The sequence below is a fragment of the Wolbachia endosymbiont of Onchocerca gibsoni genome, assembly GCF_029169405.1.
Taxonomy (GTDB): domain Bacteria; phylum Pseudomonadota; class Alphaproteobacteria; order Rickettsiales; family Anaplasmataceae; genus Wolbachia.
Genome location: NZ_JABUMP010000001.1, coordinates 844876 through 902546 on the forward strand (window position 1 = coordinate 844876; position 57671 = coordinate 902546).

At 31.9% G+C, this 57671-nt stretch carries 39 protein-coding genes and 1 tRNA gene (2 of these 40 only partly in view); 26 read left to right on the forward strand and 14 right to left on the reverse strand.

What is annotated here, in order from left to right:
* The 4 genes from secA to HSX44_RS03350 all read right to left on the reverse strand — a co-directional run.
* On the reverse strand, positions 1-2564 hold the 5' portion of the coding sequence (gene secA / locus HSX44_RS03335; protein WP_275602434.1) for a preprotein translocase subunit SecA. It extends 52 nt beyond the left edge of the window; only the first 2564 of its 2616 coding nucleotides appear in the window; the start codon lies at positions 2562-2564; its stop codon lies beyond the left edge, outside the window.
* A 2831-nt stretch (positions 2565-5395) separates the two neighbouring features.
* Positions 5396-6544 (reverse strand): 2-oxoglutarate dehydrogenase complex dihydrolipoyllysine-residue succinyltransferase, encoded by a 1149-nt coding sequence (gene odhB / locus HSX44_RS03340; protein WP_275602292.1) that lies wholly within the window; start codon positions 6542-6544, stop codon positions 5396-5398.
* Positions 6545-8309: 1765 nt separating this feature from the next.
* Complete coding sequence (gene tsaB / locus HSX44_RS03345) at positions 8310-8903, reverse strand: tRNA (adenosine(37)-N6)-threonylcarbamoyltransferase complex dimerization subunit type 1 TsaB (RefSeq protein WP_275602293.1); 594 nt, start codon at positions 8901-8903, stop codon at positions 8310-8312.
* Between the two features lie 2223 nt (positions 8904-11126).
* A complete protein-coding gene (locus HSX44_RS03350) occupies positions 11127-11273 on the reverse strand; it encodes a hypothetical protein (protein WP_275602294.1) in 147 nt (48 codons plus the stop codon).
* Between the two features lie 1041 nt (positions 11274-12314).
* Between HSX44_RS03350 and HSX44_RS03355 the strand changes: the two genes are divergently transcribed.
* From HSX44_RS03355 to HSX44_RS03395, 9 genes are all read left to right on the forward strand, one after another.
* On the forward strand, positions 12315-12914 hold the full coding sequence (locus HSX44_RS03355) for a superoxide dismutase (protein WP_275602295.1): 600 nt from the start codon (positions 12315-12317) through the stop codon (positions 12912-12914).
* A 1-nt stretch (position 12915) separates the two neighbouring features.
* Positions 12916-14187: a M16 family metallopeptidase gene (locus tag HSX44_RS03360; protein ID WP_275602296.1), complete on the forward strand. Its 1272-nt coding sequence runs from the start codon at positions 12916-12918 to the stop codon at positions 14185-14187.
* Between the two features lie 195 nt (positions 14188-14382).
* Positions 14383-14904 (forward strand): cytochrome b, encoded by a 522-nt coding sequence (locus HSX44_RS03365; protein ID WP_275602297.1) that lies wholly within the window; start codon positions 14383-14385, stop codon positions 14902-14904.
* A gap of 6 nt (positions 14905-14910) precedes the next feature.
* Entirely contained in the window at positions 14911-15951 is a 1041-nt protein-coding gene (locus HSX44_RS03370) for an NAD(P)H-dependent flavin oxidoreductase (RefSeq protein WP_275602298.1), read from the forward strand.
* Positions 15952-16864: 913 nt separating this feature from the next.
* Positions 16865-17242, forward strand: coding sequence for a hypothetical protein (locus HSX44_RS03375; RefSeq protein ID WP_275602299.1), 378 nt, complete (start codon positions 16865-16867; stop codon positions 17240-17242).
* A 55-nt stretch (positions 17243-17297) separates the two neighbouring features.
* Positions 17298-19655 carry a VirB4 family type IV secretion/conjugal transfer ATPase gene (locus HSX44_RS03380; RefSeq protein WP_275602300.1) on the forward strand — a complete coding sequence of 786 codons (2358 nt, stop codon included), beginning with the start codon at positions 17298-17300 and terminating at the stop codon, positions 19653-19655.
* A 991-nt stretch (positions 19656-20646) separates the two neighbouring features.
* On the forward strand, positions 20647-20862 hold the full coding sequence (locus tag HSX44_RS03385; protein ID WP_275602301.1) for a hypothetical protein: 216 nt from the start codon (positions 20647-20649) through the stop codon (positions 20860-20862).
* Between the two features lie 570 nt (positions 20863-21432).
* Positions 21433-21762, forward strand: a complete 330-nt coding sequence (locus tag HSX44_RS03390) for a hypothetical protein (RefSeq protein WP_275602302.1) — start codon at positions 21433-21435, stop codon at positions 21760-21762.
* 1562 nt (positions 21763-23324) lie between these two features.
* Entirely contained in the window at positions 23325-24575 is a 1251-nt protein-coding gene (locus tag HSX44_RS03395; RefSeq protein WP_275602303.1) for a pyruvate dehydrogenase complex dihydrolipoamide acetyltransferase, read from the forward strand.
* A gap of 985 nt (positions 24576-25560) precedes the next feature.
* On the opposite strand, the gene trpS is transcribed toward HSX44_RS03395, so the two are convergent.
* From trpS to ftsY, 5 genes are all read right to left on the reverse strand, one after another.
* Complete coding sequence (gene trpS, locus HSX44_RS03400; RefSeq protein WP_275602304.1) at positions 25561-26559, reverse strand: tryptophan--tRNA ligase; 999 nt, start codon at positions 26557-26559, stop codon at positions 25561-25563.
* Between the two features lie 7 nt (positions 26560-26566).
* Positions 26567-27136 carry a nucleotide exchange factor GrpE gene (locus HSX44_RS03405; RefSeq protein WP_275602305.1) on the reverse strand — a complete coding sequence of 190 codons (570 nt, stop codon included), beginning with the start codon at positions 27134-27136 and terminating at the stop codon, positions 26567-26569.
* 10 nt (positions 27137-27146) lie between these two features.
* On the reverse strand, positions 27147-28178 hold the full coding sequence (locus tag HSX44_RS03410) for a polyprenyl synthetase family protein (RefSeq protein ID WP_275602306.1): 1032 nt from the start codon (positions 28176-28178) through the stop codon (positions 27147-27149).
* 9 nt (positions 28179-28187) lie between these two features.
* On the reverse strand, positions 28188-28508 hold the full coding sequence (rpsP, locus tag HSX44_RS03415) for a 30S ribosomal protein S16 (RefSeq protein WP_275602307.1): 321 nt from the start codon (positions 28506-28508) through the stop codon (positions 28188-28190).
* 1580 nt (positions 28509-30088) lie between these two features.
* Entirely contained in the window at positions 30089-31003 is a 915-nt protein-coding gene (gene ftsY, locus HSX44_RS03420) for a signal recognition particle-docking protein FtsY (protein ID WP_275602308.1), read from the reverse strand.
* A gap of 187 nt (positions 31004-31190) precedes the next feature.
* Here ftsY and iscU point away from each other — a divergent pair, with 187 nt between their 5' ends.
* From iscU to hscA, 4 genes are read left to right on the forward strand one after another with little or no spacing between them, the layout of a single operon-like run.
* Entirely contained in the window at positions 31191-31583 is a 393-nt protein-coding gene (gene iscU / locus HSX44_RS03425; RefSeq protein ID WP_275602309.1) for a Fe-S cluster assembly scaffold IscU, read from the forward strand.
* Positions 31584-31590: 7 nt separating this feature from the next.
* Positions 31591-31995 (forward strand): HesB/IscA family protein, encoded by a 405-nt coding sequence (locus tag HSX44_RS03430; protein ID WP_275602310.1) that lies wholly within the window; start codon positions 31591-31593, stop codon positions 31993-31995.
* On the forward strand, positions 31988-32446 hold the full coding sequence (locus HSX44_RS03435; protein WP_275602311.1) for an iron-sulfur cluster co-chaperone HscB C-terminal domain-containing protein: 459 nt from the start codon (positions 31988-31990) through the stop codon (positions 32444-32446). The genes HSX44_RS03430 and HSX44_RS03435 overlap by 8 nt, the downstream gene beginning before the upstream one ends.
* On the forward strand, positions 32424-34199 hold the full coding sequence (gene hscA / locus HSX44_RS03440; RefSeq protein ID WP_275602312.1) for a Fe-S protein assembly chaperone HscA: 1776 nt from the start codon (positions 32424-32426) through the stop codon (positions 34197-34199). Before HSX44_RS03435 ends, hscA begins: the two co-directional genes overlap by 23 nt.
* Before the next feature lie 4 nt (positions 34200-34203).
* Here hscA and lepB read toward each other — a convergent pair whose 3' ends face one another.
* Complete coding sequence (gene lepB, locus HSX44_RS03445) at positions 34204-34959, reverse strand: signal peptidase I (RefSeq protein WP_275602313.1); 756 nt, start codon at positions 34957-34959, stop codon at positions 34204-34206.
* Between the two features lie 2825 nt (positions 34960-37784).
* A complete protein-coding gene (locus HSX44_RS03450; protein WP_275602314.1) occupies positions 37785-37949 on the reverse strand; it encodes a hypothetical protein in 165 nt (54 codons plus the stop codon).
* Between the two features lie 346 nt (positions 37950-38295).
* On the opposite strand from HSX44_RS03450, the gene HSX44_RS03455 reads away from it, so the two are divergent.
* The 11 genes from HSX44_RS03455 (at position 38296) to thyX (ending at position 50952) form a co-directional block, all read left to right on the forward strand.
* Positions 38296-38709 carry an aminotransferase class III-fold pyridoxal phosphate-dependent enzyme gene (locus HSX44_RS03455; protein WP_275602315.1) on the forward strand — a complete coding sequence of 138 codons (414 nt, stop codon included), beginning with the start codon at positions 38296-38298 and terminating at the stop codon, positions 38707-38709.
* A gap of 61 nt (positions 38710-38770) precedes the next feature.
* Positions 38771-39388, forward strand: a complete 618-nt coding sequence (locus HSX44_RS03460; protein ID WP_275602316.1) for an aminotransferase class III-fold pyridoxal phosphate-dependent enzyme — start codon at positions 38771-38773, stop codon at positions 39386-39388.
* 107 nt (positions 39389-39495) lie between these two features.
* Positions 39496-40782: an HlyC/CorC family transporter gene (locus tag HSX44_RS03465; protein WP_275602317.1), complete on the forward strand. Its 1287-nt coding sequence runs from the start codon at positions 39496-39498 to the stop codon at positions 40780-40782.
* Between the two features lie 114 nt (positions 40783-40896).
* On the forward strand, positions 40897-40968 hold the full coding sequence (locus HSX44_RS03950; RefSeq protein ID WP_338063368.1) for a hypothetical protein: 72 nt from the start codon (positions 40897-40899) through the stop codon (positions 40966-40968).
* 80 nt (positions 40969-41048) lie between these two features.
* Positions 41049-41675 carry a UbiX family flavin prenyltransferase gene (locus HSX44_RS03470; protein ID WP_275602319.1) on the forward strand — a complete coding sequence of 209 codons (627 nt, stop codon included), beginning with the start codon at positions 41049-41051 and terminating at the stop codon, positions 41673-41675.
* 3 nt (positions 41676-41678) lie between these two features.
* Entirely contained in the window at positions 41679-42575 is an 897-nt protein-coding gene (folD, locus tag HSX44_RS03475) for a bifunctional methylenetetrahydrofolate dehydrogenase/methenyltetrahydrofolate cyclohydrolase FolD (protein ID WP_275602320.1), read from the forward strand.
* 1552 nt (positions 42576-44127) lie between these two features.
* On the forward strand, positions 44128-45702 hold the full coding sequence (locus HSX44_RS03480) for a penicillin-binding transpeptidase domain-containing protein (RefSeq protein WP_275602321.1): 1575 nt from the start codon (positions 44128-44130) through the stop codon (positions 45700-45702).
* A gap of 1387 nt (positions 45703-47089) precedes the next feature.
* Entirely contained in the window at positions 47090-48367 is a 1278-nt protein-coding gene (gene proS, locus HSX44_RS03485) for a proline--tRNA ligase (protein ID WP_275602322.1), read from the forward strand.
* A complete protein-coding gene (locus HSX44_RS03490; RefSeq protein ID WP_275602323.1) occupies positions 48364-48741 on the forward strand; it encodes a holo-[acyl-carrier-protein] synthase in 378 nt (125 codons plus the stop codon). The genes proS and HSX44_RS03490 overlap by 4 nt, the downstream gene beginning before the upstream one ends.
* A gap of 57 nt (positions 48742-48798) precedes the next feature.
* Positions 48799-50079: a UDP-N-acetylglucosamine 1-carboxyvinyltransferase gene (murA, locus tag HSX44_RS03495; RefSeq protein ID WP_275602324.1), complete on the forward strand. Its 1281-nt coding sequence runs from the start codon at positions 48799-48801 to the stop codon at positions 50077-50079.
* 9 nt (positions 50080-50088) lie between these two features.
* Positions 50089-50952: an FAD-dependent thymidylate synthase gene (gene thyX, locus HSX44_RS03500; RefSeq protein WP_275602325.1), complete on the forward strand. Its 864-nt coding sequence runs from the start codon at positions 50089-50091 to the stop codon at positions 50950-50952.
* 871 nt (positions 50953-51823) lie between these two features.
* Here the strand turns inward: thyX and HSX44_RS03505 are convergent.
* Both HSX44_RS03505 and HSX44_RS03510 read right to left on the reverse strand, forming a co-directional pair.
* The gene (locus tag HSX44_RS03505; RefSeq protein WP_275602326.1) at positions 51824-52156 is read right to left on the reverse strand and encodes a hypothetical protein; all 333 of its coding nucleotides are present in this window, start codon (positions 52154-52156) and stop codon (positions 51824-51826) included.
* Between the two features lie 733 nt (positions 52157-52889).
* Positions 52890-52962 (reverse strand) — tRNA-Val (locus HSX44_RS03510).
* 156 nt (positions 52963-53118) lie between these two features.
* Here HSX44_RS03510 and gyrA point away from each other — a divergent pair.
* Both gyrA and petA read left to right on the forward strand, forming a co-directional pair.
* Complete coding sequence (gyrA, locus tag HSX44_RS03515) at positions 53119-55824, forward strand: DNA gyrase subunit A (protein WP_275602327.1); 2706 nt, start codon at positions 53119-53121, stop codon at positions 55822-55824.
* Positions 55825-55935: 111 nt separating this feature from the next.
* The gene (petA, locus tag HSX44_RS03520; protein ID WP_275602328.1) at positions 55936-56535 is read left to right on the forward strand and encodes a ubiquinol-cytochrome c reductase iron-sulfur subunit; all 600 of its coding nucleotides are present in this window, start codon (positions 55936-55938) and stop codon (positions 56533-56535) included.
* 50 nt (positions 56536-56585) lie between these two features.
* Here the strand turns inward: petA and HSX44_RS03525 are convergent, their stop codons facing one another.
* Positions 56586-57671, reverse strand: the 3' portion of a protein-coding gene (locus HSX44_RS03525) for a SurA N-terminal domain-containing protein (protein ID WP_275602329.1). 63 nt of this gene lie beyond the right edge of the window; only the last 1086 of its 1149 coding nucleotides appear in the window; the start codon falls outside the window, past its right edge — the gene reads right to left on this strand; it ends in the stop codon at positions 56586-56588.

Here is a 57671-nt window from a genome sequence, read left to right on the forward strand (position 1 = left end):
TTACAAGGACATTTATCGTTTCTTGAGACTTTTGGCAAATTGCTTCTTTNAATANAATGTAACCTCTTACTCACTTCTTGGTTATCTGCTAACTTGAAGTAAGCTAGACGATGAACAGTGATCTCCTTCCATTTTTCAAGCATCGATTCAAACATCAAAAAAGCTTCACGTTTAAATTCATTCAGTGGATCTTTCTGCCCCATAGCACGTAAATTTATGCTTTGTCTTAATCTCTCTAAAATTGAAAGGTGTTCCCTCCATAAATGATCAAGTGTCATGACCATCACTTGCTTCACTACCTTGTTCCATAAATCTGTAGTGTGTTGACTATTGAAATACTCTTCTTTCTCAGCAAAAAACTTCTGTATCTCATCATTTACATAATCCAATGCTTCTTGTTTATTCAAAAATTCTGCTAATACTTCTTTATTAAGCGTTATCCCATACCTTGTATAGAACTCTTTAACAATATCTTCAACATAATCCTCATAATAACCACTTTGCACCACACCTTCTATTATCTCTTTATTTACTTCACTATATACTTCAAATAAACCATTAATTTCATTCCCTAAGATGTGATTTCTCTGCTCAAAAATAACTTTACGTTGATCATTAATCACGTCATCAAATTTAAGCAGAGATTTTCGCACATCATAGTTTCGAGCTTCAACTTTTTTCTGTGCCTTCTCAAGCGCCTTATTAAGCCATGGATGATGAATAGCTTCGTTATCCTTTAGCCCTACCCTTTGTAAAAAGTTTCTCATTCTATCAGAACCAAATATTCTCATTAAATCATCTTCAAGTGATAGAAAGAACTTAGAAAGTCCAGGATCACCTTGACGACCAGAACGACCACGTAATTGATCATCTATTCTCCTACTTTCATGTCTCTCAGTTCCAATAACACATAAACCACCAGCTTTTATAGCAATTTCCCTATCTCTTTTTACTCTTTCAACTATTTCTTGGTATTTTTTTTCTCTTTCATCAGCATTTTTTATCTTCTTCAGCTCCACTTTTGCTATCATTTCAGCATTTCTGCCAAGCTGAATATCAGTTCCACGTCCTGCCATATTAGTTGCTATAGTAATACTGCCTGGTGCCCCAGCTTGTGCTATTATGTACGCCTCTTGTTCATGATAACGAGCGTTTAACACTGAATGCTTAAGAGAGTGGCTTCGCAAAAGCGCAGAGAGCTTCTCAGAATTCTCAATACTTACTGTGCCAACAAGGATTGGTTGAAGGCGTTTGTGGCATTCTTCTACAAATTTTAATACAGCATTAAACTTTTCTTTTTCTGTACCATAAATTTCATCATCAATATCTATTCTCTTTACAGGCACATTAGTTGGAATTTTCACTACATTTAGCCTATATATATCACGGAACTCTTCTGCTTCTGTTGCTGCTGTTCCAGTCATACCAGAGAGCTTATTATACATACGAAAATAATTCTGAAATGTGACTGATGCTAAGGTTTGGTTCTCATGTTGAATCTCAAGATTCTCCTTCGCTTCAAGTGCCTGGTGAAGACCATCAGAATATCTTCTACTTTCTATGATGCGTCCAGTAAACTCATCGACAATCACTACCTTGCCGTCCTTTATTATATAATCTTTATCAACAGTAAACAGCTTATGCGCACGTAATGCTTGATCTACATAATGAGTCATTACCATATTGTTGGCATCATACAACGAAGAATCCTCAGAAATGAGATTATATGACCTAAGTAGCTCTTCCACACGTGAAATACCATCTTCAGTAAGAAACACCGCCCTACCCTTTTTATCTACCTCATAATCAGAATCAATTAATTTAATAACTATTTTATTTATGAGTTTATATATCTGATTATTCTCCTCAATTGGACCAGAAATAATAAGCGGAGTCCGCGCTTCATCAATCAATATGGAATCTACTTCATCTACTATCGCATAATTGAAACCTCGCTGAACCATATCTTCTTGAGAAAATTTCATATTATCTCGAAGGTAATCAAAAGCAAGTTCATTATTTGTTGAATATACAATATCTGCACTATAAGCTTCTTTCCTCTCTGCATCTGTCAAATCATTTGTAATAAACGCAACAGAAACCCCAAGAGAATTATATAATTTTCTCATCCATTCTGCATCACGTTTTGCAAGGTAGTCGTTAACAGTTACAACATGTACACCTTTTCCCTCTAAAGAATTAAGGTATGCAGCTAAAGTTGCAACAAGCGTCTTTCCCTCTCCTGTTTTCATTTCTGATATCATACCATTATGAAGGACCATTCCACCAATTAGCTGAACATCAAAGTGTCTCATGTTAAGAAACCTACGAGAGGCTTCACGTACAACTGCAAAAGCAGGTATGAGAAGGCTATTTAATGTTTTCCCATTCTTTAATTCCTGTTTAAACTCCTCAGTTTTACTAGCAAGTTCTTCATCAGATAGGCTCTGCATTTTCGGCTCTAATGCATTTATTTGTTGAACAATTTTTCTAAAAGACTTTATTATCCTCCTATTTGTCATTCCCTTTACAAAAAGGAGCAACAATATAAAAATAAAAAACATAAGAATAGCTGTTAAAATTACAGCAAAATCTGACATAAACTTAATTAACGCCCATTAAATATGAGATTATATTACCAAACACAACCTGCAGCAATGACATATTCGATTTAGAGAATCTTTACTTACATATTAAGGCAGTGAATAAAATAACTTGCTGATCCTTTGCTTGGAAAGCTTTTCATCAGTATATAAAGAATATGTTACATTATTTTAGATATTTAATAATCTTTAATTTTTATATAAAATGAAGTTTTTAGTAGAATGTAAATAGAAAATGAACAGTTTTAAAAAACTTAACAATTCTATATTTAAAGAAGAGAATCAGCTGACCAACAGATGATTAAGGTCATAAATTTTAAGAAAATTATTAATACTATATCTACCCCCATGAACTAAGTAGTAAAATTGATTTTTGGTTAGCATTAACCATGAAAGGCTTTGAAGTTTCTGATGATTATTTCTTTTGAAGATAACAAGAAAACAAATCAAAAACTATCTCAGTTTAAGCTAAGTACTACAATACACGTTGTGCCTCAAAAATACTACTTTTAAAGATTTGTTTATTAATGGAAATAATAGAAAGCTGCAAAAAAAAAGAAGATTTTGGGTTAAACAAATACTTTTTGGATCCTACCTTTAAGATCAAGCAAAACCTAAATGCAAGAACAGTGGCGCCATACTCGTCATTTATACTAATGTCAATGTGAATTTTTAAAAAGGCACAGAAAAGCAAAGTAGTATAGTGATACTAGAGAAGCACCCTGGAAGAGTTAAAGTTAACAAATGAACATTTTAAATATTTATGAAGGTCAAAAAGAAACATGCTATAAGATAAAAAAACATACTGAGCTAAAAATACTTCAGTTGTAGTAGTGATGGTGAAATAGAAAATTCTCTTACTTAGATTAAGGTTTGTAGTTAATCAACCCAATCACTCAAGATTAGATATTATTATTCAGAAAGAAGCAAGGAACAAAGACAAAATATCAAATAAAACAAGACATTGACACGGTTTTTGATTTTGCGCGCGAGAAGGTAGAGAATGATGGGAAGAATGTAAGAGGCAAAGTTTTCTTATTTAACGAGAAAAGATGATTATTTTAAGAAAATTATAGATTATTTTTATAGTCTCAAATCTAAAGAAAATTTAGATAAATTTTAGCAAACCTTTATCTGAAACTAGAATTTTATTGACAGAAAAGTACTACTAGATAAAATAGAAAAATACCTGTATGCTAGATACAGCAACATTAGTTATTCTCACATATTAGGCAGAAACCGGATAAAACATAATCAGCATTAGAATTTTGTTTAGAGTAAATTCTAAGAATATAAAGGAATAATTTGACTTAATACAAAAGATAGAAATAAATGTATTATTCAATAAGTACATCAAATTAGGGTGTAAACCAAGCATTATTTATGATTACGAAGAAAACGTCTTTGAAGAAGATCATGTTAAGTATGTTAAAAGTTAGTTAGAATAGCCTCAATGTACCTAGTGGTTACTGATATACTATAATTTTCCCCTAATTACAAAAATACAGTAGGCTTACTTCCTACAAAAAAGACATTATTAACTTCCCATTATAAATTTAGCTGGATAAACCCATAGAACACTAATTCTACTGATGCTTTTAAACCTTAAGAGTCAAGTAGCCATATTCCTTAAATACCAGAATAAAAGGAGAAAGACTAGACACAATTCAAGTAGATGCATTAGCAAAGATATTAAGTTATTACCTTTAACTTTAGCCTAAGCAAATGCCCACAAAGAAAACGTATATAAATATTTCAGACTATTTGAAAATTATAATGATAGAAAACAAACTTTATCGTCTAATAAAACATCGTTTAAAACATTCCATTCAGTTCTAATAGAGAGAATGCGGTAATAGTGTATAAAAAGCATACAGTAGAAAACAACAAAAAAGATCCTTACATTTACTGGTAGCCAATTGATTTACTGCTCGCACTTATTTAGGTAACAACTCTATCCCCCAGGTTTAACTAAAAATCTCCGCTGATAATCAAAAAAATAACTCTTCTTCAGAAACTTTCTATAAAGAATAAGGAATATTAATAAGCTATTCTATATTAACTATCAAAAAAGATTATACTATGTTTAGTATACATACTTAATTCAGAAAATAACAAGACTAAAGTCAGAGAAGAGAAAAAACAAAAAAAAAATAAAAACTGTCTCTCAAAAAGAAAGTTTCCCTTATATCCCTTACAATAGGGATAAATTGAAGATTGTGCTAAGAAATAACAACTATTATCATCATGTTTAGAATGTATTTCCTATTTAAATATAGATAATTAACCAAAAGACAATTTTCTAGAAAAGAAAAAATAGAGAAGAATTATCTTAAAAATTTACTAACATGAATTGATGATAGATACTCTGATTTAAACAATCATAAAAAGCAAAAGGAGTTGCTTGAATTAGCTCCTTAGTAGATAATGAGAAACAATTACGATCTTAATCATTTCTAAATTGCTATTACACTGAAAAGCCTTGATATATATATATTAATTAGGGTTTTAAAGTAATCATCAGAAAGCAAAAACGCCATTTAAACAGGCTTTGACAATTAAAGAAAAACACTATAAACCTCAATCATTTTAAAGTTGCTAAGTTACTCGCAAATTTCGTTACCATTTACCGTGCTCTGGATAATTTTCAAAAACCAAAAGAATTGTTTAAACAGTCCTTACCTATTCTTGAAAATATCATATACCTGATAGCCCAAAAGTTGTTAAATTATTAGTGAACTAGACGATATTTAGGTTTTTAACAACATTGAATTAATAATAACTTACTTGAATCATACTCCCAAAATTAATCTGTTTGGATCTTCTATATAACTTTTTATTTTAACAAGGAAAGTTACTGCTCCTTTGCCATCAACTATTTTGTGATCATAAGAAAGGGCAATGTACATTATAGGCCTAATTTCAATTGAGTTACCCACAGCAACTGGCCTGTTCTGTATTGAATGCATCCCAAGTATACCAGACTGTGGAGGATTTATTATCGGAGTAGAAAAAAGTGAACCATATATTCCACCGTTTGAAATGGTAAATGTTGCACCTTCCATTTCTGATACCTGTAACTTACCTTCGCGGGCTCTTTTACCAAGGGCAGCTAAGGTTAACTCAATTTCCGCAAATGATATCTGATCAGCACTCCGAATAACTGGCACAACAAGACCCTTATCAGTGCCAACAGCAACACCTATGTCATAGTAATGTTTATATATAATTTCATCGCCTGAAATTTCAGCGTTAATTTCAGGAATTTCTTTCAGAGCTTGCACTGCTGCCTTTATAAAAAAGGACATGAAACCCAGCTTTATTCCATATTTCTTTTCGAAAATTTCTTTATATTTTGCTCTTAGATTCATTACGCTTTGCATGTCAATCTCATTAAATGTAGTCAGTGTTGCAGCAGTGTTTTGTGAAGCCTTCAAACGAGCAGCAATTACTTGCCTTATCTTACTCATTTTTATTCGCTTTTCTCTTCTCTCTCCACTCATTACACTTTCTGGCAGTTCATATATTGTAGGCTGTCCAGTTTTACTTATATGGACTACATCCGCTTTCGTTATTCTGCCTCCCATCCCAGTTCCTTTAACACTTTTTGCACTGATTGCATTCTCTTCCATAATTTTACGAGCTGATGGAGCGTCTCTTATAGCAGGGATTTCACTTTTATCTTCTTGCACCTCCCTTACAGAAAGCCTTGCTAATAATTGACCTGGACTTACTATATCATTTTCTTTTACAAGAAATTCAGTTATTTCCCCTGAAGCTTCTGCAGTTAATTCAAGTGCTGCTTTATCAGTTTCAACTTCAAAAATTAAGTCATCTACTTTTACTGCTTCACCAATATTTCTCTTTATTTTGACTATACCTTCCGTAACTGATTCACCACCAAGAATCTTTGGCGCCCTGATTTCTATAATTTTACCCATAAAACAACCTTCTATAAAAACTTGCTATAACTTTATACATGAAAAGAAACGTATAATAAACTAACAAATTTATTTAGGATTAAAAAGAAGCCTATTACAACTTGCTTTTTACTAGTCTAATTTACGCATGCCAATCTCTTATCAAGATTACTTTCAAAAGACAAAAGATTACTTACAGCTTTTAAGCGAATTCCTTCACTTGAAATTAATAATTTCATATTCTTCGCTAATATTAAACATTGAATTTTATACGCTTTCCCAAGTATAAAACATCACTTCTTGTATAGGCCAGCTACACGTTACAGATCGATGATTATGCACTAAAACACTACAAAATTTTCTTTCAAATCAACTATTAATCCTCTCTCTTTCACATTATTAAACACTGAAAAACTATCATCATGATGAGATGTTTAATCATATAAAGTTCCAGTGTCCACATACCTATGGAAGCAATTTATCCATCTCTAAGGAAAAAACTACCACAATAGAAGGCTCATGCAGGTGAAAAATTACTGAATATCCCCTCTTGCTTGATAGATAAAATCGTAGATTATATAACTAGCTTTACCTATTAATATTCTTTATCTTCAACCACACTCCCATCAAATAACATTTTACATCAATAAATTTTCATTCACCTCACTAAAACATATACCAAATGGATAAATGTAGAATGACCTTTGATCTTCAGAAACACCAACAGATGAGTGTATATACAATCACCTATTTTAAGGTAAAACAGAAAATCTTAATAATTATAAACTACTTCCCTTTTTACCTCGCTCTTTGCTAATAATATAACTCCTAGTTAAATCTCCTGAAAGCTTATATCAAGAAAAGAAGCTCATAGTAAACTAACTTCCAGTTTAAAGTCAAGAGTAAATCAGGGAAAGAAGAGTTGTCAATTCTTAGTAAAAAAGCAGCTGTTATATAGTAGCCTACGAAGATCACGCAAATTTATATTTTCAAATTACATAATATCTTAATCACAAAAATAACCTTACTATATAATATTTTAAACGTTTTAAAGCTTAAGCTTGATGTTACTATGAATATAAATTTTAAAATTATAAAATATAATAAACATTAACACAAAGAAACAAACAACAGAAATTTTCATATAGAATCAGGTAGAATTGCAAAATCTGCTTCTATATTATTACCTTCTTAGGAAGTAGGTAAGCTTTCTACAGCAATAAAATTATCTAATATGATAGATGCACTGATTATAAACAGCAACTTCTCCAATAACACTCAAGTTCATTCTATATATGATAATATCTTCGAATACAACCAAATCCATGAAGAAGCACAAGACAGAATATATAATATTAGACAAATCATACTTCAGGCAATAGAAGCTTATCCAATTCATCAAAAAATTATATATTTATTGACAAATTGATGGAAGATAATAAATACAACACAAAAATACATAACTCAGCAATAGAACTTAACAAAAGAATGAATACAAGAATTCTTCCTATAGTGCTCAAATGTGAGCTATATATACTATAAAAGCGCATTAAATTAAAAAGATAGAGAAAAAACAGGAAAGCAACCAATATAAGTAGCATTATAAAAAAATTTAGAACTCATAATTTATTTATACTACCACTTAATGTCATAGAGATAGAGAATTCAAACATGAGTATAAGGGAAGTAGTTGAGAAAATAACATATCAGGTGCACAGACTTAGCCAAATTGATAGAGTTTACGTAAAAGGTTAACTTACAATAGACTCATATATCTAGGCTCATTTTAATAGAGAGCTTTAACTTCACCTAGCTTCTGTTTATTTTCCAGCCTATAATGGGCTAATAGTCCTGCATGGCTAGCATTTAACACAGGTAAACTACAATCCATATATGTAGTGCAGTTATTGTTTATCATCCCAGTATCTAGACACTTAGATTTAGCAATGCTACGTACTACAGTTGGATACGATAGTGGTAATAAATTGAAACTAAATAATTGTGTATAAAACCCTTGAGCATTTTTAATTATAGCCCTAATATTTTTTTTACTATTTGTACGAAGCAATGATATTGCGTATGCCTGAACTTCTAGTGTACTAACTCCATACAATGGCTTATCTGTAACAAGATTTATGCCTTTTGCAGCTGATATACCAACTCTAATTCCAGTAAAACTCCCAGGTCCAACTACTACCACTAAACGATCTATTTCATTATAAGTATAGTTATGCCTACTGAACAGAGCATCTAAAACTTGAAAAAACGACTCTATGTGATTATTGCTGGCGGAATTGTGTTCTACTAAACACTTACCACCATGATCGATTATCGCTATTGAGCTACTAGAACCTACAGTATCAATTGCTAAAATGGACATTATTTAGGTTTACTATAGAGCTTTACAAATATTAAAGTAAAGGCACCATTCATCTATAACATTCACTAAAATTATTATCAAATCAAACGCTACATATAATGCAGTAATTAACAAGAGCATTTCCTGAAAAAACTTAAGATTCTTCTCAAGAAATAGATAACATTACTATAATTCCTCCTGCTGAACCGCAACGATAGCAAACTTAAACAATAAAAATAGAGAAGGAAAGTACATAGTCTATTATATAACGCACAACCAGAAGTAACTATAATCGATTATATTATAATATAAAAAAAGCAACCCACGNAGGTAAAAGCTAGTAGTTATCGGCACAATAAATAATACTATATCAGATTGCTTCACGTTTTTTACTTTCTGCAAGAGCAAGCGGCAAGATTGTATTACCAGACAGTACCATCGCAGTAATAAATGCTAGCATCATATTGCCTATACTAGTTACTTAACTTGGGATTTTGAATGAAGTTGCCGCTCCACACAAGAGAAAAATATAGAAGTAAACAAATGTTATAATAACAAAAATTACTGAGTAATCTTTTGAATATTACAAGATAAAACCTGGTCATGCTGCCTTTTAAAGTAAGGCCAAGTATAAATACTTGAATAACTGAAGTCAAAAACACTTTCAAATAAACAAAGTCAAACCTGATATTTCGTATGAAAGTTTTTCACTTATCCTCAATAGAAATACAAATATCATTATGCTGTACATAAATCCATAAACAAGAACATGAAAGTTAGAAAGCAGTACGGATAGCTTAAACGACTATGAAGAGTAATTGTTTTTATATATTATACTTTATATGAAATAAGTGTTTTGTAGATGAAACGCCTAATCAAGTAAGCGATTAAACTTGAAGCTAGATTCAACATGAAAATCGTTATAATAAGCAACAATATAAATCTTATAGCTNNAGCTTACTACTAAGATTAAGATTGTTAGCACTGCTAAATATTAATGTAAAGATAATAAAAGGCATCATAAACAGCAAAATTCCTTTGATGCTTAAATTTAACAAGCACAAAAAGTTTTTCACTTCTACTAGAACTAAATAACCAAAAAACATAACTAAAGTAATATCAGCAAGTAAGGTTAACAATTACAACATTTCTTAATATAGCAATATTATTAAGGAGATAATGCGGTAAACCAGCCATTAAGTAAAACAAAACTACCTGAACCACTATACATACTTATTAAAAACTTAACTTTAATCAACCAAAACCATGTAATCAGAGTTAGTTTCGAACTTTTTAATGGTTTCTTCAGAATTAAATTTTACTATATCGAATAGCATGAAGTGCTTATAAAAAGAGAGTTTTCAAGGCTTAGAGTATATAATGTTAGTTTGTTTGTACAACACCCTAACCACTATTAAAACATGTTAAGCTTAATCTGTGAGAATCAGAGCAGTAAGTAATACCTACATTTGTGTAATGTGTGTTGTTTACTTCATGATCATACTTTTCCCCAAATTTACTACCACTACCATATAAAAAAATGTAATCAAGATCAAACAACTCTAATTTCAGTGTAGTAGTTGATTACAGCATTTACACCCTTTAGGAGTTTCACTTGCACAAGTAGTTAGATTTTTTCTTATAAATTTACTAGTTAAGCAGCAGTAAAATTTATATCATCTGACAGACTATTTTTACAAGAAAGATTAGCAGCAACTAGATCGCTATGTTGTAAGTCATTTTCCCTTGTACATAATTAAGTCTCAGTTGAAAAGCTATTAAATCACAGGAGATATATAGCTTATTATCTGTTGCTTTAACTCTAATTTAAGTCTATTATAATCATAATAAATATTGGGTTTAATCCAAAAGATCATGTTTTTATCATACCTAACACTATTATTCTTCTTTTCATCATCACGTAAATTCGCATAGTTTATCCGACAACCACTTACTTTACAAGTAACTATATAATTTTTTGAAGTATTGGTCAGTATACTCTAGCTAATTAAGCTTTCTTACCATATTCAATCGACCCAAGTTCCAGACTTTTAATGATAAATACTATTCTTCATGTCTAATTTTTCTATGTCTAACATTTTTAGGTTTACAACATTAAAACCCATTTAAATATTTAGATAAACTTGCTGTAAATAAAGAAAGAGAAGTACAAATAACTCGAAATCTTATCTTTAGGCCGAATATTAAAAGAATCCTTGTTAAAAGGATCACCAAATCTCAAATCTATTTTTTTGTCCAGTCCACATAAAATATTCCCTTGTCCAGAATTACTCTAGCATTAATACCATTTTGTGAAAACAATACCAAAAGCAGTACAACTAAGCAGTAACTCAACTTTACAGATAAACTTAAGTCTTTATATAAAAACATAAGTTTAAGCTCAACATAGATAAAAAACAACTTTCCAGAAGGCTACTTTGGCTAAGTGTTAAGCTTTACTGCCAGTTTCTAAGCTATATTTCCTAAATAACTCCTTACATTATCATCTACTTCTGCACTTAAAACACTGATTAATATCTTATCAAGTAGACTCTCGTTCTTATGTTTCGGCAAATCTCTTGCACCTTAATTGAATCCTAAAATTGATAAAGTTTTTTTCTTTATCCTGGCAACAGATATCATTAAATCATCTTTCTTTTTTACAGTTATAAAATCTTCCACACTTTATACTCTATACAGCAAATTTATAAGCATAATGGAATTATAGCTAAATGTTAAACCACGGCACTTATTATGTAAGAAACATAAACTATAAACCTGCTACTATCTTTTGATAAAAATAGATTCTTTCAAGCTTTTCCATTTACTCAATTTACCTGACATTTTATCAACAGCCAAAGTAACTGATGTGCTAATTAATGTAGCAGCACAAATATAATTAAAAATTATATTAACAAATTTAGTTATTCTTGCAACTATGATCTTCTGCTTTGCCTGGTACATTTTCAAGTAACGTATCAACAAACTCGAATAACCCAAGTAATAACTGTTTGTTATCAACTAATCTCTTTGCTATTAAATATAACAAATATACAAATATTGAAATATAAAGATTGTAGAACTATAAAAGTAGTGCACTATAATCAATTCTACTATAAGATACATAATAGGCATACTTTTCATCACTTTTAAAACTGTGCAAACACTAAAAGCAAATTTCACTTTAGACCACGACACTATCAATACAGTGGATAAATTTATAGGAATAGTTTTATATAATCTTGCTATTATTTTTTCTACAGAGAAATATTCTATATTTAGCATTTTTCTAAAATTCTTATAAATCTCTGAAATTTTCATTTTCAATGAATATACAATTATTGTTGCATCATTTAAAATGCATTAATTACATGTTGTACAAAAGCATATATTACAATACTATTGTAGGAGGTTAAGAATAAAGAGGTTAGTATGAGTTTTACCTTACCTGAGTTACCATATGATAAAACAGCTTTAGAGCCATATATATCTGCAAAGACCTTGAATTTTCACTACGATAAGCACCATAGAGGATATTTAAATAAGCTCAATGAGCTAGTTGAAAATACGGACATGAAAATTGAAGAATTAATAACGAAAGTTCATGGCAATAGTAACAAAATTTCTATATTTAATAATGCAGCACAAGTTTGGAACCACACTTTCTATTGGAACTCAATGAAAAAAAATGGTGGCAGCAAGCCTAAAGATGATAGTCTTCTCGCAAAAAAAATTCAAGATGATATTGGTGGCTTTGATAGATTTTATGAAGAATTTTCGAGTTATGGAGTAAGCCAGTTTGGTAGTGGGTGGGTGTGGCTAGTGCTTGAAAAAGGAAAACTCAAAATCACCAAAACTCCAAATTCTGACCTGCCATTAATCTATGATCAAGTGCCACTGCTTACTATGGATGTCTGGGAGCACGCATACTACTTAGATTGCCAAAACCGCAGAATTGACTATATAAAAGTTTTTCTTAATCATTTGATTAACTGGGACTTTGCAGAAGAAAACTTGAAAAAGAACATATAAAATGAATGCACCACGGGTAACAAGATTAGATAATGGTTTGCGCATAATAACTGAGCAAGTATATAATGTTGATCCCATAGCTTTTAATATACGAGTTGACGTTGGGAGTAGAGCTGAAAGCGCAAATCAAAATGGCATATCCCATTTTCTAGAACACATGGCTTTCAAAGGAACAAAGACCAGAACTGCATTTGAAATTGCAAAAGCTTTTGATGACATAGGCGGAGTTCTCAATGCTAGTACTGGTAGAGAAAGCACTAATTACTATGCAAAGATTCTTAAAAAAGATATAAAAACTGGCATTAATATATTAATAGATATATTAATGAATTCCACGTTTCCAGAAGACGAATTGAAACGTGAAAAGAATGTTGTAATACAAGAGATTTTTCAGACTAACGATTCACCAAGTGATATTATTTTTGACAGATATTTTGAGGTAGCTTATAAAAATCAACCATTTGGTAGACCAATCTTAGGTACACAAGATACTGTAAAGTCTTTTAGTCGAGAAGATCTAAATAACTATATAAATGAGCATTACTTTAGCAGGAATATACTATTTGCTGCTGCAGGAAATATTGAACATGAGGAAGTTGTTCAGTCAATTAAAGATTTTCTCTCAAAAACTCACCTAAAAGACCTGAAGAAAAGACAAAATGCAAGCTACACCGGTGGTGAATATTTAGAATATCGTAAATTAGATCAGGTGTACTTGATAATAGGTTTCCCTAGCGTTTCCTATCATGATGATAGGTATCACACATTTCAAATATTTGATTCCATACTAGGAAGCGGGATGTCATCACGCTTATTCCAGGAAGTAAGAGAAAAACAGGGATTAGCTTACTCAGTTTATTCTTTCAATTCTAGCTATACTGACACAGGAATGCTTTCCATTTTTGCTGGTACAGATAGCAGCAATTTAAGCAAATTTTTAAAATCTATAACGATGGAGTTGAAAAAATTGTCTACAAGTGACCTAAAGGAAGAAGAAGTAAACAGAGCAAAAGAGCGAGTAAAATCACAAATTTTGATGTCACGTGAGAGCGTTAGCTCTCGTGTTGAAGCGTTGAGCCACTACTATGGCACCTTTAATAAGTATATCAGTAAAAATGAACTAATAGAAAAAATTAACGCAGTTACCACTACTGATGTAAAAGAAGCAGCAAAAGAATTATTATCTCGACATGAGAAAACCACTTTAGCCGCAATTGGAGAAATTAAGTCATTGCCAAGCTACGATAAAGTAGTCTCTATGCTTAGAACTTAGACATCAAAGTATAGATGTAGATGCTGCCCTCCTTCTGTTATGGTTACTTTCAAAACACAATACTCATATAATTCCATGTCATACTACAATAATTTTACAAGTATTGATCAAAGCAGTAAGCAAATAATTTTAATTGAAAAATAGTTTTTTTACTATATAAATGCTACTTTAAGGCAATCAAGTTGAGTAGTCAAAGTGGAAAATAATAAATATAGCTTAAGTTTAAGGATTATCCATTGGTTAATGGCTGCTTTCATTATCAGCATGCTTTGCCCTATGTTCTATATGAAAAGCTTACCAGTTAACAATGAAATTAAATCCAGTATATATACTATTCATAAAGCTTGCGGAATTACTGTCCTTGGATTGGTTGTAATACGAGCCTTTTTTCGCGCCTTTAGTTATGTTCCACCACTTTCAGCAAATCTTTCTCGATTTGAAGCCAATGTAAGCAAAGTGGTACATTTTATTTTATATTTTCTAATGGTACTGATGCCAGTATCTGGTTATGTTATGTCCTCTGCTTCTGGCATAGAGATCAAATACTTTTTCCATATCCCTTTATTAATTAGTAAAAATAAAGAGCTAACTAATGTAGCAAACAAGCTACATTCAATGTTTGCATACCTTATGTTATTTTTTATAACATTACATATAATTGGTGCTTTAAAGCACACATTCGTAGATAAACAAAATATTTTTAAACGCATTATATAGCTTATTATGTTAAGCAGCCTCTGGAAAAAAGGAGCGAATTTCCTTGGTAGTGATTTTGCAATAATGGGTGGTGCCATGAGCTGGGTTTCAGAAAGAAGCCTGGTTTCAGCAATCTCAAATGCCGGTGGTTTTGGTGTAATTGCATGCGGTGCGATGTCTCCTGATTTGCTGAAAAAAGAAATCATGGAGACACAAAAACTAACTAACAAGCCATTTGGTGTAAATCTAATTACTATGCATCCAAATTTGAATAAGTTGATAGATATGTGCATTGAAACAAAAGTAAGTCACATAGTTCTTGCCGGTGGATTGCCAACGAAGTCTAGTATAGAAAAAATCAAGAATGTGGGCATAAAGGTAATATGCTTTGCGTCATCATTAAGCCTTGCAAAGAGGTTAGTAAAAATGGGAGTAGATGCATTAATAATAGAAGGAATGGAAGCAGGTGGGCATATAGGCCCTGTTAGTACTTCCGTTCTCGTACAAGAAATATTGCCTCATTTTAAAAATAAGCAAACACCAGTATTTGTTGCAGGTGGGATAGGGAGAGGAGAAATGATAGTTAATTACCTAGAAATAGGAGCAAGTGGTTGCCAAATAGGTACATTGTTTGTCTGCACGAATGAATCAATTGCTCATAAAAATTTTAAGGAAGTGTTTATAAAATCAGCTGCACGTAATGCAGTATCTTCTGTACAGATAAGTGCCGATTTTCCTGTAATTCCAGTAAGAGCTATAGCCAACAAAGCAAGTGACGATTTTATGAAACATCAAAAAGAAATTATCGATAAGTATCAAAAGGGACAGATTTCAAAAGAGGATGGGCAACTTGAGATAGAAAAATTCTGGTCTGGAGCTCTAAGAAGAGCAGTGATTGAAGGAGATGTTGAAACAGGATCTTTAATGGCCGGTCAAAGTGTTGGCATGGTTGATAGAGAAAAGCCTGTAAAAGAAGTAGTGAATATGTTAATCCAACAAGCAGATAGTTATATTGAAAGCAAATCTGCAGAAGCAGAAAGCCCAGCAATTAGCAAAGCAAATAGTTAACCAATAGATTCAGATTTTNCTAGCTATAAAAATAGAACTAAAAATTACCTGACAAATTCTACCAGCTTTCTCATCACAAGAATGAAGGTATTTTTAGTTATCTTTAATTTGTGCGGATCAAAATAACAAAAATATTACGTAGTTTGGTATTTTATACTTAATGCTTAATTTTTTGCATTATATACACCTTATGTCTCTACAAAAATTTCTAGTTTTTACCTATATAAGCCAAAATAGGTTCACATAGCCTTTAAGACATCATAGAATCCAATCTTCAAGATTAAAGGATGCTATCTATCACAGAGTTACTTTTACCTTTTTTATTTGGTAAATTTCTTGTATATCAAAGCAATTTATGCATAAACACTTATTTTTACAATAAATGGTGTTATTCCAATGTGTGATACCTGAACTTATATTTTTCTTCTTTTAAATCTCAGTGCTTGACACTGGGATTACAGATGGTCATAGTAACCCATTACAATCTAAAGAAAAAAATAAAAAAGTATGGCTCTTTCATTGAGTAAAACCTCATACAAACAAAAACAATAGTAAAAGTACATTACCTGAAAAATAACCGAATAATAAAAATCTTTACATTATTCTTGCAGAAGTCGTATTCTTTCAGTAGGAATACACATTATTACAAGAGAAATAACATTGGGGTTAATAAAAACAGGGTTATTTGTTCTATGACTGCAGNTTTGCTATAACAGCATCCGGATTGCATTTAAGCTTTCTATCAAACAAGTTAATATCTATTAATGTGAATTATCATGTTAATATCAACACATCAATAAATAATGATAAAAACCAAATATGCATTATACTTGCAGTAAACAAGTAAATACAGTTCTTGCTCGTTGATGTGGAAGTTGCTATAATTAAAAGATGTTTAAGAAGTATTTAGTTGATGCATATTCAATTGAACAGAGTTTTAGTTTTCATAGCCTTGCTGAGCTTTAGTTTCGCATCATACTCTAGCAAAGCAAATTTAGCAAGTACTGAATTAAAGGATATACAAGAAATAATAAAAAACTTTATTTTTTCATTCTCAGTTAAAGAGATCATAGAGAATATGAGTCCTTCAACAATTATAGGGTTATGTATAATTGCAGTGATATTTGCAATAGTGTTCAGGGGCTTAATCTTTTTCATAATAATGTTTGTTGGCGTGTTGGTTATGATGCTTGGTAGCATAGAAAAAGCAACGGATTACCTGAAAGAAAAATTTAACTTCTCAAAAGGTACAAGCTTACAATCCGATAGCAAAAAAGACAAAGATTATTAAGTATCACTTGTAGTATTTTAGTTACCTTTTATTTATTAAATGTACATGATGTTATATGCAACCAAAAATACTAACAATTAATCCTAAGCTTGGTGGGAAAAATAAATTAAATTTAGCATTATTTAAAAGTATTGATTTAGATTTTATCCCTTACTCCTGCCATTATAATGAAGAAACCATACTAACAAAACAGGGAGAATTGTTAAAAATAATCAAGTTAGAAGACTATTTCTCTGCTGAGAACTATAGTGACCTTAGAACTGAAATTAGAAAAAGTATATCAAAAAATATCAATAGCCTATATTTTACCGTTTGGGTTCATACTGTTAGAAAGCGTAACAAATTCCGCTTAAAATGGAATAAAACTGGAGACTTTTCTGATAAATTACATTCAACTTGGTTTAATAAGCTCACTGACAGCAAATTACATTATATAAATGAGCTATATATTGTACTAGTGTTTAGCAATTTCGGTAAGTATATTAATAGTTCGTTTTTTCTCAGTAGAATAAAGAATGAGCATAAGCTGTCATTAAGAGAAAATCATCACGAATTAAGGAAGGTAACTGATTTAATTCAAAGTGATTTAAAACCTTTCGGGGCCAAGAAGCTTGGTCTTAGGTTTAGTGAGGGTAGAGTATATTCTGAAATGACAGAATTTCTCCATTACATCGTTACGTTAACACACAAAGATTATCCAATACGTGAAATAGATCTGTCGCAACACATTAAAGATTTAAAGGTAGCTTTTGGCTTTAATACATTTCAAACAACATTTGAAAATCAACAAAAGTTTGGCTCTATCTTTTGCATAAAAGAATATCGGGAAATTCCATTAGAAAATATAGACAGGTGTTTACAGCTTGACTCTGAGTTTATTATTACAGAAATAATACTATTTACTAGTAACAATAAAGCAGTTAAAGAATTTAAAAATCAAATTAATATGCTGCAAATCAGTGAGGACAATACTCTACTTCAAAATTCAGGAATAAAGGAAATAATAGAACTTGGACAAACTTCTGCTATTAACTTTTGTCAACAAAAAATTATTTTTGCAATCTTTGCAGATAATAGAAATAGATTAACTGAAAATATTAGCAGCCTATCCTCCGTAATGTCGTCAATTGGTTTGATGATGTTTAGAACTGATTTACATATGGAAAATCATTTTTGGGCACAACTTCCGTGCAATTTTACTTTTATTACGCAACCAAAAAGTATACTAGCAAAATATGCTTGCAGCTTTGCTATGCTACATGACTTTACATCAGGTACATTAAAAGGAGGAAGATGGAAAGAAGCAGTGACGATCTTTTTTTCAAAAAAAGGAAGCCCTTATTTTTTTAATTTTCATGGGAAGAAAAACAATGGTCACACTACAATACTTGGAGCTCCAAATTCTGGCAGAACTTCATTAATTAATTTCTTACTATCTGAGTCAAGAAAATTTAATCCTAAAATTATTATATTGGATAACACTGGAAAATCAATAATCTTTACTAAAGCAGTGAGTGGTAAATATTACATAATTGACCCAAAATATAAAGATAAAAGCCTAAAATTTAACCCATTAAATATTGAAGATAGCGCTTCTAATCGCAATATGCTGATTAAGTTAATCAAAAAGATGATAGATGATACAAGTTTAGCAAACATAGAAGAAAAGATAAAAAAAATTGTAGATTCTATATTTACTGTACCAAAAGAATTGCGTTCTATTTCTAAAATTTCTGAGATGCTTTTACCCCTTGGGGGTAAAATAAGTAAATGGTGTGGTGATGGTGAGTTTGCTTACTTGCTTCAAGGTTGTGAATCCGATATCGATTGGAAAACAAAAACTATATCTCTCAACACCGCAAACATCACAAAACGAAAGGAATGTATGTCCGTGATACTTTACTATTTTTTATACTCTTTCGAAGCAAAATGTGATGGCTCACCTGTAATACTTGTTTTAGATGAAGCATGGGAAATAAGCAATATTTTTTCCACAGAGAAAGAGTTTGATAACTGGATGCAAAGAATGACAAAATTAAATGTCGTGGTAATCTCAAGTACTGAAAACCTAAATTTAGCATTTACTAGCAAATTTACTCAATACTTAGATAAGCATGTCGATACAAGAATTTTGATGCCAAATATCAATGCAAATAGATTATACATGAAAGCATTTTCTTTATCGAAAGAGGAACTGAATACAATTTTGCAAACTCCAACACAAGAAGGTTTATTTTTAATAAAGCAACATAAAGGGTTAATAACTTTAAATTTAGATTTGAAGAATATACAAGAAATGTACGTCCTCTCAGCTAATAAAAAGACTATAAAGTATATGTATGAAGCGATAAAGGAAAAAGGTGACAAAGTTAATAAATGGTTACCGGTATTTTATGAAAAGTGTAAGACTTAATTTTTCATTCATGCTTCTCTGATATTTAGTCTTTCGTATCAAGGGTATGCTGATTGTCCACCTTTTGTAAAGAGCAATCCTTGGTTTCAAGGAATGCTTACTGGTAATTGGGTAAAAGAGATTAAGATAATAGCAATAAAAGATCAAGGAGTAAATGGCTACTTTAATCCNAAAATTAGAGGATGTGCTTATAACGGAAAAAGTTACTGTTATGACTTACAAAGCGGAGAACCCTGCCGTCAAATATATGGAACACAAAGTACAGGAGACAGAGTGTCAGCAGCAGCTTTTATCGATTGGGAAGGAGATAAGACATCCGTTAGAACAAAAATTGGGAAAGGCCTTGAATGGGAATGGGCAGATGGTATGATTGACAGTAACATATCTGATGAAGAAAAAGAGAGATTTGCAAANATATGTGCTTGTAATCAAAAAGGTGCTCGTAGATCTGGGTTTACGAAATTTTGGGATTTAGCATTATAGATCATAGTAACCTTTGTGACACTTGTTATCAAACAAAAGTGAAATGTACTCCCGTGCCACTTGCTCCCAGTCCGCCTCCATTTTGTGAACAACTTACGATCCCACCTCCTAAGGTGAAAATTGTTCCTATAACGAATGAAGATAAATGATTACTTTGAACCTAAGGTTAAGGTAATAGTCAGTGATCTAACAATAGAAGATGGAAAAATTGAAAAAGAGTTAGATTTTCCTAGAAAGGACAAAGAAGATAATAATGATAAGCTTCCTACTACAGATGAAATTAAGAAACATTTTATTTTAAATAAAGATAGCACTACATACTACTTTATAACATATAGAAAAAAAGGTCAGCTCTGCGCTGAATACTATGGAACTCAAGGCATAGANAAAAAATCCGCAGTTCGTTCGTTGTTTTCCAGCACCACCAGCCCCGGAACCTGAGGTAGTAGAGATAATACAAAGTAACATGCAAAGAAAACAGAATAATACGTTAAAGATAAGAATGAGAATGAACAGAAAAAATTGCATGAGTCAAGTAAACAAAAAGTATAAAAATGGCTCCTGTACTTTCGATGTTAATACTAATTCTACTAAAAACATTGGCCCTTTGTCTTTAACAGTAATAAAGCCAGCAATAGTAGCGAAAACAACTAATAATAAAAGTAATGTTGACAATATTATAGAAGGTATATTAGAAAATAATACGCAACAATTTAAGTCCTGAAAGAATATGGTTATGTTCCTGATACTAAAGAAGAATGTGAAGAGTTTAATACAGAAGGTAAGTGCAAATTAGATAACTTAGGGCATCCAAAAGTAAAAGTAAAGTACAAAAAAATATCAAAAGCAAAATACTCTGTCTTTCTGGCTGGAAGCCAGAACAGAGGAATATGTACTTCAAAGAGAAAGTGAGGTAATACCATTAAAGCTAATGGAGACAAAATATATTAAATAAGATGCTTGTTTATTCAAAAGAATCAAATCAGTTCTATTATCTCCCAAGCAAAGAAAAAGAAACAGTCAACCTTCTACAAAAACCTCAAGAAGAGTTGGATAGAATATATATTTAACAGGCAAGGGTATGTTTTCTTTCTTGATAAAATAAGCAAAAGAAGGTAGAATGCAGTTACTGTGTAAATCAAAATAATAAGATAGATGAAGCATTTGCATCTGGTAAAGGGCTGAAAGTAGTATACAATCTAATAGATGGAAAGCATGAAGAAAAAAATTGTAATCAGGATGATTATGGCTGCATCTGAGTTAATGAAACATGTAGTCGTTCAACACAATATATTTGAATAAAAAGGATAATAATCCATTTTACTTGAAGTATGAGGAAGTGGATTGCAAAGACAAGAACACCAATGAAACACAGAAGTACATGCAATCAAAAGACCAGCAGATTAAAGCAAACACGTCAGAGGTCTTTTATGCTAATAAATTATGTAGGTTTGACTTGGAAGGTTCAAAAAAGAGATTGAAAGAAATAACTAAGAAACAACTGAAGCAAGAACTTGAGAAAAAGAGTGAAAAATTCCATGATTCGAAAAATAAAGATATTTATACAGATGATTTATCAATAATGTTCGATTCTATTGAAATAGCAGCACGGGAAAAGTGGTGAAGCAGGTTATATAGCAGACACATCTGTTAACTGTAAATCTCATGTATGTTCTACTAAGAGAAGATCAGGAATGCCAGGAGATTACATTAAAGCTAAACTAAGAATTGATCCTGATTATCCTTTAATTAAAATTAGAGCTATAGAGGAAAGAAGTAATAACGAAAACCACATTTCAAGTAAAAACGGGAAATCTACTTTTATAGAAATGTGTAGTTTAGATAAGCAAGATCGTAAGAAATCAATCACCGTTGCAGGCGGAAGTAAACATAGAACATATGATCCTGAAAATACAAGTCACAANAAAAACAGCAATTTATAGAAAAAAATTTAAGACTAGAAGGAAAGATAACAACAGCAAATACATTGAAATCTATACAAGATAATCAAATTGTATATATAGAAAATGGTGAAATCAAGTATAAAACAAAACGGTAAGTTGTACCAGTGATTTTAGAAGCAGTATACCTGGTACAGGTGGCTGCATTGACAAAAGCAAAGGGGTTTATAGCAAAGGCTTTCCAGGGCATGTGAAGATTAAACCTATTATTGAGAAATTCAATAAAAAAGAAATAAGTGACTTCATTAAAAAAACAATAAAAGATTTCTATAGTCTCGGAACTATAACTAATTCTTCGGTAAGGAGCCTTAATGTAAATATAAGAAAAAAATCGAAGAGGAAGTCAGAAAAGAACTGCTAGGGTCATAACATAATAAGTCATAAATTTTAACTATCACTTAAAATAGCTAAAATTCAGGCTTTTCTCTCATTTTAGTAACTAATTAAAATAACTACGTATAATTTACTATTTAAGTTTAACTGCTGTACTTTATAAAAAGATGTAGCTAATGTAAATGAGAAAAGTATTTTATGTCGCTAAAAAACAAAACTTCTGAATTAATAGAGTTTAATGCTAAATACCATACTAAGTTACTTAGATTAGGTTATACATAAGCGTGCTGCAAGTTAAATATCTGATTTTAATTACTCTTTGTATAACTAACAGTGTAGTTGCAAGATCCAAATATCAGACATTATAAACATATCAACTTAATAAAAGAAAAAGTCGATCAGATTGATATTACAGGCATAGAAAGTAAAATAAAAAGTGAAGTTAAAAAAAGAAAATAGTAAAATTTTTAAGTTAATTTTTAAAGCGAACTAATCGCTAAGAGAATGAAGTGATACTATACAAGAATTATAAACTCATCCACCGAAGAAATGGTGAATAGTCTCTGTGGAAAATACAATAGCACCACGGAGGAAAAAGATTACCCAGAACATCAAAAAAATTAGTACACTTTTTTTCTACTCTGTTCAAAGAGATAGCTACAGAAAGCTTGAAAACCACTGTTAATTCAAATCTTTTACTAACTGAATCAACTTTCTCACATAATCCTCTCTGTACCCATGCTTTAGCATCACGGGAAAAAAATGGCAACATCACCTTTCACTGCACTTTTCTATTTCTGTTATAACAAACTCATTTATAACAATTCACGATTAGATTGACACAAGATAAAGAGTAAATTAAAAATTGAATAGATCTTTAAATGCAAAGTTAATGCCCATAGAAATACTAATGCCTGTTCTCTCACCGACAATGAGTAAAACAGGAGGAAAAATTGTAAAATGGTACAAAAAAGAACAAGACAAAGTCGAAGTAGGCGATATAATTGCTGAAATAGAGACCGACAAAGCTATAATGGAGCTTGAATCTGTAGATAGAGGAGTTTTGGCAAAAATTTTAGTGTCAGAAGGAGTAAGCGGCGTACCTGTGAATCAACCGATAGCTATAATGCTGGAAGAGGAGGAAGATTGGAATGCACTTGATAACTACGTTTCAGCTTCTGTTACTAATATCAAACCTGAAAAGGAAATTGAAACTAACCTTCCAACATCATCCCAGTGCTTAACACTAAGACCTAGAAAAGAAGAAGATACCAACAAGGTAGTAGTAGAAGATAGAATAAAAATAAGCCCATTAGCTAAAAAAATAGCTCAAAGTGAAGGTGTTGACATAACGCACCTAAAAGGTACAGGTCCGCATGGTCGTATCGTTAAAGCTGACGTATTAGAACTTTTAGATGGTAATACACAAATTGAAAGCCGTAAAAGGTTAAGTGAAGACACTATAATCGAAGTAAGTAACATGCGCCGGACGATAGCAGAGCGCTTGGTTGAATCTAAGCAGAATATCCCACACTTTTATTTAACTGTAGACTGCCAGGTTGACAACCTCATATCACTCAAAAATAAGATTAACTCAGCAAACGAAAACAATAAAGTAACAATTAATGATTTAATCATTAAAGCTGCGGCTTTTAGCATAAAAAAATTTCCTGACATAAATTCCTCGTGGATAGATAACAAGATAGTAAGATATTCAAATATAGATATTTCAGTTGCTGTAGCACTTGAAGATGGCCTAATTACTCCTATAGTGAAAAATGCTGACAAAAAAGGTATTTTATCTATATCAAGAGAAGTGAAAACTTTAGTAAACAGAGCGAAATCCGGTAAATTAAAACCTGAAGAATTTCAAGGGAAAGGGTTCACTATCTCCAACCTAGGGATGTTTGATATAAAAGCTTTCAGCGCTATTATTAATCCGCCACAGTCTTGCATTATGGCCGTTGGTGCATCCAAAAAGCAACCGATTATTATAAATGAAAAAGTAGGGATTGCAGAGATAATGATAGTAACACTTTCAGCTGACCATAGAACAGTTGATGGAGTAATGGGAGCAAAATTTTTAAATACCTTTAAGCACTATATAGAGAATCCTCTAACAATACTTATCGAAGTTACATAAGTATTTAATCTACTTAACATTATTATTATTGAATTAATGCCCATAAATTTACAATCATATTGGTCAATGGTTTAGAGGTAAAAGTATATATATTGACACAAAAACGCACTAACATATAATATACCCTTTATTACCACAAGATTAAAATTTAACCTCTTTAATCTTGGATTCTGCAACTCTTTTATGAATAGCACTAAAGCTAAGTTCTTTTGGTACTAAGCCAGCTGTTTATGTTTATTGCAGATAATCTACCAAAACATGGTGTAAGATACTAGATACTAGAATATATGTTTCTCTTTTCAAACGCCTATATATCACCAATCCTCCTATTACACATATTAATTTATTACCACTTTTTGAATTGGTACAAATAGACAAGGTGACCTTATACTATCTAGATCTTCTGCAGACCTCACACTTTATTATAAGATGCGCTAGCATCTTTAATCAAGGGTGCAAGTAGCAGCATAACACCTTTTCTCTGTTCTGAGATATATAACTAACCTGCGTGATGATGATGGCCTCAAACTCAGCAATTCAGAAAAAGAATGAACTAAATTTTTTATATCAATGTTCATCCTACAAATTCAGAATAGACCACAAGATGGTAATATTAAATCCTCGATAAAAAAATAAGTTTTACTTAATTTTGTTTTGGCTAACTACAGGAAAATTACTTCCGCATACTCATACTCTCATTATACTGAGGGCAAAAATATTTAGAGAACTCAAAAAATCCACCTTCATCTGTAGGCTTTTCTATCAAAGAACTAAAACTCAGTAAAAAATATAGCGTACCTTCAATATACATGGATGTACACACATCCTGCATTTTTTCTGAATTCTTATTTAGAAGAGAACTACCAAATCTAGCAACTAAAATCAGTTTATAACTAGCTCAAGCTTTTGATAAATTTAAGTGCTAGTAACACACAAAAAACAGAATACATCTATGTTTTTTGTACTTTAAACCTCTAATGCTTAACTATTGAACAAGCCCTATAATATCCTTAACTTCTTTTATGCTATGATCTGCAATCTCTGCTGCTTTTTCTGTACCTCTTTTTAAGATTTCATATAAATAAGATTGGTACTTTAAGAGATGANTAATCTTCTCACGTATAGGTGATATGACACTGATGATTAAATCAGCTAACTCTTTCTTAAAGAACTTCATATCATGTTTATTCATTTCTTCACACACTTTACTTACATCAAAACTACCGAGTGCTGAATAAATGTTTAATAAATTACTTACTTCCGGGCGGTATTTCAAAGTAGCAAAATCAAAGCCTAGTATTGAATCTGTTTTTGCCTTTCCTATTTTTTTAATAATTAGATCATCGGTGTCATCAAGGTTAATGCATGAACCTTCTGAAGAATCAGACTTACTCATCTTACTTGCACTACTCCTTAAGCTCATTATCCTCGATGTATAATCTAAAAGTAGGATTTCAGGTATGATAAAATGATCAATTTTATAGTAACTGTTGAAAGTTAACGCAATATCACGTGCGAGCTCTAAATGTTGCTTCTGATCATCACCAACAGGAACGTATTTAGCTCGATACAGCAATATATCTGCAGCCATAAGTACCGGGTAACTATATAACCCCAAAGATGCTCTTTGTTTGCCATCACCAGCCTTATCTTTAAATTGAGTCATACGGTTAAGCCAACCAACTGGCGTATAACACCCAAGCAGCCAACCCAGCTTAGTATGGCCGCTAACCGTGGACTGACTAAAAATAATGGACTTTTCTGGATTTATTCCACACGCAATGTAAGCTGCTGCTGTTTTTAAAATATTACCTTTTAATTCGCTTGCAGAAAGCTTATTGGTTGTAATTGCATGTAAATCAACAATACAAAAAAAAGATTTATATTTATCCTGTAAATCTACCCACTGCTTAATTGCACCAAGATAATTGCCTAAATGCAATATACCACTTGGTTGAACACCTGAAAAAACAATATTACACATTATTTTACTAATTGTTTTCACAATCAGCAGATCTCTTGGAAATAACAACCATTGCAGGACGAAGTAACCTACTTTTAATAGTATAACCGGTTTGTAAAACCTCCATGATAGTGCCAACCTCTTTTTCATTATCTTCTCTCTCCACAATAGCCTGATGCAAATTACTATCAAAGAGTTCCCCAATTGGATCCATTTCTTTTATTCCGTATTTTTTAAGATCACTCATAATTTTTTGATGAGCTACTTTAATCCCCTCATGAACAGGATCACCATCTTCCAGGTTTTCCATTACTCTCTTCAAATTATCGCAAGAGTCTATTATATCACGTGCAAATTGTGTAACTGCATAATCGCTTGCATCGCTGATTTGCTTTTGCATTATACGTTTGACGTTCTCGTTGTCTGCAACAGCACGGCGTAAATGATCTTCAAGCTGAGCTGCGCGCTCTTTTAATATACTGAGATCTTCGTCCAAATCACTAGTTTGGTTGTTGCTATCATTTTGCTGACCTTCACTCTTCTGCTTATTTACCACATCGGTAAACTTCTTCCCCTTTTCTTTACTACCACTTGACATACCATTACCCCTAAGAACCTAATAAATATATAGCAATTAATCTAAAAATATCAAGAACTAGCCAAGTTTGTCTTTTTATGCTCGCATTTAAAAAGTTAATTAAAGCAGTTTTATAAGGAGAATCAGAAAAAGTACTAATATTATTTTGTGCTATGCTAATATAATGCCTTGCTTTCTCTATAGAAAGCTCAACAGCATTATGGTGATTAATATAGTACAATGCTTGATCAAAATCGCGTTCAGTTGAAGAAAAACATTTTTCCCAAAATTTTTGTTCCACCGTACTGCTTTTTTCATACGCTATAATGGCAGGTAAAGTAACTTTACCCTCAAAAAAGTCTTTTCCGACTTGCTTTCCAGAAGCACTTTGACTAGCAGTATAATCGAGCATGTCATCAATTATTTGAAATGCCATGCCAAAGTTAAATCCAAAACTCTTTAATCTCTCTATCTCATCACTTGTAGCACCAGATATCACAGATGCGGCTTCACAACATGCAGAAAATAAAGATGCTGTTTTTTCTCCAATGATATCAAAATAGTTTTTCCTAATAGTGTTAGGATTAAAGCATGTCGTCATCTGCTTTATTTCACCCTTCACAAGTGAACGCGATGCCCTAGATAGGATAGAAATAATGTTTAAATTCTCACACTCTATGAGCCACCTAAATGCCAGAGTCAATAATAAATCACCGACTAAAATGCTTGATTTATTCCCCCAAATTTTATTTGCTGTTTCAACTCCATGACGCACTTCACTTTCGTCAAGAACATCATCATGAAGCAAAGTGGCATTGTGTATGAATTCTACCGATGCAGCAACTTTAATTCTATCCTCTCTAGAATAGCCAAGCATTTTACATATAACAAAGACGAGCTTAGGCCTGATTTTTTTTCCACCTGACTTAACAAGGTGAGATATAACATCAGCAGCAAGCTTAATATCTTCATTATCAACACTATTAAAGATAAAATCTTTCATAGCTGACAAATCAGAAGATACAACATTATCTAATATATCATTATTATTTACTGACAGCATTAAAGAGACTTACGCCTCTTGTTCTTTTACTTTTTTTCTTTTTGTTTCCTTTGGTTCCATTTTTCTCTTTTCTGTTTCTAAAGCTAAAAGACCCTTTTTGATGAACCATAATACTCTTTCAGTTGCTTGCGCACCTACACTTAGCCAATATTTTAACCTATCAGCTTTTATCACAACACGATTTTTATTGTCTTTCGCTAGCATTGGATCATATTGCCCTATTCTTTCAATAAAACGTCCATCTCTTGGTGCACGCGAATCAGCTACAATTATTCTATAAAAAGGGCGTTTTTTTGCACCAAATCTTGCTAACCTTATTTTAACTGCCATGTTAACCTTTATTCATATGTTACTTATAACTTTATATAATAAGCAGTTCAAGTCAAATAAATTATTATACAACTTTTGCACCTTACAATGTACATATGACAGAGTGTCTGAAGTGCATCATGCTCAAATTTATGAAAATTATCTTAATATTACAAGGTTTATGAGGTTTCGCTGTTTAAACTTATTTTACCTATTTAGCTAGTCTCTATTGTAATTATGGAAAGTAACCTGGCTTTTATGAGAGCTGTACACATATGTTAGTTCTGCAATCAAAGTACACTGTAGGTGGGTAAAAGATTCATCGCATGTGACAATTGGACTATAGTTATTAAAGAAATAGTAGTAAAAACAGAAGTAAGCAATACATCCATACCACTTTTAATAAAAGTCGTTACCAGATGTAAAATTATTACCCTCTAAACTTCTTTTAATAAGAATAAAAAAGTCAAATAGAGTTTCTATTGAAGATATTGTTTAAGGTACCAAGCATTTCAACTGTGATGGCGAACCTAAACTTAACTTGGAAAGTCTACCCTTTCGCTTAGAATTACAGCTAATATTGCACAACTTTCTTCTTTCAAGAATTTTTATGTATTGTGCGAAAAGTCTTTAGAGCAACCTAAGAGCAAAGCTTCCTAAGATAAAGAAACCAAAAAATTAAGCTTTAATCTATAGTATATTTAGCTGATCTAATAATGACAATAGAAAAATAAAAACACTAAAATTTTTAATTATCAATCCTCACAAACAATGTGTAAAGCTAAATCTACATTAGAACTAAGCATTATAACACAGGTTCACACCTGAGCTCATGAGTTGACCATTCTTGCAAAATAGTATGATATTTTTTTTAATGATTAGCCATATAACCAAGAATGGATAAAACAGCAGGACCTTAAAACTTTAGAACACATAGGGTGAATACGGTATTGTATTTTGAAAGCGGAAATAGCAATCAACACCAAGTTTCGTACGTTATTTAAAATAGGTCTGCCCCCTAGAAATGAAGTTAGCCACTTTTGAAATATCTGAAGTAGAACTAATACCTCCATTGACATCCATCAGCGTCATTTCTAATAGACAATACCAATAGCAAAAAAGATGTCGGCAATGCTATATTTATAAAATTAATGGTTCTAGACTGACTCTACTAAAAGTCCAAGAGTTAGATAACAGGAACAAATACGGAAACCCAAGAAGAGTAGTAATTGAATGGGATATTAATATCGATTAGCTATAATCATTACAGTGTTAAATACTTGTCGCAAAATATTTTTACATAAAAAAGAAGTGTACCTGAGTCTTGTGAGAAACTAAAAGCATAGGAATTATCAGCTGATGTTGCTATACCTTTTTTAAAAAAAATAGTTAATTTAATATTAACAGCTTCTTAAAGAAACTATGATAAAGTTATACTTTCAAGCAAAATTAATTAAGAATATTCCACATGCTAATCTAAAGGTTAAAAAAGTAAAAAATTATGAATTTTTAAAAACTATACTATACCTAAAACAGCAACTACCTATCTCATGATAACAAAATAATTAAGTTTAACCACATAAAAGAGTTAAGATAAATCTTCAATCACAGTTAAACAACGCCTTAGCAAATTCTTTGCCAGTAAATTCCTTTAGATCTTCTATACTTTCACCAATTCCTATAGCTGGCAACTTCACTTTATAAGTTTCTGCAAGTCCAATAACTACTCCACCCTTAGCAGTGCCATCTAGCTTCGTTATAATTAGCCCAGTCACACTCACCATCTTACTAAATGCTTCTAATTGGCTATAAGCGTTTTGGCCAGTAGTTGCATCAAGAATTAAAATAACATCATGAGGGGCAGTATCATCTAATTTCTTTACTGTTCTATACATTTTTGATAGCTCTTCCATAAGGTTTACATTATTTTGTAGCCTGCCTGCTGTATCAATCAGAACAACATCAATGTTGTCTTTTATAGCTTGACTTACAGCTCTATATGCTAAACTTGCAGAATCACTTCCGTATTCTCCAATAACGATAGGACAACCAGAACGCTCTGCCCAAATATTTAACTGTTCACTAGCAGCAGCTCTAAATGTATCACATGCAACTAGCACAACAGATTTTCCCATCTTTCTATATTTATACGCGAGTTTGCCTATAGTTGTGGTTTTACCACTACCATTTATCCCACATACCATTATTATATGCGGTTTCTTATTCAAAATAAGCGGTTGCATAACAGGACTCAATATAGCTTCTATTTCATTGATTAACTGATGCGTAACAACGTTATGCTCAACTTCCTTATCACACTTGATACTTGCAAGCTTATCAATAATTAACTTAGAAGTTTTATGACCAACATCCATACTCACTAAAAGCTCTTCTAGCTCATCCAAAAGCAATTGATCTATTTCTTTTTTTTTGCCAGAAAAAATATTTTTCACCCCGTTGCTAAAGCGAAAAGAAGTTTTTAACAAGCCTTTATAAAAGTTACCAAACAAACTCAAGTAAATACTCCTTTTAAAATTTAAACTTAATGTAAAAAATTACATGTACTACATGTATTTGTAAAGCAAATATACTTGCGTGTGTCATCTTTTGTGAGTAAAATGTGCTAATCACAAGTGTGTTTTTCTTTAGTCTTTAAAGTAAATGTGTTATAATGTAAAGTAGTGGTTTATTGGGGGTAATTCTATGAGTTATAACAAAAAAATTTTAGATCATTATGAAAATCCAAGGAACGTTGGTTCCTTGGATAAAAATGATCCAAACGTTGGCACTGGTTTAGTGGGTGCACCATCATGCGGAGATGTCATGAAGCTACAAATAAAAGTTAATGACAAAGGTGTTATTGAAGATGCAAAATTCAAAACTTTTGGTTGTGGTTCTGCTATTGCTTCAAGCTCTTTACTCACGGAGATGATTAAAGGTAAAGCTATTGAAGATGTAACACAGATAAAGAACACTCAAATAGTGAAAGAATTATCTTTACCTCCAGTAAAGATACACTGTTCAGTACTTGCTGAAGATGCTATAAAAGCTGCTATTCATGATTATCAAAGTAAACAAAGTAAAAGTAATAACTAAAAAAGTTATGAACGAATATCAAAAAGTAAATGCTGTAAAGAAAGATAAAAAACCTATCACCATCACTACAAATGCAGTAGAAAGGATAGGATATTTATTGGATCAAAAACAGCATGATAACTTTAAAAAATCAGAAAAAGCAATAGGAATAAGAGTGCTAATTAAACAAAAAGGGTGTTCCGGTTTAAAATATGACATCGAATATGCATATGATACTCGCCCTTTAGAGTCGGTAATTGAAGAAAGATGCAGTAACGGTCAAAAAGTCAAGGTATTAATCGATCCGAAATCTATCATGTTTATCCTTGGCTCTGAAATAGATTATGTAGAGGAAAAATTCTCATCAGGTTTTATTTTCAAAAATCCTAATGAGAAAGGAAAATGTGGTTGCGGAGGAAGTTTTCATGTTTAGAAACCATTTTTCATTGCTTGAAATTGAGCCAGCTTTCAACATCAACTTTGATGAGCTAGAGAAAAAATATATTGAACTAAGCAAGACTGATATAAATAAAGGAAAGTCTAAAAACATGAAAAGTATAAACAAAGCTTACCAAGTGCTAAAGTCCCCACTAAAACGGGCCGAACATTTACTGGATCTTTTTGGCGTGAAAATCCAAGAGAATCATACAAATTCCGAGATACTAAATGAATCAATAGAAATAAGAGAGTACTTGCTAGATTGCGATAACCTGCAATTTGCAAGTAAGATAATTGATGAAAAGATAAAAAACTGCACTAAAAACTTAATTAATGCTTTTGCTATAAAAAATTTTGATGAAGCTGTAATGCAAGTTTTAAGATTGAAGTATCTATATAAGTCATTTGAAGAGGTAAAGAAAAATGCGTCCAATTCAAGTCTCTGAACCAAATTCAAATGAAATAGTTTTTGGGATAGACCTTGGTACCACCAATTCTTTAATTGCTGCAGTCAATAAAGATGGTAACGTAGAAATATTTAAAGATGAGCAGGGGAGAGAATTACTGCCTTCTGTTATTTCATATAAAAATAACATATTTAAAATAGGATATGATGCTGGCCTAGGTGCAATATACTCCATAAAACGCTTAATGGGTAAAAATGTCAAAGATTTGAATAAAGCAAGTATCAATTTTGAAATAGATGAGGAAAGTGAAAAAGTTATTAGGATAAAATGTGCAGAAGATAAATATCTTACTCCTGTTGAAATTTCTGCCGAGATATTAAAAGCTTTATGCGAAAAAGTAAAAAAATCCACAGGGATAAAAGTAAAAAAAGCGGTAATCACTGTGCCAGCTTACTTTGACGATTCAGCACGTAATGCAACCAAATATGCAGCAAAATTAGCTGGTATAGAGGTTCTTCGCTTAATTAATGAGCCAACTGCTGCTGCATTTTCTCATTCGATTAAAAAGAATAATAACAGTGGAATATACGCAGTTTATGACTTAGGTGGCGGAACATTCGATATTTCAATATTGAAGTTACATCAAGGAGTGTTTCAAGTCCTTGCGGTTGGCGGTGATACCGAACTTGGTGGTGATGATTTTGATCACCTACTAAGTTCAATTGTGCTTTCTAAGTATAGAGAAAAGGAAAGTTTAAGTGAAGAACGTCCCGATGTTACATACCTTAGTAACATTAGAATTCATAACACACGCCTTGTCAAGGAATACCTAAGCGAAAATACATCAGGCATTTTTGGCTTCAATATCAACGGTAAATTATTTAAATGCAAAATTACTAAAGAAGAATTCGAACAGGCAATTACCCCATTGGTTAACAAGACTATTAACATAACCACTCGTACTATATGCGATATAAATCTTAAAATTGATAGTATAAAAGGAGTAATTTTAGTTGGTGGTGCAACTAAAGTACCATTAGTACAAAATTCACTAGTCACACTTTTTGGAAATAAAATACTAAGTGATGTAGACCCAGACAAAGCAGTTGTAATTGGAGCAGCTTTACATGCTCATGTTTTAACTTCAGGCTTAAAAGATAGGAATATTCTCCTCGACGTTTTACCCTTATCACTTGGCATAGAAACCATGGGAGGAATAGTTGAAAAAATTATACCAAGAAATACACCACTACCAGTTTCAGAAACAAAAGAGTTTACGACTTACGCTCACGGGCAAACGGCAATGAAAATTCACGTTTGTCAAGGAGAACGCGAAATGATAGAAGATAACAAGTCTCTAGCACAGTTTGAACTAAAAGGAATACCGCCACTACCTGCAGGTTCTGCAAAAGTTGAAATAGAATTTACAGTTAATGTTGATGGAATATTAACTGTTACTGCAAGAGAAAAAAGCACTAGCATTGAACAAACGGTTGAAATAAATTCAAGTTTTGGCTTAAGTGAAACCGATATTCAAGACATGGTTAACCAATCAATAAATAACTTTGATAAAGATATGAAAGCTCGTTCTCTTGCAGAAGCAAAAGTCAATGGAAGTAAGTTTATACATCTGATTGAAAGCAACAATGGTCTTTCTATTAATCAAAGGTTAAAAAAACTATTGCAAAACGCAAAAAATGCTTTACAGGGAAACGACTTGAACAAAATTAATAACGCTATCGCTGAATTGAAAAATTCCTCTTTAAAGTTGTGTAAATTAATAAATAGATAGAGTTTTATACGATACTGTGCAATATCCTATTCAACCGCAGAGCAATAGGTATTCTGAAATTAAATGGCAACCAATTAACCTTTTCCAACTTAAACGATAAACCAACTATGCTTACACGCCCAATTATATTTTCCATTGGTACAAAACTAATTTCAGAAAACCTACTATCAAAAGAATTATTTCTGTTATCTCCCAAAACAAAAAATTGATTGTCAGGTACATAATAAGTCGGGCTATTATATGATAGTTCATTGAAAATATTATCTATTAAAATTTCATGTTCCCTCTCATGTGAAAGAGTTTCTATGTATCTTGGTATGCTACGATTTGATTCATAATCAAAAAAGTCTTCAATTTGCTTTCGCTTTACTTTTTGATTATTGAGGTATAATTCTCCCTCTATAATTTGCACTTTGTCACCTGGTATCCCTATTACTCGCTTAACGAACCTGATGCTGTCGTTTCTTGTTGGTTTGAAAACGATTATATCACCACGCTTTGGAGGAGTATAAAAGATTCTACCACTAAAGATGCTTGGAGAAAATGGAAAAGAGTACCTACTATAACCATATGAATACTTACTAACGAAAATATAATCTCCTTCAAGCAGAGTACTTTTCATTGACCCAGAAGGAATATGAAATGGTTCAAATAAAAAACTACGTATTGATAGTGCAATCAACAGCAAAAAAAATAATGAAGATAAAAACCTTCCTGTCCTTGCTACCAAGTTTTTCTTTAATCTCTCTAACTTTTTCAATTTTGTTTTCCTATAAATTATAGCTTATTATAATACGTAAAAGTAACAACGTAAAACTTTACTCGTGGACATTGTTTTTCACTACTAAATCCGAGTTACATAAGTTAGCTTCATCGCTTACTTACACTTCGCAAAGTTTTTGTTGTTTGCTCTAGAGAGCAAATATTTGAAGCTGATAAAAGCTAAAATTTACAAATTACCCTTAATAAGGAAACTTAATATATCCTTAACCAGTATATTAAAGGCTATATTTTAGACCGTCAATTATCTGAAGTTGTAGATATCAAGAGAATTAGTAGAAAGTTTCTGTAAAAAAACAGGCATACTATAGAGCTTCTTTTGTAGGTAACAATAAGATTAACTCATTAGTTAATCTTAGATACAGCATAATCTTAATAGAAATGTTTTTTTACTTTAAACCTCAGCTATCACTAACATAGCAGTATTTGTTACAGCTATATAGTTATAGAATTGAAGATTACAGTTACTAGAAAGTTTCATAAAAAAGTCAGTAAAGAAAAGTAAAAAACCTCATATAGATGAGCATTAGTACTGAAATTAAGAAGGTCTCTACCGAGAGTTTTAAACCCATAAAGCTCACTAGTAAACATTTTCATTTATCGCTTTCATTGAGCTAAAAGCAGAAACAAGCCTTCAAACAAAGCAAAGCTTCTTGTAGATCACCAGACACTAAAATAGTGCCATTTCCTTAAGTAACTTGATTTGTGCTAAATTCACCACAATTACCCTCCTTTAGGATTAGATCTTTCACGCAAATCAAGAAATCAAAACCTATCACACACTATAGTNCAGGTATAATAAAATTAATTTGTTTTAAATGTTCTAATCAAACTTTACTTATCAACTAATTAAAATTCATTTTACCACCTACACCTTCTAAGACTTCAATTCCTAAACGTTAATGAAGTAAATCTACATTTAAAGTTAGCAGCTGCTACTTTTTAAGTAAAACTGTATTCTTTACTTACAGCAAGCTAAAGTTGGCACACCATAAAAATAAGCTTCATAGAAAGCATTTATAATTTTTTAAAAACTCTTCTGGTTTTTGAGTATCTTACACATACTTACAACAGTGCCATCTTGTTTTAACCATGAAAAACTACTCCAAATTGTTTACTAAGCTTAGGTACATATAACCAGTGCTGATACCTTGCACTAGTGTAGAAATTATATTCTTATTATTGATGGAGTTTAGTAACTTATTGTATAGTATCCTACTCAAAGTTACGTTTTACATATATAAAGGCTGAGTCCAAGAAACATTCCTTGCTGCTGATTACGCAAAATTGTATTCACAATTTTTCCATTCCTCTTTAATTGCTTAAGCAAGACGTTTTCCTACTCTACTAATTCCCAAATTAGTTTTCATCATTAAAGACAAGTTAAGAACATGTTTACTGTCTCCAGAAACTATACAAAAGTTCCACATTATTTCACAGATCATTATTTTCATTCTATTAAAAAAACACATACTCTCAAAATTATTAGCTATTTTTCTATAGTCTTCTCCATAGAAACTTTTCGCAAAGCCTCTAATAAAATATTTTCTACATAACAAACATTTATATTAAGAATCAATAAGATTAGATGCTCTTTTGTCTATAAGAGATACTACAGCGCTATCTATGCTACTTTACAACCCACCTTTATATAAACTCTAAAAAAGAAATCGACCCTTTTAAGTAGGGCTTTATAAAATTTTAAAGAAGTCACATTTACACTAAAACTTATTTAGCTACAATATTCTTAAATAAAAGCTAAAAAAGGTAAAGATTATTAAGGCTATCATCTAAATATCTCTAACACTAGTATCTAGAAAAAAGAAACATAAACCACGCGTCACGCGTTAAGGTTACACCATTTGGTGTAAACTCACCTTTTACTACTCTTATGTTTATCTTTTCATGATATCTCACTTAGTTTATTTTGCACCTCTTGAACAGATACTTTTTTTTAACTTATCGTATTTCTTTATCTACTGATCAAATATACTAGACCATATAAGAAAAGCCATTATTAAAATAACTCTACAGTAAAAGTAGTCACATTATAGCACCTTTGTGAGAGATAGAATCTGCTGTTTACCTAGTATTAAGTATATTACAAAAAGTTAGCTTATAATTACTATCAGACTTAACAACCTTTTTTAATATGGTTACGTATGACCAACTCCAGCCAGCCAAGTATCACATCAATCTATTTTTGGCAAAGTAGCTATTAGTAGAACTATTCAAGACAATATTTGCTATCATAGATACTGTCCAATAGTTTTTCCCTTTTTTTACAAAGTAAATTCCTTCTTTGCATTATAGCTTTTTTAAAGCTATCCATTATTATTTCGCTTATTGTCAGTACATTACATATATTTTATGCATACTGATACTAACAGTCATCATATGCTGAAAGAAGAACTTCATTCTTGTTGATATAAACGATACGTATCACTAACTTCTATTGCAGAATAAAGCCACCTTTTTCTCTTATGATCTTCTATAGCACTGGATCAATTTTATCATAAAAATTAATTTTTAGCACTTTATATGCCAAATTATATGTAGAAATATATAATTTGATATAAAAATATAAATCATCTATTATATCTTTAAGCAAAGTTTTTATCACTTTATCTGATTCAAGTGTTTCAACAATATTATTCCTGTTTTCACTTTGATAACCTCTTGTTTTATGATAAGGCCTTTTTTAATAAGTTTATTATTTTTATCACACATTTTCACCTTTAGAAGCGAGTTTCCTTTATATAATATATAATATAAAATTACTTTGTTGTCCCTCTTTTTGCAACCTTAAATCATTAATATTGTTCCCCCCTCAACCATACCAACGTATAAGTTAATAACACATATATTACCATTTTTCTTTAATCTGCAATACATAGTAGAAAGCTTAATCAGCTTCTTATAGAATAGGTTTTTATTATCTATTTTAAATATTATACTATTTCTACTCAAGCACTACTTCAGTAGTTTTGTTACCCTATGCAGCAGATAACTTTCTGATCATAGTATTAAAATTAGTAAAAGAAGTTATATTAGTGATAAAACTTCTTATCACACGTACCATATCCACAGTAACATTTTTCTGCTCTGAATTAAAGAATATTTCCATCTTCCTTCGTAATCTATACCTTGGATGTAATTAATTTACAAACATTAATTATTTGTTGATAATGATACACAAGTATAATTACAAAATTGTTGATAATACTGCAACACTAAATGAACTATATTATTAATGCCTATAATAGGTTTAACATTCCTATAGTCAGAGGAAAAGGAGTATACCTTTTTGATAAAAATGGTAAAAATATTTAGACTTTGCTGCAGGTATTTCCCAACTTCCTTGGGATACTGCCATCCATATATTATAAACAAGTTGAAGAAACAATTAGATTCATTGTGGTACTGCTCTAATATTTTCATTCCTCAACAGGAAAGGCTTGCTGAGCGTTTAACAGCACTTACTTTTGCAGATGAGTTTTTTTGCTCAAGCGGACTTGAGGCAACAGAGGCCACAATCAAATTTATTCGTCGTTATTTTTATTTAAAAGGTGAGGAAAAGCGTTATCGCATTATTACAATCAAAGTAGGTTTTCATGGACGTAGTATTGCTGCAATTTCTGCTGGAGTAAGCAAGAAACTACGCGAAGGCTTCGCTCCTCTCCTTCCTGGTTTCGATAAAGAGCCAAGAAATGAAACATCAAAGCACTAGAGAAAAAGATCAGTAATGAGACAGCTGCTGTGTTTTGAGAATCTATACAAAGCGAGGGGGAGTGTATATTCTAGATGTAAAGTACCTGCAAAAGGTGAGAGAAATAACAAGAGCTCAAGGAATAATTTTGTGTTTTGATGAAGTGCAATGTGGATATGGACATATCGGTTCTTTATTTTATTATCAGAACATAGAAATTGAGCCTGACATGTTAACTTGTGCAAAAGCTATGGGCAATGGATTCCCTATAGCTACATGTTTAATAAAAGGCTATATAGCAGAAGCGATTACCCCAGGAACTCATGGATCAACCTATGGCGGTAATCCTCTTGCTATGACTGTCAGTAACGCAATGCTTGATATAATGCTAAAAGAAAGTTTTTTTAATCATGTTAGAAGAGTTAGTAAATATCTGAAAGAGAAATTGCTACCTTTAGCTAAAAAATTTCTAAAGATAATCTCAGAAATTCATGAAGAAGGTTTATTGATAGGAGTAGAGATCAAAGTACCTTTTGCTGATAAAATTGTTATCCGATCTCTTGACAAAGGCTTAATAATAACTAGAGTTTTAAATAATAGAGTAATAAGAATAACCCCTCCACTTATTACTGAGGGTAAACATGTAGATGCAGCATGCGATATACTCTATAGTTTATTTTTTGAGGTTAAAAATATGTAAATGTTTTAGGTATATAAAACCTAGCCATACAGAACTTCAAATTTACAAATGCTTCTTATAGTAAACAAAATTAACTCTGTTTTTTATCACAGTAATATTACACTTTAATGAGTCAGTTATTGATTTTAGTATTATCAATAATTTTTGTTTTGCTGATTTTATCATTTTTATTTTCAGGAGCAGAAATAGGATTAACCTCTATTAGCCGTTCCCGAGTGAATAAATTAAAGCTAGATGGTAACAAAAAAGCCAAGGTAATCGACCATTTATTAAATAAAAAGGAATTAACAATAGGTACAATATTACTCGGCAACACAATTATTAACATTACCTGTTCCGCTTTACTTACAGCAATAGTCATAAACTTTTTTGGGAACGAAGGCGTCTTTCTATTAACAATTACAATGACATTCTGCATCTTGCTGTTCTGTGAGGTATTACCAAAAACTTACGCCATGCAAAACCCTGAGAAGTTTACATCATTTTCTGCTTATTTTGTACTGTTTTTTGTCAAGATCTTTTCTCCATTGACGTCAGGTATTCAATTTATTGTTAATCTCATTTTAAAATTATGTGGTCCTCACAAAGACAGAGAGGTAATATCTACAGCAGATGCAATGCGTAATATGATTGTTCTTCATCGCAGTGAAGGAACCATGTTAAAACAGGACTTAGATATGCTAAACAGCATACTTGATTTAGCTGAGACAGAAATATCAGAAATCATGACCCACAGAAGAAACCTATTTTCTCTTGATATAGATCGAAATAAGGAAGAATTAATAAGAGAAATTTTAACCAGCAGTCACAGTAGGGTACCATTATGGCAAAAAGAACCTGATAACATCATCGGAGTAGTTCACGTAAAAAACCTAATAAACGCTTTGCGTGAAAAAGATAACAGAACAGAAGAGGTTAACATTGCTCAAGTTATGTCAAAACCTTGGTTTATACCAGAAAGTACGCCGCTTAGCGTGCAACTGCATAATTTCCGTAAAAACAGGAAACACCTTGCGTTTGTTGTTGACGAGTATGGAGCCCTACAGGGAATCGTAACTCTTGAGGATATTCTAGAAGAAATAGTTGGAGAAATCTCTGATGAACACGATTTAATCACAGAGAATTTCATAAAGAAAATATCTGATAATATGTATCACATAGAAGGAAAATCTACTATTAGGAACATTAATAGGCAGTTACATTGGAATCTTCCTGATGAAGAGGCTACAACTTTGGCAGGCATGATTGTAAATGAAATAGAACGTATTCCTGACGAAGGTGAAGAGTTCTCCATGTATGGTTTTTATTTTAAGATTTTAAAAAAAGATAAAAACACTATTACTGCTATTGAAGTACGAGCGAAAATTGATAATACTGTAACAGCAATTAATTAATTTAGTTTTATGAAAAGCGCAGTAAAAATAATAGCTGATAAGCTAAAAAGCTACATAAAGAGAATCGAAAAACTTGAACAAAAAAAGAAAGACATATAAAACCACATTTGTGACATGTATGCAAAAGCTACAGATAAAGTTTGGGATACAAAAGTGATGAGACAGATTGTTAGACTAAAAAAATGAATAATGATAATAGAGAAAAATAGGAAATGTTACTTGGTACTTATAAGCGTACATTAGAAATCAGTTATGAAGAAGATTAAATGAATAACAGGATTGTAATTGGAATAAGTGGAGCATCTGGTTCTATTTATGGTGTACGTATTTTAGAGACATTAAAAAAGGTCAGTAAATCTCTTGAACTTACTACAACAGATTCCAGCATCACGCACTCGAATAATACTAAATCAAGTTACGAAACTCATCTAGTAATAAGTAGTGCTGGAAAAATAACCATAAATCATGAAGTTACAGAAAAACTTGAGGATATCATATCACTTGCAGATTTTTACTACTCTGAGGAAAGAATAGGAGAAAAGATAGCAAGTAGCTCATTTAAAACTTTAGGAATGATTATCGCTCCATGTTCTATAAAAACAATGTCTGAAATTGCATCAGGTATTACTTCCAATTTATTAACAAGAGCTGCAGATGTAACATTAAAAGAAAGAAGAAAATTAGTTCTTATGGTGCGAGAATCACCATTGCATCTTGGCCATTTACAAAACATGTTAAAACTAACAGAGATGGGAGCAATTATTGCTCCACCAGTGCCAGCTTTCTATATTAAGCCAAAATCTTTGGAAAATATTATCAATCACTCTATTGGCAAAGTATTGAATTTGTTTGATATTAAATTACCTAACCTCAAAGAATGGCAAGGAGTGTAGCAAATGTCAATTATCATTGATGGTAAAAAAATAGCAAGTAATCTACATAAAAAGCTATCACGAAAAATTAATGTTTTAAAGAGAGAACACAACATTTTTCCTTGCCTTAAAGTAATCCTTGTGGGAAGCAATCCAGCAAGTCAGATCTATGTTCGCAATAAACAAAAAAAAGCAGAATCAATAGGTATAAGTTCTGAAACTATTGTTTTATCTGACAGTATTTCAGAAGATAAATTAATTACAAAGATTAATGAATTAAATACAGATCTATCTGTTCATGGCATTTTAGTACAATTGCCTTTACCAAGTCATATTAATACAAGCAGAGTAATTAACATAGTAAATGTCGAAAAAGATGTAGATGGCTTTCATGATGAAAATGTCGGTAGACTAGTTAAAGGTGAAAAAAATTGTCTTATACCTTGTACTCCTAAAGGTTGTTTATATTTAATTAAATCAATTGAAAAAAACCTTTCTAGTAAAAATGCTGTTGTGATTGGGAGATCAAATATTGTGGGTAAGCCAATGTTTCACCTATTGTTACAAGAAGACTGCACTGTTACCATCTTACACTCACAGAGTAGAAATTTAGCTAAATATTGCTCTAAGGCAGATATAATAGTCGCAGCAGTCGGAAAGCCAAGATTTGTTCAAAAAGACTGGATAAAANAAAGCGCAATAGTAATTGACGTTGGCATAAATAGTGTAAACACAGAAGGGCAACCAAGACTCATAGGTGACGTTGACTTTGATGGGATAAAAGAAAAAGCCAAAGCTATTACTCCAGTACCAGGAGGCGTCGGCCCAATGACTATCGCATTTTTGATGGTAAACACTATTATTGCTACTTGTTTACAGAAGGGAATTGATGCTTCTAGTTTTATATGCCAAGACCTATAGTTGCAGTAATATGATTAGTTAGGATGATAAAATTGAAATATAGTTAATAATAATCTTTCTTTTGCTATATTCAAGTACAAGCTTCTATTATAATTTTCATTTACCGCACCGTGGATCCAACCATAATCTATAATTTTATTATATAAGAATATAAGCAATATAAAAAAATTGCTGAGTAGCAATGGCAAATTTGTTGTACTTACATTTGATAATAGATCTCCAACAATAGAACATGTGATACTACCAATGTTCTAAAAAATCTATGAAGCAAAAGCAACACTTCTTCTTTTATGAACGTATAAACAAAAAATATCTGAAATAGTAGAAAAATCCATAAAGCAAGCCATGAGCTGGAGCTATTCTTGGTCACATAGAAAATTGATGTTATTCGCAAGTGAGAAATAATTCAAGTGTTTTAAAAGACAAACATGGCAATTAAAAAACATAATAGAGCAGAATAATATAAAATAGTTTTGTCCGCCATATGAATAGTATGACAATAATTTAATTAAAAACACCGATTAATTGAGTATGTATTTGATATCATGAATAGTTAATTTCCTGAATTAATAAAAGCAATAAACCAAAGATACTAGCAAAAGAGTTATAAGAATGTACATAATGGAGCAATGCAATTGCTCCATTATCACAACAATAAATCAAATATAATCAAAGTTTAATCTTATATAGTCAGATATTAACAAGTCTAATTAGAACTTGTCACCTTAAGTAAGTCAGAGAAAAGGGCTTGTAGTGTAGTTAAAACTAAAAGTATATCAAAAGAAATCATAGTTTATGATTCATTAAATTAGATAGTGTACAGATGTTAGAATGTGATATACCTAGATATAATATTACTTCCCCTGCTTATTTTTGATTTTTAAAAAGATATAACCTAGAAAAATGAATTCCATTCATGTACCGGAATAATAACTTTCTACCCAATTCATTAATCGTTTTAGTTATAAATGTTAAGAAGATTAACAAATGAAAAAAGTAAAAGAGAATAAGGTTGATATTCGTTTTAAAACGTTAGCATTTTTTTATGTTTTAAACGTTTAATAACCGCAATTTAGCTGCATTTAAAGATACTTAAGAAATTTACTGTTCAAAAAAAACCGGCAAAAGAAACCCTGTGGTAGATGGTTATTCTTTCTCTAAATTCTACAAATCGGCATTGCTGCTTAAACACTTTATAAAACATGTTTTAGCTTATATAGGTAAAAACCTATGGATCCGTAAAGATATAAGATTCACATAGTTCAAAAATAAAAACATAGAATATCAATTACTTAATATTTTTGTCATTTTACCTCACAGATTGAAGATAACTAAACACCTTCAATTCTTCTTAAGAAGACTGTAAAAACTTGTTAAGTAACTTTTGCATCTTCTGTAAGCTACTTAGCTTATGGTTGATGTATGTCAAATGACATCTTCGTACTTCATTGCTATAATATTCAATACACTATCTTTATAAATCATATAGTTATGTATCAAAGTTTTTCGTTCTTTTATATTCGTATCACAAAACTATGTTTGAAGAGATTCTATGCGAACAAAAAACAAAGTCTTTAACCGCAGGGCATTTATACTAGGTGGTATCCAACTTACCATTTCTGCGATTTTCAGTTGCAGACTATATAATTTACAAATACGAAACAGAAAAAAATACGAAGCACTATCTAACAATAATAGGATACGAATCGCTACTATTGTACCTATGCGAGGCAGAATTTTAGATAGGAATGGCATTGAGCTTGCAGCAAACAAAATTTCTTATGTTGTTTCATTTAATGGACAAAAGGCCTCTAACAAAGAAGTCGATTTGCAAACATTATCAGAAATTGAATCTAAGATAGCAAAGTCGTCAGAAATAAAAGTAACCGCTTTTTATAAACGTTATTACCCTTTCGGTTCAATATGCTCTCATACACTAGGGTATACAAAAAAACAGCAAGGCACGAGTGAGACAGGAGTAAGTGGTATTGAATATACATACGATAATATATTAAAAGGTGAGCCAGGAAAGTCTGAGCAGGAAGTCAATTCTAAAAACCGTGTCATGAGAGAATTGTTGAATATACCACAGCAGGACGGTCAAGATGTACAGTTGACAATTGACATTGATTTGCAAAAAAAAATTGCAGAAATATTTAAAGATCACAATGGCTCTGTAGTTGTAATCGACGTAAATAACGGAGAAATTTTAGCGTTATATAACTCACCCTCTTATGACAATAATCTCTTTACTAGCAGATTATCGAACGAAACTTTGGAAAGCCTAAATGCTCCTTCATTACCACTTATAAATCGTGCACTATCATACCAAATTCCACCTGGCTCAATATTTAAGATAATAGTTGCACTTGCAGGTTTAAAAGATGGAATAATTATCCCAGAAGAAAAATTCTCATGTAATGGTTATATGAAAATAGGTGAACGGAGATTCCGTTGCTTGCAAAGTAAAATTCATGGATGTGTGTCTTTGAATGAAGCAATGGTTCTCTCATGTAACACTTACTTTTATAATATAGGAAAAAAAATAAGTGTAGACTCTCTAGTAGAAATGGCTAGAAAATTTGGTATTGGTAGTGGTCCACTAATTGAAACATTTAAGGAAGAAGCTCCAGGATTATTGCCTGATAGAGATTGGCGTTCACGAAAGTTATACTCAGAATGGTATTTAGGCGATACTATAAACTTAGTTATAGGACAAGGATATTTGCTCACAACACCACTGCAGCTTGCAGTCCTTGCAGCAAGAATTGCAACAGGGAAAAAGGTAATTCCCTACATTAAAACAAGTAAAACGATACGAGATTTTCCTAATATTAATATAGATTATGAACATCTTAGAATAGTTCAAAAAGCTATGTCTGACGTGGTGAATTCTAAAATTGGAGTCTATAGAAGAAGGCTTGTACTTACAAGCAGTATACAAATCGCCGGTAAAACTGGTACACCAGAAATAAACTCTAAGGGTGAAAGTCACAAACTATTTATCGCTTATGGCCCTTATCATGACCCACGCTACGCAGTCTCTGTATTTACAGAATATGGTAAAGCTCCACGCCAGGATATTGCTATAGCTAATGAGATATTACAACACATGTTTAAAAAGTGATTTTTACAAAGATTAACTTATTTAACTTATCTATAAACCATTGACAACTGTTTATAGCTTTGTTATCATTAATATTGATGTTAATAGTGAGAGAAAATGTATATATCCACTACTACGCTATCAAAAGGTAGTACAAATCACTGGGAACTTATCAAAACTAAGTTAACTGTATTTCAACCATTAATTACTATTTTAGCATCATCTGCATTAAGTTTTACAGCTGGTCAATATCTTCCTTGTATCACTACAACAATTTCTAATTCTAGAGTCAATACAGTAGCTCCTTTGACAATTTTTATTGTTTTTGCAGTTGCTACACTGGTTNNAGTAGCATATCTTATCAAACTCAGTGTTTCTAAAGTTAGTAATAAAAAAGAAGTAAGTCTCAGTAGAGGAACTTTCAAAGAGGAACAGCAAACAAAAAAAATGATAAAAAAATCATTGCTTGAAAAGCGATCAATTGAAGAAAGTTTTAATAAAACTGTTAAGAGGCAAGGTAGTGAATCACAAATAAAAGTTGATAGTGATATTGATTTGAAGAATAAATCAAGTATATACACCTCTACACAGCTTTCATTAGCTCCTGACACAGCTGTTTTACAAACTGACGCTGCAGGATCACCACACAGTGCTGCTACGCAGTTTTCTCTTACTTCAAGCTTAAGTGAAATCCTTTCATCAAAAAAAGTTAATGGCTCTAACATGCTTGAAGCTGGAATTGGTAATGATACCAACCAAGGAAGCAGTAAAGATATTTTACTCGAGCAGATAAAAAAAGGAGTTAAGCTAAGGCACACTAAAAATACAAATGTACAGCAAAAGCAGTCTAGTACTACTGGTCAAAATCAAGATATGGTTTTGATTCTTAATATCGCACTTGCACGAAGGAGAATAGCAATCAAATCCTCAGACAGCGAAAGTGAGTGTTCTAGTTTTAATAGTAGTTCAGGTTGGAGTACAGATGAAGAAAGACCGAAAAAAAAGAGGCTAACAAAACACAAGGAAAAGTATACACCTCAGGCTCTCCCATCAGACAATGAAAAAGGAAACATAACTCCCGAAAGTGGTTATAGGTCCGGTGACGACATCAAGCCTGAACTCGTATCATTATTACACTCTGCACTAAAAACAGATAAGCCTTCCGTGTCACCAAAGCCAACCAATTTACAAATGAGATCTAAAATTTCTCTTATAAAGGAAAAGAGCAATACAGATCTAGTGAATAGTGAGGTACAAGATCCATCTACTCTTTCTTTTAAAGAACGTATGAGTCGATTCGGAAATTAGAAGAAAAGAAAAAAGATATAATACACTTTCTTATCTTTAAAATAAGTTTACTTACAAATCTGATCGTATTAAGATTATCTAATATAATCAAATCTATTAAGTGCGCTTATCTAAATATTACTTACCAACTTTAAAAGAAACTCCTACTGATACTGAGGTTACTTCTCATCAATATTCGATACGCGCAGGTTTAGTAAAGCAAATAGCATCTGGCATTTATTCTTGGTTGCCACTTGGCCTTTTAGTGCTTAAAAATATTGAAGGTATCATCAGAGATGAAATGGATAAGTCTGGTGCCATTGAAGTATTAATGCCTTGTGTACAGCCAGCAAATCTTTGGCAAGAGTCAGAGCGTTACAATAATTACGGCAAGGAGATGTTACGTATCAAGGACAGGTATGAGAGCGATATGCTTTTTGGTCCAACTCATGAGGAGGTAGCAACTGATTTGATTAGAGGCATGGTAAAGAGTTACAAAAATTTGCCACTTTGCTTATATCAAATTCAGTGGAAGTTTCGTGACGAAGTAAGACCACGTTATGGTATTATGAGAGGTAGGGAATTTTTGATGAAAGATGCATACAGTTTCGATACAGACTATAAAAATGCACTGAATTCATACAATTCAATGTACAAAACTTATATAAAAATTTTCAAGCGCATGGGATTCACTCCAATTATAGTTAGGGCAGATACTGGACTAATTGGAGGAAATTTAAGCCACGAGTTTCATATATTGGCAAGCACAGGTGAAAGCACTTTATATTATGACAATCAACTTCCTGAATTACTGAAAAATGAAGATGTTGAGAGTTTAAAGAGCATATACGCAGTTGCAGATAATATACATCATACTAAAACTTGCCCTATACCACAAGAACAGTTAAGCCTTAGCAAGGGTATTGAAATAGGTCATATTTTTTACTTCGGAAATAAATATTCAAAGCCAATGAACGCAAAAGTTACTACACAAGATGGAAAAAATGTCAATATACATATGGGCTCGTACGGCATTGGAGTTTCAAGGCTTGTTGGTGCGATAATAGAAGCTTTCCATGATGATAAAGGAATTATCTGGCCAGAAGCAATAGCTCCCTTTAGAATTGGCTTAATTAACCTACAAACAAAAACTGGTAAATGTGTAGAGATTGCAAACAAAATATACAAAACTTTGAAAAGCGATAAAGTGCTTTACGATGATACAGAAGGAAGCATAGGAGTGAAATTTGCTAGAATGGACCTGATAGGCCTGCCATGGCAGATAATTGTTGGAAAGAAGGCAGTAAGTAAAAATTTAGTTGAAATAAAAAATAGAGTAACTGGAGAAGTGAAAGAAATTCAGATTGAAGAAGCAATAAACCGCTTTACCACAGAATGATACGCGGTATTGGCATTGATATAGTATATATATCAAGAATATTGAAGATACTACAGAAGTATGAGGAGAAATTCCTCAATAAAATCTACACTAAGCAGGAAATAGAGATAAGTAGAAAGTACAAAAGTCAAAAAATACGTGCAAAATATTTTGCTAAGCGCTTTGCAGCAAAGGAGGCTTTTGTTAAGGCGTTAGGCAGTGGATTCAGCCAGGGCATTACAATGAAAGATATAGAAATATATAGCGATTCAAAAGGGAAGCCATATCTTACCATTAGCAAGGATTTTATTTCTAAAGACTACATATTGCATCTTTCTCTAAGTGATGATGGAGATTACGCTATTGCGTTTGTTATAATCTGCAATGATAGGTAAAGTTNGCCTTTTACTATCGATTTACTATACTTATTCAGTAAGGTTTATCTTATTTGAATGCATGAAATATTAGTAAAGAGTAATTGTAAGCCCTTGGTTGGAGAAATTAAGATTAACGGTTCAAAGAATGCTATTTTGCCGATAATAGCAGCAAGCCTATTAAGCAGTTCTTCAGTAACTTTATATAACGTACCTAATCTAATTGACGTACATCTGATGTCTGAATTGCTCGAAAAGCTTGGAGCGAAGGTAAACTTTATGTACAACAAAGGCTATAAAGCAAATCATATTTTTGAAATTGATTGTAGCAATATCAATAATTACATAATATCACATGAAACTGCAAGTAAGCTACGAGCATCTTTTCTAATGCTGGGTCCAATTCTCAGTAGATTTGGTAAAATTACAACAGTCTTCCCTGGTGGATGTAATATTGGAAAACGTCCCGTTGATATGCATATCAAAGCATTAGAAGCAATGGGAGCTGAAATTGAAATTGATGGTTGTAATATAATTGTAGCAGTGAAAGGAAAACTAAAAGGGAAAGAGATTACATTCGAGAAGACAAGCGTTGGCGCAACAGAAAATATAATAATGGCGGCAACCCTTGCAGAAGGGGTGACAACAATAAACAATGCTGCAACAGAGCCAGAAATTCTAGATTTAATAGAATTTCTAAAGAAAATGGGAGCTAATATTAAAATCAACAATAAAAAAATTACAATAACAGGAGTCGAGGTATTAAATGGGTGTGTCCATAAAATAATATTAGATCGCATAGAAGCCGGTACATATGCACTAGCTGCTATAATAACTGGTGGTGAGTTGATGTTAGAAGGAATAAATCTATCTGATATAAGATGCATTGCAAATGAGTTGGAAACCATAGGAGCTAAGATCGAATTACTTGATCAAGGTATTATTGTTTCTAGAAAAAGCTGTTCTATTAAATCTATCAACGTCGCAACAGATTCGTACCCTAATTTTCCCAGTGACATGCAACCACAACTTATGTCCACAATGTGCATTGCTGATGGAACATCTGTCATTGAAGAAAACATTTTTGAGAATAGGTTCACACATACAAGTGAGTTGAGAAAATTAGGTGCTAACATAAACATAAAGAAAAACAAAGCTACTATAAGCGGAATAAAAAGCTTATACGGAGCTAATAATCTATATGCTACTGACCTGAGGTCAACAGCGGCTCTGATACTCGCTTCTTTGGTAGCTAGCGGAGAAACTACGATAAGTAATTCACATCACTTATGGAGGGGATATGAAGTAATGCATGAAAAACTCAATTCATGTGGAGCTGATATTTCCATTTTATCTTAAAAACATGTTATGAATGAGGAACGTTATTTAACTAAGCGAACTACAGTGAAAGAAATGGACGAAATTCTATACAAAAAATACAAAGTATTAGATCATGGATTTATTCGGGTAATAGATTATATGGGCTCTGATAGTGCCATACTACAAGCTGCTCGTGTCTCTTATGGAAAAGGAACAAAACAGATAAATCAAGATGAAGCACTTATAAAATATTTGATGAGACATTACCATACAACTCCATTTGAAATGTGTGAAATTAAGTTTCACGTGAAACTCCCGATTTTTGTTGCAAGACAATGGATAAGACATAGGACTGCAAATGTGAATGAATATTCTGCAAGATATTCAATACTCGATCATGAGTTTTATATACCAAAACCAGAACAGATTGCAAAACAATCTGATAATAACAAACAAGGCAGAGGCAAAGCTTTTGACTTAAATACCTCAAAAAAAATAATAGATTCTTTAATAAATGACTCTAATCTAGCATATTCTCATTATGAGAAGTTTATTGAACAAGGGCTTGCAAGGGAAATTGCTCGAACTAATTTAACGCTTAATTACTACACACAATTTTATTGGAAAGTAGATCTACATAACCTCTTTCACTTTTTGAAGCTAAGAATTGACAAACATGCTCAATACGAAATCAGGGTCTATGCAGAAATTATGTTAGATATAATAAAGGAGTGGGTACCGCTAGCTCACAGTGCTTTCATTGAATATTGCTTAGAGTCAGCTTACATTCCAAGATCTGGCCTAGAAGTAATTCGCAAGCTGATTAAAGGAGAAAATGTTACTAGAGAAGAAAGTGGAATCAGCAAAAGAGAATGGAATGAGCTAATGTCCATGCTTTATAAGCAATCTTGAAGATTATGCATCAGCTCTTTTACCATTAATTCCCGTTTATTTTTATATTATATTTAAATTATCGCTTTTATAGAACACCTCATTAAAAGCACTTATTTTCCNAAAATCCTGGCCTTTAATAAACAAATGATTATTTGCAACATAAGCTTCAGAAAGAGTAACCAGCTTTTTATCAAGCTCAGAACCCTGTACATAAACTTTATTATATAGAGCAGTCATTTTATCGCAATCACACTTTTCAATAATATACTGACTACTTAAGTTTTAATAAAAATTATCCATACCCTGATTTTGAGCTTGCAGTATTGCTTGACACTTTCCCATCTCAATAGGACTTCCTACTCTGATCTTTAAATGGTGGGTTAAATTTTTCTATATCATCATCTTTCATATCGCTTATAATACNTGTTATAGTAGCTTCTTTCTGTTCGTTTTTATCTTCTTCAACTTCTCTTTTCTCCCAAGCTTAACTTTGCTTTCTATTGAAACTTCTTCGTTCATAAAGCTATCACTAAGTGCAACTTCTACATTTACCTGATTGTTACCTTCTTTAAATCCATCAGATNTTTTTCAGATAATCGATTATCACTAAAAGACGGTTCACCGTTTAAATGCTTAGCATAGTTATCATAATTCAATTCACATATTGAATAAAATCCGCTTTCAAGTTCAGGATAAGAGCTTTTATTGAAAATAAAAAATAAATTCCTGTAGTCAAGCAATATAACATAACTAGAGCTGATACAATATAAATATTTGTTATCTTCATACTTCTGTTATATAATACTTACATCGAGGACTATCTAATTACTTCCTTTGTCAAGCTGTAAAACTGCTGTGGAGCAGCCGTTGCTCATATTATGGCCTTTTGCTACTCTAAACAAAATAACTTTACCTTTTTTTTATAAGCCTTTAACTTCTTACTCTTTCCATCTAACTCTTCTTCTGCTTGTCTTTCCTCTCTTACCAATTTTAGTTCTTCTTCAGCAATTTTGTTTTGCATCTGTAAAAATATATCTTGTGTGGTTAATCCACTCTTGTTACCTAGAAAAGTATCTAACACATTCAATGCAATCGGTAACAATTCACTTCCATCATCAAAACTTCTTTCTTGTACCTTATTATAGAGGTTAGGGTTATAAATTGCATACCATAAGTAAAATCCATAGTCTACTATCGTTCCTTCATCCAATGATACCTCCATTGAGAACTTGTAATGATTGAGTGGAAGATCAGATATTAAATATCTACCATCATTACTGTTAATATACAGTTCACTTCTGCCATTAAATTCACTATATTTAGTATAATAGATACAGAAATTTTCACGATTAAGATTCAGGCTTATCTAAGTTACCAAATTGAACTATACTGCTAAGCCTCTCACGCAAAAGATCTTTGCTTTCATTTATAAGCTTCGCTTCATACTTCAGAAAAGTAATATTATGGGCTTGCCTTTTTCTATCTCAAAGTTCAAAATAATTGAATCTTTAATCATTAGTGTTTTCTATAAATTGAATAAATCTATTAATTATATAACGTGTACATGAAAAATATGTTAAAGTCAAGTTTCTTTATACCTAAGTAAGGTAATTACAATTTATCATTTCAGCATACACCATATAATTTTATGAACATTTATTTTTACTAAGATAACTTGCATAAGCAAAAGGTATCATTCAGTGCATAGGAATTTTTGTACCTTCTAGCTTAAGTAGATATTATAATATATAGTAGTAATAAAGCTAAGTAAAATACATTTATATAATATTAAAGCTTGTTACTTTTTCCAGAATCGCATCTACCTTTTTTAAAAAATATAGAGATTCACAGAAAAAATAAAAAATTTTGAATAAATAATTAGATACAAAAAACGTTATGCATAACTAATAGGTTATTGCTTGAATATTATTATAGTTATCCAAGATCAACGCTAATGGGCAATGACAGGCTTGAACTGCCGACCTTCTCGGTGTAAACGAGATGCTCTACCGGCTGAGCTAATTGCCCCTTTAACAATATTAAAATAACTTCAAAATACTATTTTATAACTCAATATTATTGTTGTAAACAAAAAGTAGAATCAAATGCAGCCTGGTTCCTAGTTGACCATTTACTTAACTAAATGTTAATATTGAAATTGCTTTGATCAAAAAAATGTAAAAAATGCAAAATAATATAGTACCAGTCTCAATAGTAAAAGAGTTAGAAGATTCTTATCTCTCCTATGCAATGAGCGTAATTATAAGCCGGGCTATACCTGACGTGCGAGATGGGTTTAAACCAGTCCATAGACGCATATTGTATGCGATGTCAAGAGCTGGATATGACGCTGGCAAGCCATATAAAAAGGCTGCCCGTATAGTTGGGGATGTAATGGGAAAATATCACCCACATGGTGATATGGCTATTTATGACTCCTTAGTTAGAATGGCCCAAGATTTCTCTCTACTTTTACCACTTATTGATGGACAAGGTAACTTCGGTTCAATAGATGGAGATCCACCAGCTTCGATGCGATATACAGAAGCAAGGCTTCATAGAATGTCACACTTTCTATTGAATGATATTGATGAAGATACGGTTGACTTTAGGCCAAATTATGATGGAAATGAAACAGAGCCTGTAGTATTACCTGCAGAGTTTCCGAATCTATTAGTAAACGGTGCAAGCGGCGTTGCAGTTGGCATGGCAACTAATATTCCTTCCCATAATCTTGGCGAGATAATCGATGCCTGTATATTATATATAGATAACCCTAAAGTTACTCTAGACGAGCTACTTGAAGTGATACCTGGTCCGGATTTTCCAACTGGAGGAACGATCCTTGGCAAGTCTGGAATAAGGTCAGCGTTTGCCACAGGTCGAGGTTCAATTATCGTACAAGGCAAAACCCATATAGAGGATCTACCACAGGATAGACAAGCAATAGTTATTGATGAAATACCTTATCAAGTAAATAAAGTAAAACTAATTGAGAAAATAGGTGAGCTCGTAAAAGAAAAGAAAATTGATGGTATAACAGGAATTAGAGATGAGTCTGATAAGACTGGCATTAGGGTAGTGATTGATCTTAGAAAAAACACTGCAGCAGACTTTGTACTGAATCAAATGCTAGGACTTACTCCCCTAAGAAGTAGTTTTAGTGTTAACACTTTAGTTCTCAATAATAACAGACCTGCTTTAATGTCATTAAAAGAAATCATAGCAGCTTTTGTTGATTTTAGAAAAGAAGCATTAACAAGAAGAACAGAATTCCGTCTAAGAAAAATTAGAGAAAAAGCTCATATATACATAGGGCTCTACATTGCGGTCTTAAATATAGATGAAGTAATAAAAATTATTCGTGGTGCAAAAGATCCTGAAAAAGCAAGTGAAGAGCTTTTGAATCAAGAATGGAAAACTTCAGCTGAAATAAACACAATTATTGAACTAATTTCAGATAGCATGAGTTTTTTAAAAGATGGAGTGTATTATAGATTAACTGAGCTACAGGTAAAAGCTATTCTTGACATGAAATTGCAGCGTTTAACGGGCCTTGAAAAAAGTAAATTAGAATCTGAGCTAAATTTAACGGTCAACTTGATAAAAGAATATATCGCTTTTCTCGGTTCAGAAAAAAAATTAATGAAAGAAATAAAAAATAATTTACAGGAAATAAAGAACAGATTTGCCGTATCACGAAAAACTACAATAGAAGAATCAGATTCAGATATTGAAGCCGAAGATCTCATTCCAAAAGAAGATATGGTAGTAACCGTAACTATGAATGGTTATATTAAGCGCGTGAAACTCTCTCACTACAAAACTCAGCGTCGTGGTGGAAAAGGGAAATTAGGACAAGGATTAAAAGAAGAGGATGTAATCACAAAACTATTTGTTGGAAATACTCACACTAGTCTTTTATTCTTTTCCAATATTGGTCGAGTCTATAGACTAAAAGTTTATAAGTTACCACTTGCAGAACCAACTGCACGTGGAAGAGCGCTTGTTAATATATTTCCTCTTGCTGATGGTGAAACAATCACCAATATAATGCCGTTGCCAAGTGAGAGTGACGAGAATCAGAATATAGTCTTTGCTACTGCTCATGGAAACATAAGACGCAACTCTTTAGCGGACTTTGATTACATTCCAAATAATGGGAAAATAGCAATAAAACTCGATGAAGGAGATAAACTAATATCGGTTAAAGTATGTAATGAAATTGATCATGTCTTACTTTCAACAACGCTTGGAAAAGGTATCAGATTTGTCGTAAGCGATGTGCGCCGATTTAAAAGCCGCAATTCAGATGGCGTAAGAGGCATAAAACTTGCAAAACATGACAGCGTGATATCCATGACTATACTAAATGGCATAGGCGTCACAACAGAAACAAAAGAGCTTTACTTAAAAATCCCACTCGCAAAAAGGCTGGAATCTGCAGTTAGCAGCTCTATCAATCCTAAATTAGAAAAGACCTTGAATGATTTAGGAATAGATAATGAATTATTCTTAAAGCTCGCAATTAATGAAGAGTTTATACTAACTATAACTGAAAATGGTTTTGGTAAAAGAACTTCTGCATACGAGTATAGGGTAACCAATAGAGGCGGTGTTGGTATTACCAATATACTTACTACTAGTAGAAACGGTAATGTTATCGCCAGCTTTCCAGTTGAACATGGTGATAATGTAATGCTCATTACAGATAAAGGAAAGTTAATTCGCATTTTGGTTAATGAAATCAGAATTACAGGACGTAGTACTCAAGGTGTCACTCTATTTAAAACAAAAAGTAAAGAGAAGGTGGTGTCAGCAGCAAAGATTGAAGATCATGGTTCCACTGAAGATAGCATTTCTGAAGTTGAAGGCTCTATTTCTTTTTGATTTTGTAGTAATGCAGCATAGGCATAGCTAAANGGTAAAAAATGCAAGTTTTTGTTGATTAATCTACAGCATTTAGATTAAAATATAGACTATACAGCAAAATAGAGATTAATGAACAAGAAATTAACTAAAAGTAAAAAACCACCGGTAAGCAAGGAAAATAAAAAAATATTTCCTGTTAAAGACTCTACTAAAGATAAAAGTAGAAGAGATTTCATAATATTAACTACATGCGCTATGGCAGGCATAGGAGCTGCAAGTAGTTTTTGGCCATTGATTAAGTCTATGAACCCTTCCTCTGAAGTCTTAGCAATGTCCACAGTTGAGGTTAATTTATCTAACATTCAANAAGGGCAAGAAAAGAAAGTAAAATGGCAAGGTAAACCAGTACTTATTCGCAGACGTACAAAGCAGGAAATTGACGCTGCAAGAGCTGCCAATGTGGAAAGTCTAAGAGACCCTGAGCCAGATGAGCAAAGAGTACACAAGGGAAAAAATGAATGGTTAATTATGATAGGAATATGTACCCATCTTGGATGTGTGCCAATTAATCATGTTACAAAAGATGGTAATGGTTGGTTCTGTCCTTGTCACGGTTCATATTATGATACATCAGGCAGAGTAATTAGAGGACCTGCACCAAAAAATATGGCTATACCTAATTACTTTTTTCTAAGTGAAAATGTTGTGGTAATTGGCAAAAAAGCTTAATTGATACGTTAACAACCAACCTATACTCTATTTCGAATAATCTCCATACTTTAGCTATATTGATAACTAACAGCTACATTTTTACGCATAACCTCTAGTAACAAATTACTTTGTGTCATAATCTTTTGTTGATATATCTGCCGTTTAACTGCTTCTACATCTACCGTATTGTTTTTAATACCACATAACATCATCAACCTTATGGTGCCATTTTCTCTCAATTCTACTATTTCATCCATACCTATTTTACTAAATAAAGCCTGTAAATGAGGATTTAAGCTCCTTACTTTTATTTTAAATTCCTTTGAATTTGGCAGTTTAAGATTACTTGCCAATTCATCAAAATTTAAACAATTTACCTTTTGCCTCTTGAGATTGTTCAATAAATCTTCTGAGTCTTTAACTATAATCTGTTTCAATTCTAAAGTACTTTCCAACAGCGCATAATCAAGTTGTACTTTATCTATTACTTTTATAATGGAATAGCCTTCGCTGAGATTGACTGGACCTGCTACGTCACCAGTTTCTAATCTTTCTAGAATGCCCTTGAGGTTACCTTTCAGTTGATTTAAATTAACTGTTGTTTTACGCATTTTTATTGTAGTTTCTGGAACGAAGTTGTTATTATCATTACGTAATTTCTTCACTAAATCTTCAGCTGTACTATAAACACTCTCGTCTCTCCGGTTAGGAACTATAAATTCTTGGAGCATAATAAGATAATCCGGCTTTTCTATTTGCTCTCGTGCATCACTTACTTCTTTGTCGCCTACATTGATAAATGGTACAATTCTCGTTTCAATGATCTTACCCCACAACAGTTGACCTTCTATCTGTTTTTTCAAAAGATTAAGGTCTATATTATATTTTTTCACGTATTGATCGACTTTATCAGTCTTAATCTTAAAGTTTTGAATCAAAAATAGTATGGTAGCATTATTTAACTCTTCACTACTCAATTCTATATTTAACCTTCGCGCCTCATTGATAATGATAATTTCATCTATTAACTGCTTAAGAATTTGAAGCCTTAGTTCCCTTCCATCTTTGGTGCCGAACAATGAACTTATCAAATTAATACGTTTTTCAACATCTAAATTTGAAACTGGCTCACCATTTACATCTGCAACAATTTC

Bases quoted from the DNA above. Each gene is read 5' to 3' on its own strand.
- odhB (WP_275602292.1), bottom strand. From the start codon at position 6,544: ATGGGTAAAATTATAGAAATCAGGGCGCCAAAGATTCTTGGTGGTGAA.
- tsaB (WP_275602293.1), bottom strand. From the start codon at position 8,903: ATGTCCATTTTAGCAATTGATACTGTAGGTTCTAGTAGCTCAATAGCG.
- HSX44_RS03350 (WP_275602294.1), bottom strand. From the start codon at position 11,273: ATGTTTTTATATAAAGACTTAAGTTTATCTGTAAAGTTGAGTTACTGC.
- HSX44_RS03355 (WP_275602295.1), top strand. From the start codon at position 12,315: ATGAGTTTTACCTTACCTGAGTTACCATATGATAAAACAGCTTTAGAG.
- HSX44_RS03360 (WP_275602296.1), top strand. From the start codon at position 12,916: ATGAATGCACCACGGGTAACAAGATTAGATAATGGTTTGCGCATAATA.
- HSX44_RS03370 (WP_275602298.1), top strand. From the start codon at position 14,911: ATGTTAAGCAGCCTCTGGAAAAAAGGAGCGAATTTCCTTGGTAGTGAT.
- HSX44_RS03375 (WP_275602299.1), top strand. From the start codon at position 16,865: ATGCATATTCAATTGAACAGAGTTTTAGTTTTCATAGCCTTGCTGAGC.
- HSX44_RS03380 (WP_275602300.1), top strand. From the start codon at position 17,298: ATGCAACCAAAAATACTAACAATTAATCCTAAGCTTGGTGGGAAAAAT.
- HSX44_RS03385 (WP_275602301.1), top strand. From the start codon at position 20,647: ATGAACAGAAAAAATTGCATGAGTCAAGTAAACAAAAAGTATAAAAAT.
- HSX44_RS03395 (WP_275602303.1), top strand. From the start codon at position 23,325: ATGCCCATAGAAATACTAATGCCTGTTCTCTCACCGACAATGAGTAAA.
- HSX44_RS03405 (WP_275602305.1), bottom strand. From the start codon at position 27,136: ATGTCAAGTGGTAGTAAAGAAAAGGGGAAGAAGTTTACCGATGTGGTA.
- HSX44_RS03410 (WP_275602306.1), bottom strand. From the start codon at position 28,178: ATGCTGTCAGTAAATAATAATGATATATTAGATAATGTTGTATCTTCT.
- rpsP (WP_275602307.1), bottom strand. From the start codon at position 28,508: ATGGCAGTTAAAATAAGGTTAGCAAGATTTGGTGCAAAAAAACGCCCT.
- iscU (WP_275602309.1), top strand. From the start codon at position 31,191: ATGAGTTATAACAAAAAAATTTTAGATCATTATGAAAATCCAAGGAAC.
- HSX44_RS03430 (WP_275602310.1), top strand. From the start codon at position 31,591: ATGAACGAATATCAAAAAGTAAATGCTGTAAAGAAAGATAAAAAACCT.
- HSX44_RS03435 (WP_275602311.1), top strand. From the start codon at position 31,988: ATGTTTAGAAACCATTTTTCATTGCTTGAAATTGAGCCAGCTTTCAAC.
- hscA (WP_275602312.1), top strand. From the start codon at position 32,424: ATGCGTCCAATTCAAGTCTCTGAACCAAATTCAAATGAAATAGTTTTT.
- HSX44_RS03455 (WP_275602315.1), top strand. From the start codon at position 38,296: ATGGTAAAAATATTTAGACTTTGCTGCAGGTATTTCCCAACTTCCTTG.
- HSX44_RS03465 (WP_275602317.1), top strand. From the start codon at position 39,496: ATGAGTCAGTTATTGATTTTAGTATTATCAATAATTTTTGTTTTGCTG.
- HSX44_RS03470 (WP_275602319.1), top strand. From the start codon at position 41,049: ATGAATAACAGGATTGTAATTGGAATAAGTGGAGCATCTGGTTCTATT.
- HSX44_RS03480 (WP_275602321.1), top strand. From the start codon at position 44,128: ATGCGAACAAAAAACAAAGTCTTTAACCGCAGGGCATTTATACTAGGT.
- HSX44_RS03490 (WP_275602323.1), top strand. From the start codon at position 48,364: ATGATACGCGGTATTGGCATTGATATAGTATATATATCAAGAATATTG.
- murA (WP_275602324.1), top strand. From the start codon at position 48,799: ATGCATGAAATATTAGTAAAGAGTAATTGTAAGCCCTTGGTTGGAGAA.
- thyX (WP_275602325.1), top strand. From the start codon at position 50,089: ATGAATGAGGAACGTTATTTAACTAAGCGAACTACAGTGAAAGAAATG.
- HSX44_RS03505 (WP_275602326.1), bottom strand. From the start codon at position 52,156: ATGGAGGTATCATTGGATGAAGGAACGATAGTAGACTATGGATTTTAC.
- gyrA (WP_275602327.1), top strand. From the start codon at position 53,119: ATGCAAAATAATATAGTACCAGTCTCAATAGTAAAAGAGTTAGAAGAT.